Genomic DNA, 55,484 nt, shown 5'->3' with positions numbered 1-55,484 from the left:
CGCTGACGCTGCACTGGGCCGCGTCACTGTATGCCCCGTTGCTGCCGCCCGCGCCACCGCCGCCCCCATCGCCACCACGACCCGTAAGGTAGTTCAGTCGCCCGTCTTGGTCGCACGCGAGACATTCCACCGATTCTCTGGCGGCGCACGCATCACGCAGGATGCTCTGCCCTGCGGCCCGCAGTCGACATCCCGCGCGCGGCATGCGGCAACGCCGGCTGGCGCCGTATGCTGCGATCATTGACGCGCACCACTTCCCTCCAAGAGACCGCGATGCCGCAGATCCTGATCATCGATGACAACAGCGCGGTCGCCATGGCGCTGGAGGTCCTGTTCTCGCTGCATGACATCGAGTCGCGGCATGCGCATGCGCCGCAGGCAGGGCTGGACTTGCTGGAAGAGCAGCAATTCGACCTGGTCATCCAGGACATGAACTTCACCGCCGACACCACCTCCGGCGAGGAGGGCGAGGCGCTGTTTGCACAGATCCGCCAGCGCCACCCCGACCTGCCGGTGATCCTGCTCACCGCCTGGACGCACCTGGGCAGTGCGGTCGGCCTGGTCAAGGCCGGCGCGGCCGACTACGTCGCCAAGCCGTGGGACGACACCAAGCTGCTGACCACGGTCAACAACCTGCTGGAATTGTCCGAAACCCGCCGCGAGCTGGAACGCCGTCGCAACCGCGAACGCCGTGGCCGCGAACAGCTGGCCGAGCGCTACGATCTGCGCGGCGCGGTGTTTGCCGACCCCGCCAGCGAACGCGCAATCGCGCTGGCCTGCCAGGTCGCGCGCTCGGATCTGCCGGTGCTGATCACCGGGCCCAACGGCAGCGGCAAGGAAAAGATCGCCGAGATCATCCAGGCCAATTCCGCGGTCAAGCGCGGGCCATTCGTCGCGCTGAACTGCGGCGCGCTGCCGGGCGAGTTGATCGAAGCCGAACTGTTCGGCGCCGAGGCCGGTGCCTACACCGGTGCCAACAAGGCACGCGAGGGCAAGTTCGAAGCTGCCGACGGCGGCACGCTGTTCCTGGACGAAATCGGCAACCTACCGCTGGCCGGGCAGATGAAGTTACTACGCGTGCTGGAAACCGGCCGCTACGAGCGCCTGGGTTCCAATCGCGAGCGGCATGCCAAGGTGCGCGTTATCAGCGCGACCAACGCCGACCTGCCGGCGATGATCCGTGATGGCAGCTTTCGCGAAGACCTGTACTACCGCCTCAACACCGTCGAAATCGCCGTGCCCGCACTGGCCGAACGGCCAGGCGATATCGCGCCGCTGGCCGAGCACTTCCTGGCGGGCGAGACCCTGCTCTCGCCGCAAGCGCGCGATGCTCTGCAACGCCACAGCTGGCCGGGCAACGTGCGCGAATTGCGTAATGTGCTGCAACGCGCGACGTTGTTGGCCCAGGGCGTGCGCATCGAAGCCACCGATCTCAACCTGCCGCGCAGTACCGCTGCACGTCCAGCCCCGCTGCCCGGCGGCGAGCCGGATCGCGCACGCATCGAACAGGCCTTGGCGCGGGCACAAGGCGTGATCGCGCAGGCTGCGGCCGATCTGGGCCTGAGCCGGCAGGCGCTGTACCGGCGCATGGACCGTTACGGCATCAGCCAGGACTAGGCCGATGCTGTCGCGCTCCTTCACCTTCTCGCTGTTTCTGCGCCTGCTCCCGGTGCTGGTGCTGGCTGCCGCCTTGCCGTGGGCCATTGCCTACTGGCTGGACCGTGGCTGGCAAGTGGCTGCCGTGTCGGCCGTGGTGGTGCTGCTGACGATGTGGTGGAGCCTGCAGCGCGCCACCGCGCCGATGCGCTCGCTGTTCCGCGCCCTGGCCGGCACCACCAGCAGCTACCGCGATGGCGAATACAACTTCGGTGTGTACTGGCGCGGCAACGACGAGCTGGCGCAGTTGGTACAGGCGCATGCCGAACTGGGCGAGGTCTTGCGTGCGCAGCGGCGCGATCTGGTGCAGCGCGAACTGATGCTGGACACCATGTTGCAGAACACGCCGGTGGCCATGTTGCTGGTGGTGCCCGGCGGCGATGGCCTGCGCCGCATCGGGTTTTCCAACAACGCGGCGCGCAAGTTGCTGCATGGTGGCCGCAAGCTCGAGGGGCAGCATCTGGACGACGTCCTGGAACGCATGCCCAACGAACTGCGCGACGCGCTGGCACGTGGTGGCGACTGTCTGTTCGCCGTGCGCGAAGACGGCGACGATGAAGACGACGAGCAGATCTATCACCTGTCGCGCCGCGCCTTCCATTTGAACGGCCGCGGCCACGAACTGCTGCTGATCCGCACCCTCACCACCGAACTGCGGCGCCAGGAAGTGCAGACCTGGAAGAAGGTGATCCGGGTGATCAGCCATGAGTTGAACAACTCGCTCGCGCCGATCGCCTCGCTAGCCCATTCCGGTGCCGAGCTGCTACGCCGTGAGCGCACCGATCGGCTGGGCACGGTGTTCGAGACCATCGAAGAACGTGCGCGCCACCTGGAGGGCTTCATTCGCGGCTATGCGCGCTTTGCCAAGCTGCCGCAGCCGCAGTTGCAGACCATCGAATGGGCGCCGTTTCTGGAGCGCCTGCGGCAGCAGATTCCGTTCCAACTGGAGGGCACGCCTGTCGATGTCTCCAGCCGCATCGATGCTGCACAGATCGAACAGGCGCTGCTCAACCTGCTGAAGAACGCACACGAGGCCTGCAGTGAGGCGCAGCCGCCCAACAGCGAGGTGGCGGTGCGCGTGACCCGCTTGCCGCAGTGGCTGCGCATCGAAGTGCTGGACCGCGGCAATGGCATGAACGAGGCGGTGTTGCACAACGCACTGATGCCATTCTATTCGACCAAGCGCAACGGCACCGGCCTGGGCCTGGCGCTGACGCGCGAAATTGCCGAAGCGCATGGTGGCCGTATTTCATTGCACAACCGCGAGCACGGCGGCCTGTGCGTGACCTTGTTGTTGCCGCTGGATCCGGGCAGCTAAGAGCGGCTAACAAAACGTAGCGAGCAGTCGTCAGGTGGATGCGGACGGCGCGGAGGAACCGGAGTGTACGTGGGTACATGCCGATTCCGAGCACCGGCCGCGCCCGCCTGGCGGCTGCGCAGTAGTTTTGATAGCTGCTCTAAGCGCCAAGGCCACTGCACGCCGTGTTGAGGTGCTGCGCGACCAGCCGGCAGTTGCACGTTGTGCACTCGCGCACCGCTGGATCATCCCCTGCAATCAACGTCGCAGCGCGTTCAATCATCGCGCAGCGTTGCCCGCGCTTCGATGCGCGGCCGCTGCAAGGGGCCGCAGGCATCATCGGCGCCAGTGGTGCGCGTCGGGGCAACCGGCACCTGATATCCCTGCCCGACGGTATTGCCAATGAACTGCCCGCCCTGCGATGGGCATTCGCCATCGGTTTTGAACCAGTCGGAGAATGCCGCGTACTTGCCGGCCCTGATGAAGCGGTTGCCCTGCACCAGCGTGGCATCCGAGCGATCGCGGGTGCGAATCGCATCTCCGCTGATGTCGGTAAAGCTGTTGTCCTCGATGCGATTGCCCGAAGAGCTGCGCGCCAGATACAACGCATGGACATAGCTCGCCGTCTGGGCAGCGTTCTCCACGGCACTGAAGTGATTGTGCTCGATCCGGTTGTTGCGCGAGTTCTGCAGCCGGATCGCCGCAAACGCGTAGGCCGCTTCAGGACTGCTGCCGTACACGCCGCCAATCCGCTCGAAGCGCATGTCGCGGATCACGTTGTCGCTGTTGCCATCGGCGCTGCGCTTGCTGCTGCCCAGATCCAGCGCCATCCAGTAATTGCGGATCGTCAGGCCGGCGAACGTCACACGGGTCGGCGCGTCCTTGCCGCCTCGCAAGGTGAACCAGGTCGCCGCACCGCGCCCGTCGAACACCGGTGACGTCGCGCTGTCGGGTGCGGCGATGAAGCGCAGCGGCGCGCCGGTGATGACGTGCCATTGCACCGTCTGCCGCTCATAGGTTCCCGCGGCAATGATCACATCTACCGCCGTAGCCGGCCGCTGCGCGATCAACCGCTGTTGTACGGCAGCGAGACTGCGCAGCGCGGTGGCAGCGCTGGTGCCGGCTGCCGTGTCATCGCCGTCAGGGGCGAGATACAGCCGGTAGACCGATGTGGCCGCCGCATGTGGCGCGACAGCCGCAAGTGCCAGCCACACCATCAACCACGCAATGGAGGGTCGCATGCGCATGCAGCAGCTCCTCGGTTTGTCGGCGTGATGTATCGCGTCCGCAGCACCTGTGTCGTACCAGAAACGCGCAGCCCACTTTCGCTGGAACACAGGCACTTACTTCTTCTTCGGCCGCTCCCAGCCTTCAATCACGGTCTGACGTGGCCGCGCCACACTGAGCTGGTGGGGTGGTGCATCGCGGGTGATCACCGAGCCGGCGCCAATCGTGGCCCCGGTGCCGATCTCGATCGGTGCCACCAGCGCACTGTTGGAACCGACAAACGCGCCGTCGCCAATGGTCGTCTGCGACTTGTTCACCCCATCGTAGTTGCAGGTGATGGTGCCGGCGCCGATGTTGACCTTGCTGCCGATCACCGCATCCCCCAGGTAGGTCAGATGATTGGCCTTGCTGCCGGCGCCCATCACCACCTTCTTGGTTTCGACGAAGTTGCCGATATGCACGCCATCGGCGAGCACGGTGCCCGGGCGCAACCGCGCAAATGGCCCGATCTGCACCGCGCCTTCGGTCACCACGCCCTCAAGGTCGCAGTGCGCACGCACCTGCGTGCCGGCGGCCAACTGCACATCGCGCAGACGCACGAACGGGCCGATCACCACGCCATCGCCCAGGGTCACCTCGCCTTCGAGGATCACGTCGATATCAAGCTGCACATCGTGTCCCACCTGCACGCGGCCGCGCTGCTCCACGCGCGCCGGGTCGGCCATGCGCACGCCCTGCAGGCACAGCGCACGGGCGGCGCGTAGCTGCCAGGCCCGCTCCAGCTGGGCAAGCTGCCACGGGTCGTTTGCGCCCTCCACGTCCTGCGGGTCGGACACCTGCACCATGTCGGCAGGCGTGTAATCGGCCGCGGCGCTGGCGAACACGTCGGTGAGATAGAACTCGCCCTGCGCGTTGTCGTTGGACAGCCCACCCAGCCAACGCCGCAAGGCGGTGGATTCGGCGGTGAGAATGCCGGTGTTGATGGTGCGGATGCGGCGCTGCTCGTCATCGGCATCCTTCTGCTCGACGATTGCCGCAACCTTGCCTTCCGGGTTACGCACGATGCGCCCGTAGCCGGTGGGGTTGGCAAGGTCCGCCACCAGCACCGCGATGCGGCCCGGCGCGTGCAGCAGCTCACGCAGGCTCTCGCTGCGGATCAGCGGCACATCGCCGTACAGCACCAGCACGGTCGCTGCGTCCGGCACTGCATGCAGCGCCTGCTGCACCGCATGCCCGGTGCCCAGCTGCTGGCGCTGTTCGGCCCACTGCAGATCGGGCTGGTCGGCGAATGCGGCCTGCACCTGCGCGCCACCATGGCCATGCACCACATGGATGGCCGCCGGCTGCAGTTCCCGCGCGGTGGCGATCACATGCGCCAGCATCGGCTGGCCGGCCAGCGGCTGCAGCACCTTGGGCAGCGCCGAGCGCATGCGCTTGCCCTCGCCAGCGGCCAGGATCACGACGTGCAGAGGCAGGGTCATTGCAGGGTTCCATCGCAAAAGATGGCTTGAATTCTAGTCGCTGGCTGCCGCGTGCGTCGTGACCATCGCGGGTGCAACAGGCACCGATGACAGATTTTTAAGCGCCGCTGCCGTTAGGATGAGCGCCCCTCTCGACCTCCCCCAGCACATGAGCCTGTTCCGCCAAGGCGGCCAGTTCGCGATGATCGGCGCCCTGCAATTGGCCGTGGACTGCGGCATTTTCATTGCGTGCACGGCCGCCGGCATGCCGGCAGTGCCCGCCAATCTGCTCGGGCGCATCAGTGGCGCAACGCTGGGGTTCTGGCTCAACGGACGCTTCACCTTCGCCCAGCAGGGCGATGCACGGCTGGGCTGGCAGCGCTTCGCGCGCTTTGCGGTGATGTGGCTGGCGTTGACGGTGATCAGCACCTGGCTACTCTCGGCCACCGTGGATCTGGTCGGCCTGCGCCAGGCCTGGCTGGCCAAGCCGCTGGTGGAAGGCGGACTTGCGATCGTGTCGTTCTTCGTTGGCCGGCACGTGGTGTATCGCTGATCGTTGTAAGCGCAGACTGCGCGATCATGGTGCTACTCCGCGACGCCAGGCAGAAGCGCCGGCACGGCTGGCATGCAAACAGATCGAGCGGCGTGACTGGCAGCGTACGTCGCTTGATTGGAGCGTCCCCCTCCTAAGGGGACGGCGCCGTAATGACGGCTCACTTGAGGGAACGGCGCCTTAGTGACGTCTCGCTTGCACGCGGTTTAATGACCCGGCCGATTAAGAACAGCCAACAAAACGACTCTGCAGCTGCCATGCGGGCGCGGCCGGTGCTCGAAATCCTCATGTACCCCGCACACGCCGGTTGCTCTGCGCCGTCCGCAACCACCTGACGATTAATCGTTGCGTTTAGCCGATCTGATGCACGTCAAGCGGCACGCAGCACGGCTCGTTCACCGCATCAGTCATGGGCGTGAGATCGCACAAACAATCGCACACCACACGCCTCAGCCAGATCAGCGGCAAAAATCGCCCAGACCGCGAACCAGCGCGGCGCGGTGTACCGCATCCAGTTGCCATTGCGCGGAATACTGCGCCGCCGCCCGCGCCGTACTGGCCGGGCAGTTGGGTGCTGAGCGTGCAGCGGCGGCTTCGGCCAGGGCATCGAGCAGTTCGCCTTGCAACGCATCCAGCCGCACACGCAAGGTCGACAGGTCTGGCCGCGCGGGGTCCGGCGCACGGCCGCGCTCATGCCAGCGGTTCAGCAGCGCGTACTGCACCGATTTGTTGGCCTCGATCTGCGCGCCGAAGAACCGCGCTGCATCGTCGGGGTCCAGCCCATGCGCCGGCGCCTGGTCGCGCACGTTCTGCAGCACTGCCGCTTCGCGTGCCTGATCCAGCACCGGCTTGCCGCTGTCCCATTTACTCAACGCCACCGCGTCGCCAATCGCGTTGCGCTCAACGATCTTGTCCAGCAACGGTGCGATTGGTGGCTGGCTGCGCGCCGGCAACGCACAGCCCAGCAACACCACGGCAAGCACGCCGGTCAGCGCGCAACCACGTAGGCCATCGGTCAGGCGGGTCATGGGGGGTTCCTCGTTGAAGGTGAAGGGCATCGCGCTATCGCAGCATCGCCGGTAGCAGTGCGACCCGGGCGGGCAGTGTGCCGCCTGGTGATGTCCAACGATGCCGACCAACGCAGGCACATCGCCAAAAACGAAAACGCCGGCACAAGGCCGGCGTTTGCCGTCTGACGCTGTGTCTCGCAACTCAATGCTTGAGCGTGCGACGCAGCCGCTCCAGTGCCTGCAACTGCACCGTGGCTTCGGCCAGCTGGCGCTGCGCCTGTTCCACGTCCACCGTGTCGCCACGGTTGGCGAGCAGACGCTCGGCTTCTTCCTTGGCCTTGCGCACAGCCGCTTCGTCGATGTCCTGCGCACGAATGGCAGTGTCGACCAGCACGGTCACCACCTGCGGCTGCACCTCGAGGATGCCACCGGAGATCGCAAAGTCCAGCTGCTCGCCGCTGGCGGTAGTCACCACCACCTTGCCTGGCTTGAGACGGGTGATCAGCGGCGCGTGCTTGGGCGCGATGCCCAGCTCGCCCAGTTCCCCGGTCGCCACGACCAGGGTCGCCTCACCGCGGAAGATCTCCTGCTCGGCGCTGACGATGTCGCAACGGATAGTGCTCATGGTGCCTCACTGTGTGAGGCGGGAATCGGGAATCGGGAGTGGGGAATCGGAAGAGCGGCATGCTGCGCGCTTTTCCATTCCTCTCAATTCCGATTCACCGATGACCCGCCTTTACGATTCCCGATTCCCGATTCCCGATTCTCGATTCCAGCCGCACAGCGGCTGGGATCGCATCAGGCCTTGGCGCTCATCTTGTTGGCCTTCTCGACCGCTTCTTCGATGCTGCCGACCATGTAGAACGCCTGCTCCGGCAGGTGGTCGTATTCGCCGTCGCAGATCGCCTTGAAGCCGCGGATCGTGTCTTTCAGCGAGACGTACTTGCCCGGCGAGCCGGTGAACACTTCGGCCACGTGGAACGGCTGGCTGAAGAAGCGTTCGATCTTGCGGGCGCGCGACACCGACTGCTTGTCTTCTTCGCTCAGCTCGTCCATGCCCAGGATCGCGATGATGTCCTTCAGTTCCTTGTACTTCTGCAAGGTCTGCTGGACGCGCTGGGCGGTGTCGTAATGCTCGTGGCCGATCACCAGCGGGTCCATCTGGCGGCTGGTGGAGTCCAGCGGATCCACGGCCGGGTAGATACCCAGCGAGGCGATGTTACGGCTCAGCGTGACGGTCGAGTCCAAGTGGGCGAAGGTGGTCGCCGGCGACGGGTCGGTCAGGTCGTCCGCGGGCACGTACACGGCCTGGATCGAGGTGATCGAACCGCTCTTGGTCGAGGTGATGCGCTCCTGCAACACGCCCATTTCCTCGGCCAGGGTCGGCTGGTAACCCACGGCCGACGGCATACGGCCGAGCAGCGCGGACACTTCGGTACCGGCCAGCGTGTAGCGGTAGATGTTGTCCACGAACAACAGCACGTCCTTGCCCTTGCCGTTCTCGTCCTTCTCGTCGCGGAAGTACTCGGCCATGGTCAGGCCGGTCAGTGCAACGCGCAGACGGTTGCCCGGCGGCTCGTTCATCTGGCCGTACACCATCGCGACCTTGTCCAGGACGTTGGAGTCCTTCATCTCGTGGTAGAAGTCGTTACCCTCACGGGTACGCTCACCCACGCCGGCGAACACGGACAGACCCGAGTGCGCCTTGGCGATGTTGTTGATCAGTTCCATCATGTTGACGGTCTTGCCGACGCCGGCGCCGCCGAACAGGCCGACCTTGCCGCCCTTGGCGAACGGGCACATCAGGTCGATCACCTTGATGCCGGTTTCCAGCAGTTCGGTGCTGGACGACTGGTCTTCGTACGACGGCGCAGCGCGGTGGATTTCCCAATGGTCCGAGGCCTGCACGTCGCCGGCTTCGTCGATCGGGCGACCCAGCACATCCATGATGCGGCCCAGCGTCCCGGCGCCAACCGGCACCGAAATCGCACGCTCGGTGTTGGTGGCCAGCAGGTTGCGCTTCAATCCGTCGGTGGAGCCGAGCGCAATCGTGCGCACGACGCCGTCGCCGAGCTGCTGCTGCACTTCCAGGGTGATGGCGGTGCCTTCGACCTTCAGCGCGTGATAGACCTTCGGCACTTCATTGCGCTGGAATTCGACGTCGACGACCGCGCCGATGATCTGAACGATCTTGCCCTGACTCATTTGGATAACTCCACTAATGTCTGTTCGATTCTGGTGTCGGGATTGGGGAAACGGGATTCGGGATTGGGAAGATCAAGTGCCACTGCCTCGACCATTCCCGATTCACCATTCCCTATTCCCGGCTATACGGCGGCCGCGCCGCTGACGATTTCCGAAATTTCCTGGGTGATCGCCGCCTGGCGCGCCTTGTTGTAGACCAGTTGCAAGGTGCCGATCATCTTGTTGGCGTTGTCGCTGGCGGCCTTCATGGCCACCATGCGCGCGGCGTGCTCGGAGGCCACGTTTTCCAGCACGGCCTGGTACACCAGCGACTCGATGTAACGCGTCATCACGTGCTCCAGCACGGTGGCGGCATCGGGTTCGTACAGGTAGTCCCAGTCGTGGTGTGCCACCTTGTGCTCGGCGGCCGGAAGCGGCAGCAACTGCTCGAAGCTGGCCTTCTGCGTCATGGTGTTCACGAAGCGGTTGTAGACCAGATACACACGGTCCACCTTGCCCTCGGTAAAGGCATCCAGCATCACCTTGATCACGCCCACCAGCTGCTCAATGTGCGGGCTGTCGCCAAGATGCGTGACGCTGCCGACCATGTTGACCTTGATCCGGCGGAAGAACGCCGAGGCCTTCTGACCGATGGTGACCACGTCGATCTCGGCACCCTTGTCCTGCCACGGGCGCACTTCGCCCAGCATCTTGCGGAACAGGTTGTTGTTCAGACCGCCGGCCAGGCCGCGGTCGGAAGAGATCACGATGTAGCCGACCCGCTTGACCTGCTCACGCTCCACCAGGAACGGATGCTGGTAGTCGGTGCTGGCCTGCGCCAGATGCCCGATCACCTGCTTCATGGCCTGCGCGTAGGGACGCGAGGTCTTCATGCGTTCCTGCGCCTTGCGGATCTTGGAGGCCGAGACCATTTCGAGCGCGCGCGTCACCTTGCGGGTGTTCTGCACGCTCTTGATCTTGGTTTTGATTTCGCGTCCGCCTGCCATACTCGCTCGCTTCGCTCACTTAGTGGGAATGGGGAATCGTGAGTGGGGAATTGGCACAGCCAACCCGCTTTGACGATTCCCGATTCTCTATTCCCGATTCCCGCAGCTGGACTTACCAGCTGCCCGTGGTCTTGAACTCTTCGATGCCCTTCTTGAACGCGGCTTCGATATCGTTGTCCCAACCGCCGGTGGTGTTGATCTTGGAGACCAGCTCACCCTGGGTGTTGGCGAAGTGCGCGTGCAGGCCTTCTTCGAACGCCAGCAGCTTGTTGACCGGCACTTCATCGAGGTAACCCTCGTTGACGGCATAGATCGACAGCGCCTGATTGGCGATGGACATCGGCGCGTACTGCTTCTGCTTCATCAGCTCGGTGACGCGCTGACCGCGCTCGAGCTGCTTGCGGGTGGCTTCGTCCAGATCCGAGGCGAACTGCGCGAACGCAGCCAGCTCACGGTACTGCGCCAGCGAGATACGGATGCCGCCGGACAGCTTCTTGATGATCTTGGTCTGGGCTGCACCACCGACGCGCGACACCGAGATACCGGCGTTCACGGCCGGACGGATACCGGCGTTGAACAGGTCGGTTTCCAGGAAGATCTGGCCGTCGGTGATCGAGATCACGTTGGTCGGCACGAACGCGGAGACGTCGCCGGCCTGCGTTTCGATGATCGGCAGCGCCGTCAGCGAACCGGTCTTGCCGGTCACCGCACCGTTGGTGAACTTCTCAACGTACTCCTCGGACACGCGCGCAGCGCGCTCGAGCAGACGGCTATGCAGATAGAACACGTCGCCCGGGTAGGCTTCGCGGCCCGGCGGGCGCTTGAGCAGCAGCGAGATCTGGCGGTAGGCCACGGCCTGCTTGGATAGATCGTCGTATACGATCAGCGCGTCTTCGCCGCGGTCCATGAAGTACTCGCCCATCGTGCAGCCGGCGTAGGGGCTGATGTACTGCATCGCGGCCGATTCGGACGCGGTCGCCGCCACCACCACGGTGTGCGCCAGCGCGCCGTTTTCTTCGAGCTTGCGCACGATGTTGGCAACGGTCGAGGCCTTCTGGCCGATCGCCACGTACACGCATTTGATGCCGGTGCCCTTCTGGTTGATCACCGCATCGATCGCCAGCGCGGTCTTGCCGGTCTGGCGGTCGCCGATCACCAGCTCGCGCTGGCCACGGCCGATCGGGATCATCGCATCGACCGACTTATAACCGGTCTGCACCGGCTGGTCGACCGACTTGCGCCAGATCACGCCCGGGGCCACACGCTCCACCGGTGCGGTCTGGGTGGCGCCCAGCGGGCCCTTGCCGTCGATCGGCTCGCCCAGCGCGTTGACCACGCGACCAAGCAGCTCCGGGCCGACCGGCACTTCCAGGATGCGGCCGGTGGTCTTGGCCACGTCGCCTTCGCGCAGGTTCTCGTAATCGCCCAGCACCACCGCGCCGACCGAATCGCGCTCCAGGTTCAGCGCCAGGGCGAAGGTGTTGTTCGGCAGTTCGATCATTTCGCCCTGCATCACGTCGGCCAGGCCGAAGATGCGCACGATGCCGTCGGACACGCTGGTCACGGAGCCTTCGTTGCGCGACTCGGCGGACAGCTTGACCGCCTCGATGCGGGTCTTGATCAGGTCGCTGATTTCGGAGGGGTTGAGCGTGGTTGCCATCGTTCAGTCCTAGGTGCCGGCCGCGAGGGCCATGCGTTTATGTGAATTCAGTGGGCGAGCGAGTTCTGCAGGCGCGCAAGCTTGCCCTTCAGCGAGCCGTCGATGACCATCTCGCCGGTGTCGATCACCGCGCCGCCGATCAGCGAAGCGTCCACCGCGGTGGTGACATCCACCTCGCGGCCGAAGCGCTTCTTCAGCGCGGCAGTGATCGTGGCCAGCTCGGCCGGGCTCATGTCGGTGGCCGAGGTCACCGTCGCTTTCACGACGTGCTCGGCTTCGGCACGCAACTGCTCGTACAACCCTGCAATTTCCGGCAGCAGGGCCAGCCGTTGTGCATCGGCCAACAGGCCGAGAAAACGCTGATAGTCCGCTTCGGCAGCCGGCGGCGCCAGCAGCGTCACCGCCTGATCCTGGTGCAGCGCCGGATTCAGCAACAGCGCAGCCACGCGCGGATCGCCGGCGACCTGCGCCGAGAACGCAAGTGCATCGGACCAGGGCGCGAACTTGCCGCCCTCACGCGCAATCGCGAATGCGGCACGGGCGTAGGGACGGGCAAGTGTGAGGGCCTGGCTCATCGATCAGATCTCCGCTGCCAGTTCGTCGAGCAGTGCCTTGTGGGCAGTGGCATCGATTTCACGCTTGAGCAGCTTTTCGGCACCGCTGACAGCCAGCGACGACACCTGACGGCGCAATTCTTCGCGGGCACGGGTGGCCGACGCGTCGATTTCGGCCTGGGCCAGATCCTTCTGACGATTGGCTTCGGCAATCGCTTCGAGCTTGGCCGCTTCGATGATCTGATTGGCGCGCGCGTGGGCCTGGTCGATGATCTCGTTGGCCTTGGTGCGTGCGTCCTTCAGCGCCTCGTTGACCTTCTCCTGCGCCTGCGCCAAATCCTTCTGGCTCCGGTCGGCCGCAGCCAGACCTTCAGCAATCTTTTGCTGACGCTCTTCGATCGCCTTCAACAGCGGCGGCCAGATTTTGGTCGCGACGATCCAGATCAGACCGGCGAAGGCCAGCGCCTGGGCAAAGATGGTAAGGGTGATGTCCATGGGTCGCTCAATCGCTCTTTAGGGGTGAAAGCGCCACCGCACGGCGACGCTTTCCGACCTTCATCCGCGGACGCAACCACCATGGCTGCGTCCACATCCTGCTACCGCTGGATCAGCCGGCAGCCTGCGACAGACGCTCGATGAACACCTGGGCCAGCGGGTTGGCGAAGGCGAACAGCAGGCCGACAGCGACGCTGATGATGAACGCGGCGTCGATCAGGCCGGCGGTGATGAACATGCGGACCTGCAGCACCGGGATCAGTTCCGGCTGGCGAGCGGCAGATTCCAGGAACTTGCCAGCCATGATGGCCAGACCGAGGCCGGCACCCAGCGCGGCCAGGCCGATCATGATGCCGACGGCGAGGACGGTGGAGCTCTGGACTTGGGCGAGGTTGGTCAGGACGGCGAGGTACATGGTGATCTCCGAACGAAAGTTTCTAAGGGTGATGGATAAATCGGGATAAAGCGGATGAAGGGTGAAACGAAACTCAGTGACTGTCTTCCGCAAGGCTCAGGTACACGATCGACAGCATCATGAAAATGAAGGCCTGTAGCGGAATCACCAACAGGTGGAACAGCATCCAGCCGAGGCCGAATACGCCGCCGGCAACCATGCCGGCGATGCCCGCACCGCCCAGCACCCAGATCAGCAGGAAGACGATCTCGCCGCCGAACATGTTGCCGAACAGTCGCATCGCCAGCGAAATCGGCTTGCTCAGCCACTCGACGATGTTCAGGAGCAGGTTGAACGGCATCATCCACTTGCCGAACGGCGCCGTGAGGAATTCCTTGGTCATGCCGCCCACGCCCTTGGAGCGCAGCGAGAAGACGATCATCAGGAAAAACACGCTGATCGACATGCCCAAGGTGGCATTGACGTCGGCGGTGGGGACCGGCTTCCAGGCGTGGATGCCAGCCCAGCCCAGCGGGATGGCGATGAAGTCGGCCGGGATCATCTTGATGAGATTCATCAACAGGATCCAGAAGAAGATCGTGATCGCGATCGGGGTCACCAGCTTGCTGGTGCCGTGATAGGTGTCCTTGGCCTGGCGATCGACAAATTCCAGGCAGATCTCGACAAACGCCTGCCACTTGCCCGGCACGCCGGCAGTGGCATTGCGCGTGGCCATCCAGAATGCGAAGACCATCACCAGGCCCATCAACACGGCCATGACCAGGGTGTCGACGTGGATGGTCCAGAACGTGCCGCCGCCATCCCGCACCGGATAAACCAGGTTCTGCAGGTGGTGCTGGATATAGGAGGTAGGTGTTGCTGCCTCGCCCGCCATGTGTCCGGAGCCCTTTAAGTTCGAATCAACGCCTGGCCAGAGCCAGAACTTGAAAAATCAGCCCGATGGCGATACCCGCCAACAAGGCCAGAGGAGGCAGCCGCCACAGGGCAAAGCCCAGCGCCAGCGCCACGAAAACCAACACCCACTTCAGCACCATCGCCAGAATCAGACGGACCATGGCAATGCCCGCCGCCTGGATGCCGCCCCCCAGCGCCGTCCGCGCCGCCACCCAGCCGCCCAACACCGTCGCAAACCCGGTCAATGCCAGACCGGCAGAGTAACGGGGTCCCATCAGCAGCAACCCCAGACTGGTTATAGCTACAGCGGCAAGCGGATATACCGCAGCGCGCAGCATCAACCGCCGACCCGCGTCAACGGAGTTCAGCACTACGGGTACCTTGCGTGTGGATGGGTGGGAAGCGCAGATGCGCCTCGTCGAGCCGCGAAAGTATAGCAATTGGACAAATTGCGAGACAACCGGGAGAAGTCATGAACTTGTTGCGACGCACCATGCCGGTGCCACGCGACGGGAGGAACTTTGCCACAAACCGGCTGTCAGAACCTGCGAGGCCTGCACATCCTCGTCGAAAGGTTCCACTGCAGGCTGCGTCTAGGAGCCCTGGGAGACCGGGGCTCCTGCTTTTATGACGCATTTTGTCGCACCCCACCTTCCCACCTCCGGTCCAATCCGCCGACCTCCGCGGTGGTGTGACAGCGCTCAGACACCACAATGGTGCGTATTGACCCGGATGTCGCGGGACAGGCAAAGCGGACCGTTTTGTCCGATTGCTAGGAAGTTCTTCACTTCGGTACCACAACGCTTTCACTTTTGGTGGACGCGCTTTTACCGATAGTGCGCGCCACAGGCCCGATCGCCTGCCTTCCAAGAATACGGAGCTCCCCATGAAACACCTGCTCGCACTGGCCATCCCGTGCGTTTTGGCCGCTGCCTATGCCGCGCCTGCCCACGCCGAAGATACCGATGATCGCTTCCAGATCCGTCTTGGCGCGATGAACATCGATAACGACAACACCCTGCGTGGCAACACCGTGGTGGCTGGCAACGAGATCGCCCTGGACCAGGATTTCGATTTCGGTGGCAAGGAATGGGAGCCGCGCATCGATGGCGTGTTCCGCATGAGCACCCGCCAGCGCTTGATCTTTGACTACTTCAAGTACGACAAGGATCGCCGCGAGACCCTGGGCGAAGACGTCAGCGCCGGTGGCTTCACCGTGCCGAGCGGCAGCTTCATCAAGGGCGAGCTCAAGTACCAGGTGGCCAGCCTGGTGTACGACTACTCGGTCGTCGACACTCCGGAATTCAGCCTGGGCCTGCAGATCGGTGCCGAATACGCCAAGGTCGAGGCCAACGCCTACGCCGACCTGGGTGACGTATTCACCGGCGACGTGCTCGACGAGAGCGAAGACGGCGTGGCACCGGTGGTGGGTATCCGCTTCACCGCACGTCCGAGCGAGCATTGGCTGTTCAATGTGCAGGGCCAGTACCTCAACACCAGCTGGGGCGATTTTGGCGATTATTCGGGCGACCTGAGCCGTGCCAATGCGATGGCCGAATACCGCTTCACCAAGAACTTCGGCATCTTCGCCGGCTACGACTGGTTCAAGCTCGACGTCGACCAGCGCGGCAGCGATGGCCTGATCGGCCTGAAGCAGGAGTTCAAGGGCCCGGTTGCAGGCGTGACGTTCGCGTTCTGATCTGCGCTGCACCCGTGTGACGCAACGCCCCGCCTTGTGCGGGGCGTTGTCGTTTTTGGTGTCTGCATCTGCGTCTGCGTCTGCATCTGCGCGTTACTCCATGCACTGCGTGCAGCGTGCGCAATGCGCGACTGCTGCGTAAACCTGGGATGCGCATATGCGTCCCTCACCGAATACACCCATGCTTGCCCGCCGCGCGCTTGCTGACGTGATCGCAGCGCTACCGCCAGCTGCTACCTGGTATCCCGGCTGATGAAAGCCCGCACCACTGCACGTGTCACACACTGCGCATGCTGCGCGATAGATCGATGCTCGCTGGCAGAGCATCAAGCGCTCATTCAATGCGCCGCGCTGCCGCACTGCACTGCCCCGTAACACCGCAGCGTGGCGTCAGTTGCGACGCTTCAATCGGCGACGCGTTCGCCGCCCTTGATCACGCTCTCCACTTGCATCAACACGCTCACGTCCTGCAGCGGATCGCCGCTCACCGCGATCAGATCGGCATAGCGCCCCGGCGCGATGGCACCGACGTCGGCACTGCGCCCCAATGCATCGGCGGCGTCTACGGTGGCGGCGCGAATCGCCTCCAGCGGGGTCATGCCCCACTCGACCATCTTGGCGAACTGGCGCGCGTTGTCGCCGTTGGGATACACGCCGGCATCACTACCGAACACCAGCCGCACGCCGGCCGCATGTGCCGCGCGAAAGGTCTCGCGTTGCTTGCGCCCGATCTGGCGCTCCTTCTCCAGCGACTCGGCAAACAAACCGTTCTTTTCGCCCTCGGCCAGGATGTAGTCGTCGTTGTAGATGTCCATCGAAAACCAGGTGCCGCGCGCCTTGGCCAGCTTGAAGGATTCGGCATCGGCCAGGCTGGCGTGCTCGATGGTGTCGGCACCGGCGCGGATCGCATCGTTGATGCCGGCGGTGCCGTGCGCATGCACCGCGACCTTCAAACCCAGGCGATGCGCCTCGTCCACCAGCGCGCGCATTTCCTCCAGGCTGTATTGCTGCCCGCCAACGCTGTCGGTCTTGGACAGCACGCCGCCGGTGCCGCAGAACTTGATCACTTCGGCGCCGTATTTGCGCAGCGTGCGTACCGCCGCGCGGATCGCATCCGGGCCATCGGCCACACCGGGGCCGGTGACGCGCACCGAGGGCGGGAACTCGGTGGCGTCGCAGTGCCCCCCGGTCGCGCCGATGCCGTAGGTCGCCGGCACGATGCGCGGGCCCGGCACGGTGCCGCGCTCGATCGCCTGCTTGAGCGCGACATCGTCATAGTTGAGCGAACCAACATTGCGCACCGTGGTGAACCCTGCGCGGAGCGTCTTGGCGGCATTGGCCACGCCCACCACGGTCCAGAAATTGTCGGTGTATTCCAGGCCCTTGTAGCCGCCCAGCGTGGGGTCCACGGTGAGATGCACATGCATGTCGATCAGCCCCGGCAACAGCGTACGCTCGCCCAGGTCGATGCGCTGCGCCTGTGGTGACAGCGGGTCGCCCTGGCGACCGACACGCGTGATACGGCCGGCGACGACGTCGATCTGCGGGCGTTCCACATAGCGGCCTGTCTGCACATCCAGCAGGCGGGCGGCAGTGATGACGGTGGTCTGGGCGTGCGCGCTCAGCAATGTGCACGCGCAACCTGCGGCGACCAGCAACGCCGACATCGATAACTTGACCATCCGTTGTCTCCCAGGCGCGAACCCGGTGTCCGCGTCTCGATGGTGCAAGCGCGCTGCCTGGCGTGCAAGCTGCGCTGCGGGGTCATGTTCGTGGTTACAGCGTCGCGGTTGCAGTAGCGTCGCACGATGCTGCGGGGATGGAACACGTTCGCGCACGCAGTGGCGCCAGCGCGTGGCAGCACGCGCCACTGCTCGCGCAGGATGGGAAGGACGCGCCCAACGCTGCCCTTGCCGACACCGACGCACATCACGCATGCCCTGGCATCGCCGTCGAGTCGACCTTCGAATCGGTTACGCGCAGGCATGCCCACGTAACGACAAACGCCCCGCAATGCGGGGCGCTGTCAGCACACAAGACGCTGTGCGGCTTACTTCTTCTTGGGGATATACAGATCGGTGATGGTGCCGTCGTACACCTCGGCCGCCATGCCGACCGACTCGCTCAGGGTCGGGTGCGCATGGATGGTGTGGCCGATGTCTTCGGCTTCGGCGCCCATCTCGATGGCCAGGCCGATTTCGGCCAGCAGATCACCGGCATGCACGCCAACGATCGCACCACCAATGATGCGGTGAGTCTCTTCGTCGAAGATCAGCTTGGTGAAGCCTTCGGTGCGGCCGATGCCGATCGCACGGCCGCTGGCGGCCCACGGGAACTTGGCCACGCCCACCTTCAAGCCCTTGGCCTTGGCCTCGGTTTCGGTGACGCCCACCCAGGCGATTTCCGGATTGGTATAGGCAACCGACGGAATCACCCGCGCCACCCATTCCTTCTTCTCGCCAGCAGCCACTTCGGCGGCCAGCTTGCCCTCGTGGGTGGCCTTGTGCGCCAGCATCGGGTTACCGACGATGTCGCCAATGGCGAAGATGTGCGGCACGTTGGTGCGCATCTGCCGGTCCACCGGGATAAAGCCGCGTTCGGTGACAGTGACGCCGGCCTTTTCAGCGCCGATCTTCTTGCCGTTGGGCGAGCGACCGACCGCGACCAGCACACGATCGAAGGCGGTGGCCTGCAGGCCAGGCTTTTCGCCTTCGGTGGCCGCTTCGAACGACACCGTGATGCCCTTTGCATCGGCGCTGACGTCGGTGGCCTTGGTCTTGAGATGGACCTCGACGCCCTGCTTCTTCAGGCGATCGGCCAACGGCTTGACCAGGTCCTTGTCGGCGCCCGGCATCAGCTGGTCCATGAACTCGACCACGGTGACCTTGCTGCCCAGCGCGCTGTACACCGTGGCCATTTCCAGGCCGATGATGCCACCGCCGACCACCAGCAGGGTCTTGGGGATGTCGTGCAGTTCCAGCGCGTCGGTGGAGTCCATCACGCGCTTGTCGTCCCACGGGAAGTTCGGCAGCTTCACCGCCTGCGAACCGGCGGCGATGATGCAGTGCTCGAAGCGCAGCAGTTGGGTCTTGCCGTCGTCGCCGACGATCTCCAGCTCGTTGGGCGAGACAAAGCTGGCCACGCCGGTGACGGTGCGCACCTTGCGCTGCTTGGCCATGCTGGCCAGCCCGCCGGTGAGCTTGCCGACCACCTTTTCCTTGTACTCGCGCAGCTTGTCCAGGGTGATCTTGGGCTGGCCGAAGTCCACGCCGAAGTCGCCGGCGTGGGCCACTTCATCGATCACCGCAGCGGCGTGCAGCAGCGCCTTCGACGGGATGCAGCCAACGTTGAGGCAGACGCCACCGAGGCTGGCGTAGCGCTCGATCAGCACCGTGTCCAGGCCCAGGTCGGCAGCGCGGAATGCGGCGGTGTAGCCGCCAGGGCCCGCGCCGAGCACCACCATCTTGCATTCGATATCGGCAGCCTTGCCGCTGGCCAGCGCCGGCTTGGGCGCGGCCGGCTCGGCCGGGGCGCGGTGCGACGGGGTCACCGGCGGCTTGCTGCCGGCTGCGGGGGCCGCAGCAGGCGCAGCGGCCTTGGTCTCGGCCTTCGGCGCGGCGGGTGCGGCAGCGGCCTCGCCTTCGGTCTCCAGCAGCAACACCACTGCCCCTTCGGACAGGTTGTCGCCAATCTTGACCTTGAGTTCCTTCACCACACCGGCGGCCGAGGACGGCACTTCCAGCGTGGCCTTGTCCGACTCCAGCGTCACCAGGCCCTGGTCCTTGACCACGCTATCGCCAACGGCGACCAGCACTTCGATGACGGGGACATCGCTGTAATCGCCGATGTCCGGAACCTTGATTTCAATGACCGCCATTTGCTTCTCCTGTGGCTTAACCGGCGGTGCCGGCAAGCGTCTGCTGGAGTTCATCCAGCGACGATTCGATTTGGGTCCAGCGCTTGTCGCGCTTCTTTTCCTTGCCTTCGCTGGCTTCGATCAGCAGCGCGGCCTGCTGCAACAGCAACTCGCCAACACCGCAGCTCGGGCGCGTGCCGCTGTAGCGCACGCCATCGACCAGGAACGACAGCACTTCGCCTTCGGTGACCGGCGCGGTCTGGCCGCTCGGTGCGAGCTGGGTCAGTGCCGTGGTCCAGCTGCCGACCAGGCGTTGCGCCAGCGCCGCCGGGATCGGGATCTCGACGGTTTCAGGGGTCTGTTCGGTGCGGAACTGCACCGCGCCGCGGTCGGTCTGGCTGACCCAGCTGTAGACCCGCTCGTCGGCACGGCTGAAGCGCACCGTCCAGTCGCCGCCGGACTTGCCCGGCACCAGCGCGATGCCGCTTTCGACACCACGCGTGGGCAGGGTCAGCAACGACAGCATCGGCTTGGCGCCGCCATCCAGCAGCGTGGTCACCGCGGTGCCGTAGTTGCCCACCGCCGGCGGCCAGCCGCGGCCCAGCGTGCTGGCGCACTCACGTGCGGCCGCAGACGACCACGGCAGCACACCCAGCAAGGCGAGCGTCAACAGCGCTGCTTTCACAGCAGGACGCGTCGCATGTCGGCGAGCACCTGGCTGAGATAGGTGGTGAAGCGCGCGGCCAGCGCGCCGTCGATGACGCGGTGGTCGTAGCTCAACGACAACGGCAGCATCAGCTTCGGTGCGAAGTCCTTGCCGTTCCACACCGGCTGCATCGCCGACTTGGACACGCCCAGGATCGCCACTTCCGGTGCATTGATGATCGGCGTGAACGCGGTACCGCCAATGCCGCCGAGCGAGCTGATCGAGAAGCAGCCGCCGCTCATGTCGGCCGGGCCCAGCTTGCCGTCGCGCGCCTTCTTGGCCAGTTCGCCACTTTCCTGCGCGATCTGCAGCACGCCCTTCTTGTCGACATCGCGGATCACCGGCACGACCAGGCCGTTCGGGGTGTCAGCGGCAAAGCCGATGTTGATGTACTTCTTCAGCGTGAGGTTTTCGCCGGCCGCATCGAGCGAGGCGTTGAACTCGGGGAACTTCTTCAATGCCGCAGCGCTGGCCTTGACCAGGAAGGCGAGCATGGTCAGCTTGATGCCGGCCTTTTCGTTTTCCTTGTTCAGCGCTACGCGCAGGGCTTCCAGGTCGGTGATGTCGGCCGATTCGAACTGGGTGACGTGCGGGATCATGGCCCAGTTGCGCGCCAGGTTCGCACCGGAAATCTTCTTGATGCGCGACAGCGGCTGGGTTTCGGTTTCGCCGAACTTGCTGAAGTCCACCTTCGGCCAGGCCAGCAGGTTCAGGCCGTTGCCACCACCGGCCGGTGCGGCACCGGCTGCGGCCGGCGCGCCGCCGCTGAGTGCGGCCTTGACGAAGCGCTGTACGTCTTCACGGGTGATCCGGCCGCCCTTCTCGCTGCCCTTGATCTGGTTCAGATCCACGCCGAGCTCGCGCGCGAACACGCGCACCACCGGGCTGGCATACGGCACCTTGGACGGCAGCACGCTGTCGGCATCGAAGGTCACCGGCGGGCTGCTCGGCGTGCCGGACGCTGCCTGGGCCGGCTGCGATGCCGCGGTGGAACGGGCGGACTGCACCTGCGCGATCTCGCGCTGGGCCAGCTTGTCCGGCTCGGCCGGGACGGCCACCGGCTCGACCTTGCCGGCGGTTTCAGCGGTGTCGGTGGTGGGCTTGGCCGGGGACTGCGCCGCACCGGCGCCGCCATCACTGGCAGCGATGATCGCCACCAGATCGCCCTGCGACAGGCTGTCGCCGACCTTGACCTTGAGCTCCTTGATCACGCCGGCCACAGACGAGGGCACTTCCATCGTGGCCTTGTCCGATTCCAGCGTGACCAGGCTCTGGTCCTTGGCGACGGTGTCGCCCACCGCCACCAATACTTCGATCACCGGCACGCCGCTGTAGTCGCCGATGTCCGGCACACGGGCCTCGACCTGACCGCCGTCGGACGCTGCAGCAGTCGCGGCCGGCTCGGCCTTGGCAGCCGGCGCAGGAGCGGCAGCAGGTGCGGCCTTGGCGGACGCAGCGGCAGGCGCTGGCGCAGCAGCCGTCTCGGCACCGGCATCGGCCACTTCGATCAGCGCGACCAGCGCGCCCTGCGACAGGCTGTCACCGACCTTGACCTTGATCTCCTTGACCACGCCGGCCACCGACGAGGGGACTTCCATCGTGGCCTTGTCCGATTCCAGCGTGACCAGGCTCTGGTCCTTGCTGACCGTATCGCCGACCGACACCAGCACTTCGATCACCGGGACATCGCTGTAGTCACCGATATCGGGGACAAGTGCTTCCTTGATTTCGGCCATACGGGAACTCCGGCAACAGAATGGGGAAACCCCTATTGTGGCCGGCCGGGAGCCGCAGCGCCAACCATTGCCGCGGAAAAAATCGCACACGTGGCGGGATGCAGCGTCCGCGCAGGGGCTGCACGCTTACTTGGCAGGGCGTCGATCCACCTGCAACAGCTGCAACGGCGCGCCTGACGGCAGACGATACGCCAGCGCATTGTCCAATGCGTCCAGCGCCTCCATCCGCGTGCACAACTGCTGCGCACGCGGTCGCAGCGCGCGCGCCTGCGGCTCGACCAGCCGCTCGATGCGCTGCTCCAGGCCGTCGAGCGAGCGCAGCTGCGTACCGTTGCCGGTCATCGCCGCCTGCACGGTGCTGGCCACTACATCGCCGATCAGTTGCGGCAGCATCTCCGCCACCAGCGTGCCGATTTCATCGTCGATATCCACCGGCGTCAGCTGGCTTTTGCCGAAGCTCTGCTTCAGGCGCAGGTCGACCTTGTCGCGCACGCTGGCCAGCTGCGTCCGGGTGGCCGACGGATCCCGGCTGAAACCGGCCGCCACTTCGCCGAGCGCGGTGATGGCGATATCGGCCGCCTCGCGCCCGACCTCCTGCGCCAGCGGCACCACGGCGCGGGTCTGCTGCTCGAACTGGACCAGACGGTTGCGATCGCCGTCGCTCAACGTCACCCAGCGGTCGTCGACGAACAGCGCGCCCTGGCGCATGACCAGCCGCTGCGGCGTGCCGCTGTCGCGGATGAGGATCAGGCTGCGCGGATTGAGCGTGAGGTCGTAGTCCGTGTTGACCTCGCAGTGCAGCTCATCGGCGCTGGCCACGCCACCAGCTGCGGCCAGGCAGGCACCCAGTGCAATGGCGAACGTGGTCCGGTACGTGATTGCCATCCAGCTTCTCCCTTATGTGCTGTGGCCGATGATGCGCAGCGCGTCACCGCCGCGCGTGTGCCTAAGGCAGGCATGACTTCTGGCGACGCATGGTGTTGCATGCGCGGTGCAAACGCGCTGAGAACGTCCGCGTGCGCGATCTGTCATGCCTGGCAGCTAGCGCAGCGCATCGCGCACGGGCTGCCACGCCGCGCACAACCGCGGCAGCGACCAGGCGGCATTGGCCGGGCTGGTCGATGGCAAGGCCTGCACCGGTAGGCGCGTCAGCGGCGGCGACAACGCCGGTTGCACGTGGCGGCGCCACGCCTGCGCGGCGGCACTGCCGTTGCACACCACAAGGCGCAGCTGCGGCAGCGTGGCCAACCGCTCGGGCAGCAGATTGACCACGATGCTGCCCGGTACGATCGCCGCATCCAGGCTGCCGCGGCGTGCGCATTCGCCGATCACATCCCAGAGCCCGACGCCGCGCTCGGCCAGTTGCCGCAGACGTGCGTCATACGGCGCGTCTGCATCAATGCCGAGCAATTGCTGCATCACCGGCCAGAAGCGATTGCGTGGATGTGCATAGTAGGCATGCGCATGCAATGAGGCGCTGCCCGGCATCGATCCCAGCACCAGTACACGGCAATCCGCCGCAATTTCTGCGGGCAATCCACGCAACAGCGGTGTTTGCATCGTCACGGCGAACGCATCTGCGTGAATGCACTTTCAGCGTTGAATCGAGCAATCACGGTCTTCTCGGGAAAGTTCCTGAACAAACGAAATTTTAGCGAGCCGCAGGTGGGCGTGGATTCAGATTTTCAGGAATAGCTTTGGCGCGGCCCACTCCAAGGGCCTAACAATAAGACGAGGAGACCCTCATGCGTTCCATTTCCATCCTGAGCCTGGCTGCTGTATCCGCACTTGCGATTGCACCGTCCGCGTTCGCGCAGGAGGCCACCTACACCGGTGACACCTCTTCGACCGCCATGTCCAGCAGCAGCGACACCGCATCCGGCAAGCATTGGGCCGTGGTCGGCGGCGTTGCGCTGATCAAGCCGAAGAACGACCCGGCTCCTGGCCTGGACGTCGACGGCGGCCCGGCGCCGACCCTGAGCGCCAGCTACTACATCAATGACAACTGGGCCGTTGAACTGTGGGGCGCAGCCGACAAGTTCAACCACCGCGTCAACGCCGATGGCGTGGGCAAGGTGGGCACCGTCGAGCAGCAGCCGATCGCCATCAGCGGCCAGTACCACTTCGGCCAGGCCGACAACGTGTTCCGTCCGTTCGTGGGCGTGGGCTACTACGAGTCGAACTTCAGCAACGAGAAGATCGACGCAGCCTCCACCACCGGTCAGCACGTGGGCCTGGATACCGCCAAGGGCGTGATCGGCACCGTGGGCGTGGACATGAACATCAACTCCACCTGGTTCGCACGCGCCGACGCCCGTTACATGCGTTCGCGTCCGGAACTGCGTGTGGGTGGTGCCGGTACCGGCAGCGAGCTGGAACTGGATCCGTGGACCGTCGGCTTCGGCGTCGGCGCGCGTTTCTAAGCGCAACGTCCAGGCAACACGCGCAAGCAACATGCGTGTGTACGAAAAAACGGGCCTTCGGGCCCGTTTTTTTTTTGCGCTCACGGATGCTGCGATCGCGCCGTGCGATTCAGCGCCAATAGACGCTGCCACGCAGGCGGGCGCTGCGCCAGCGCCACCACAGCAAGGTGGCATACGCCAACGCATAACCCAGCAACACACCGGCCGCGCCAAGCAGGCTGGCGTGGCTGAGCCAGCCTTCCACCGGCCATGGCACGCCGTGCCAGGTACTGCGCCAGCCCTGCACCAGGCCAGCGACGATTCGCACCAGGACCAAGCCGGTCAACGCGAGCACCAGCCACAGGTTGGGCCGGTAGAACAGGCCCTGCGTGGTGCGTTCGAAGCGGGTCAGGCGCAGCGCCACCACTCCCAACACCAGCCCGCAGGCCCAGCCAAACGCGGCATGGCTGATCGCCCCCGGCCAGAACGCCGCGGCAATCAGCGTAAACACCACGAACAGCACGCTGGAGACCGCCGCTGACACCAGGTTGATCAGCAACAGCCAGCCGCGTGCCTGCCGGCGGGCGGTGCCGACGCGGAAACGCTGCAGCAACGACAGCGGGAACAGCACCGCGAACACCGCCAGGGCGATGATCACGGCTAAGGGAATGGCAAGCAGGAGGGGCATCAGGAGAGTATCGGTAGCGCAGTGTGAGGATGGTCGTCGGTTGGTTTGCGAACCGGCAGGTGCAATGGAAACCGATGCGGAGTGTGGTGCGTGTCGACATGCGCGTGCGGCAGCTCAGTCACAGATGGCGCAGCCACTGCGGGGCTGCGCCGATCAGCGTGCCGATCGATGCATCCATTGCAGAAAGTTCTGGCAGTGGTTTTGCGGAGCATCTGGACAGTGACGCTGTTGCAGAGCCTTTGCCCGCCCACCACCGCAGCGCACGCCGCACGTACATCCCTGCAGGCTCCTTGACGGCATCCATGCCGCCAAAGGTGACGCGATGGTGGGGCAAAGCCAGTCGCAATGGTCGTGCGCACACCTTCAAGCAACGAACGCACTGCGTTTGGCGCTCAGCAACCGGTTGGCAGGCGATGGCTGCTATCTGCGGCACTGCCGCGCAAGGCTGCGGACGCGACGCTGGCAATCGCCATCGCGCGCCCTGCCCGCACGTGCGGTTACGGCACGCGCATCACCTGACTTCAGAACGCCGGCAGCACCGCGCCCTTGTACTTTTGCTCGATGAAGGCCTTCACTTCCGGGCTGGTCAGTGCCTTGGCGAGCTTCTGCACGCGCGGATCGTCCTTGTTGTCGGCACGTGCGACCAGGAAGTTCACGTACGGCGAGTCCTTGCTTTCGATCGCCAGAGCATCGCGGGTGGGATTGAGCCCGGCGTCGAGCGCGTAATTGGTGTTGATCAGGGCCAGATCCACCTGGTCCAGCACGCGCGGCAGCATGGCCGAATCGAGCTCGCGGAATTTCAGCTGCTTGGGGTTGTCCACGATGTCGCGCTGCGACGACAAGGCATTGCTCGGATCCTTGAGTTTGATCACGCCGGCCTTGTCGAGCAGGATCAGCGCGCGGCTGTTGTTGCTCGGGTCGTTGGGAATGACCACGTCCGCGCCGCTGGGCAGGTCGGCCAGCGACTTGAAGCGCCGCGAGTACGCGCCGAACGGTTCGATATGCACGCCCACCACGGTCACCAGCTGGCTCTTGCGGTCGCGGTTGTAGGCGTCCAGGTAGGGCTCGGTCTGGAAGTAGTTGACGTCGATCTGCTTCTGCACGACCTGGTCATTGGGCTGCACGTAGTCGTTGAACACGCGCACGTCCAGCTTCACGCCGTCCTTGGCCAGCAGCGGTTCGACCACTTCCAGGATTTCGGCATGCGGGACCGCGGTGGCGGCCACGGTGAGGGTGTCACCGCCACTGCTGCCACCGCCGCCGCAGGACGCCAGCGCCAGCGTGGCGGCAGCCAGAAGGGAACGAAACGCAAATGTGCTCATGTAGGGATCCGTGGGAGGAGGAGGACCGCGGCGGCGCCGCAGACGACAAACCTAGCAGACCGCCCGCGCCGGGGCGATGCAGGCGCGGGCCTGCCGGACTGCGGCAGCGCACGCGCCCACTGGCTGCGGTGGCGCACGCTGCCCCGTGTGGGCCAGTGATGGCCGCCGACGGCATCGGCCGCCGCGCCCGCAGGCCGTGTACTTCAACGGCGGCTGTAACGCGCCACCAGGCGGTCGCCGAGCATCTGCAGCAACTGCACCAGCACCAGCAGCGCGATGACGGTGATCAGCGCGACATCCGAATGCGAGCGCAGATAGCCTTCGCGGTAGGCCACATCACCCAGGCCGCCGGAGCCGATTGCGCCGCCCATGGCGGTGAAGCCGATCAGCGCGATGGTGGTGACGGTGGCGCCAGCGATCAGGCCGGGCCGCGCTTCGGGCAGCAGCACGCGCCAGACCAGTTGGCGGGTGGTCGCGCCCATTGCTTGGCTGGCCTCGATGATGCCGCGGTCCACTTCGCGCAGGGCGGTTTCCACCAGCCGCGCATAGAACGGCGCGGCGCCCACCACCAACGGCAGGATCGCGCCGCGCACGCCCAGCGAGGTGCCCATCAGCATCAGCGTGAGCGGGATCATCGCGATCATCAGGATGATGAAGGGCACCGAGCGCAGCAGGTTGATCACCGCGGCCAGCGCGCCGTACAGCACCGGCCGGCGGCGCAGTTGCGGCGCCCCGCACAGGAACAGCGCCACGCCCAGCGGCAGCCCGATCAGCAAGGTCAACGGCAGCGCGCCGGCCAGCATCAGCAAGGTGTCCAGCGTGGCCTGGCCGATGTCACCCCACTTGGCGGCATCGAGATTCCGGAAGAAGCCGGGCGCGGCGGCGATGGGCAGCAGGTTCATACGCGCAGGTCCTCGACATGCACACCGGCGGCCACGAACCCGGCACGCGCCGCGTTCTGGTCACCACCGGTCAGGGCAACGGTGAGCTGCCCGTAGGGCGTGTCCTTGATGCGGTCCACGCGCCCGGACAGGATGTTGTAGTCCACACCGGTTTCGCGGGCGATGCGGCCCAGGACCGGCTCGTAGGTGCCGTTGCCCAGGAAGGTCAGCCGCACGATGCGCCCGCCCACCGCTTCGAAATCGCGGTGCAGCTCGGCTTCGTCCACATGCTCGGCTTCGGACACGAAGCGGCGGGTGGTGGGGTGCTGCGGATGCAGGAACACCTCCGTCACCGGGCCGGTTTCGACCAGCTTGCCGGCGTCCAGCACCGCAACCCGGTCGCAGACGCGGCGGATCACCTCCATCTCGTGGGTGATCAGCACGATGGTCAGGCCCAGCTCGCGGTTGATCTGCGCCAGCAGCTGCAGCACCGAGGACGTGGTCTGCGGGTCCAGCGCGCTGGTGGCTTCGTCGCACAACAGGATCTGCGGCCGGGTGGCCAGCGCCCGCGCAATACCCACGCGCTGCTTCTGCCCACCCGACAGCTGCGCCGGGTACTTGGTGGCGTGCTGCTCCAGGCCGACCCGCGCCAGCAGTTCGGCCACGCGCGCATCGATCTCTGCGCGCGGCGTGCCGGCCAGCTCCAGCGGGAACGCCACGTTGCCAGCTACCGTGCGCGAAGACAGCAGGTTGAAGTGCTGGAAGATCATCCCGACCCGGCGCCGCAGCGCGCGCAGGCCGGTGCTGTCCAGCGCGGTGACGTCTTCGTCGCCAATCAACAGGCGTCCGCCGGTGGGCTCTTCCAGCCGGTTGATCAGCCGGATCAGCGTGGACTTGCCGGCGCCGGAGTGGCCGATGATGCCGAACACCTCACCGGGGCCGATCCGCAGGTCGAGCGGATGCAGCGCCACGATCTGGCGACCGTCGACGGTGTAGGACTTGTGCAGGCGCTGGAACTGGATCACCGCGCGGGACCGATTGGGGGGGGGCGTGAAGCCTACCAGTCAATGTTTACGGGCGTCATTCCATTCGGTTCTAAGTTGGGAATCGGGAATCGGGAATCGCAAGAGCCAAGGGCAACTGCGCTGGCCTCTGCGATTCCCCAATCCCCATTCCCCATTTACGGCCTATCCAACGGCGGCGGCCTGTCGGCCTGCCGGATCCGCTCCCGGCGCAACAAATACAGGCCGCTGGCGACGATGATGCCGGCGCCGGTCCAGGTCCACGCGTCGGGCAGGGTCTGCCACAGCAGCCAGTCCCAGCCGATCACCCAGACCAGCCCGGTGTATTCGAGCGGGGCGATCATCGAGGCCTCGCCCCGCATGAAGGCCTGGGTCAGCGCCACCTGACCCAACGCCCCGGCCAGGCCCATGCCGGCGATCAGCCAGGCGTGCTCGGCGCGCAACGGCACCCAGTCCCGGATGGCCAGCAGGCCGGCGCCGATCGCCATGAACAGCAGGAACCACACCACCATCGCCTGCGGGGTGTCGGTGCGGGTCAACAGGCTCACGGTGATCGCGGCGATGGCATAGGCGGTGGCCGCCAGCAGCACCATCAGGCCGGGCAGGGAGATCAGCCCGTTCACGCCCGGCCGCAGCACCACGATCACCCCCACCAGGCCGATGGCAATGGCCGTCCAGCGCCGCGGCCCGACGTGTTCGCCCAGCAGCGGCACCGATAGCGCGGCCACCAGCAACGGCGCGACGAAATACAGCGTGTAGGCGGTGGACAGCGGCATGCGCTTCAGCCCGTAGACGAAGCAGCCGATCATCACCATGCCCAGCACCCCGCGCAGCAGATGCAGGCCCCAGCGCACCGGGATGATGGCGCGCGGCCCGGCGGTGGCGAACACCCACACCAGCACGAACGGCAACGACGCCGCGCCACGCAACAAGGTCACCTGCAAGGGCGGGTAGCTGGCCGACAACAGCTTCATGCCGGCATCCATCAGCGAAAAGCACGCCACTGCCGCCACCATCCAGGCGATGGCAGGCAACGGGGAACGGGGGGCGGGCGCGGTCAAAGACATGCGGCATTATCGCCGGGGCAGACGGTGGTTCGCGACCGCTGCGGTGCATGCAGCGCCTGCGCTGCCCGGCGTCGCGCAGGTCTGGGCGGGCGTAATCGCGTGCAGCTGCGCGCGGGCTGCATCGTCGATGTGCGTGCTTGGCATTCGGGCACATGCCCATCCCTGCCAGCCGCAACCGGCGCAGGCGCCAACGCTGCCCCTGTCATCGCATGCGGGTGGGTCTTAAACTGGCTGCCGATCTTTTGAAGAGGAATTGCCATGCCGTCCTTCGACGTGATTTCCGAAGTCGACAAGCACGAACTGACCAATGCGGTGGATCAGGCCAACCGCGAGCTGGACACCCGCTTCGACTTCAAGGGCGTGGAAGCCAAGTTCGAACTGGAAGACGGCAAGGTGATCAACCAGTCCGCACCCAGCGATTTCCAGGTCAAGCAGATGACCGACATCCTGCGCGCGCGCCTGCTGGCCCGCGGCATCGATGTGCGCTGCCTGGAGTTTGGCGATGTGGAGACCAACCTGGCCGGTGCGCGGCAAAAGGTCACCGTCAAGCAGGGCATCGAGCAGAAGCAGGCCAAGCAGCTGGTGGCCAAGTTGAAGGAAGCCAAGCTCAAGGTCGAAGCGCAGATCAACGGCGACAAGCTGCGCGTCACCGGCAAGAAGCGCGACGACCTGCAGGACGCGATCGCAGTGTTGAAGAAGGCCGACTTCGAGCTGCCGCTGCAGTTCGACAACTTCCGCGATTGATGCGGCGTTGAGTGCCTGACTGACGCATCGATGGTGAGTGGGCGGCTGGCGCGCCATGGCCGTCGCCCCGCTCCGCCTTCAGCAGCAGCAGAGCGAACCTTCACTCGCGCGCCCGCAGCGCGTGCCCAAAGCCCGATCGCATACACTGGCGCGCCATCACGCTGCTGCTGCCACGATGACCTCCACACCCGACCCCACCGATCCCCTGATCGCCACCCGCCAGTGGATCGAGCGCGCGGTGATTGGCCTGAACCTGTGCCCGTTCGCCAAGGCGGTCTACGTCAAGGAACAGGTGCGGCTGGTACTCAGCGATGCGAGCACGCCCGAGGCGCTGCTGGAACAGCTGGCCGAGGAACTGGTGCTGCTGCGCGACACGCCGGCCGAGCAGATCGACACCACGCTGATCGTGCACCCGGACGTGCTCACCGATTTCCTGGACTACAACGACTTCCTCGACAACGCCGACGCGGCAGTGGAGGCGCTGGATCTGCAGGGCGTGCTGCAGGTGGCCAGTTTTCATCCGGACTATCAGTTTGCCGGCGCCGCAGCCGATGACGTGGCCAACTTCACCAACCGCTCGCCCTTCCCCACCCTGCACCTGTTGCGCGAAGACAGCGTGGAACGCGCGGTGGCCGCCTTCCCGGACCCGGATGTGATCGTGGAGCGCAATATCGAAACGCTCGAACGCCTTGGCCGCGATGGCTGGGAGCGGGTGTTGCACGGCGCCGCGCACTGAGGCACCTCGCATGGCCACGTCGCCTGCATGCAGGCGGCGTGGGCCTCACGTCCGCGTGCTGACACGCGCCGATCACGCCTGGTCACAGCTGCGCGCTCGCAGGGCCAGATCGCCACGCGCCGCAGCTCACCGCGCCGGCGTGACGAACACCGGGTTGGAGTAGAACCACAGGTCCTGCCAGGGATCTTCGCCGGCGCCATCTGGCTGCGGGGTGGGTTCGTCCGTGTTGCTGCCGCGCACGCGCACGAAGCCACCACCGGCCAACTCCGGCAGGTCTACCTGCGCGCTCAGCCAGCCGTCCTGCGACAGCAACGCCGCACGCGCAATGCGATGCACCTGCGTGCGCGCACCGCCGCCACGCTGCGCGCCACCGGTGATGACCTCCAGCTGCGCCACCTGCGCGCGCTGGCCGTGGCGGTTGGGCTGCTGCGGTTCGTGCATGCGCACGCGCACTTGCAGCGTCGTGCCTGCCAGTGCTTGCAGCGTGCCGCCCATCCCGGCGTGCGCGCGGACACGGCCATCGGCCGCAACCGACTCCACACGCAGCTCCAGTGCATCGATCAGATCGCCGGTCACCGCAAAACTCTGCCCGGCCCGCAACGCGCGCAAAATGTCGGCCGCATCGTGATGCGCCCACACATAGGTCTTGCTGTATTCGCCCGGGTCGAATTCCGCACCGCCATCACGCCTGTTGCGGTGCGAATCGGAGGTGGCGGTGATCCAGAAATGACGGCCTTCGGCCAGCAGGCTGTCCCACACGCCGCCCACCTGTGCGGTCATCTGGTCGAAGCCCCCCAACGTCGGCGCGCCGGCATTGCGATACAGCCCACGATGCGCGGTGTCGGCCTGGTGCCCGGGTGCGCCTTCCATGCCGATCACCACCTGCGGCGCGGCGTCCTGCCATGCACGCAACTCCGCCGGAGTGACTTTGCCCCAGACCCCGGGCGCTGTTGCTGTGCGCGAAGGATGGTTGACGATCAGCAGCGGCTGCGGCTGCATCGCCTGCATGGCGTGCAGCGCCGCCAGCATCGCCGGCTCGGTATCGCGGAGGCTGCCATCCAGCAGTTCGGCGCGGTTGTAGTCGCGCTCCAGCCGCTCCAGCTGCGCTTGCTCGTCGGCACCCGGTGCGATGATCAGCGACGCATGCTCGGCCGCCGGCACATCGAATTCCATCCCATGGAACTGGATCAGCGCCGGCACCGCGCGCCTGGCCTGCTGCAGCGCTGGCCAGGCCTGGGTGCGGGTCACCCGCGAATGGCCCGGGCCGCCATGATCGGTATGCACCATCCACGCAAGCCCGTTGGCGGCGGCCTGCTGCGCATTGCGGCTGCGCGTGTAGGGCGAATCGCCACCGCGTATCGGCGTGGGCGGCGTCGTGGACCGGTCCCAGGTCACGCTCCATTCGCTATGCACATGATGGTCGCCGGCCAGCCACTGGCGTGGCGCGGCGTCCTGGTCGGTGGCAGCCGGCGGCGCGGTATCAACCTCCACCTGCGCCGCCGGCGCCGCGCTGCTCAGCACCAGGCACACGGCCGCCGCGAGGGTCTGCAGCGTGCGCATCAGAAGTTCGCCCGCAGGCCGAGCGAGTAGGTGCGCCCGTAGTCGGTATAGCCGGAGAACAGGTGGTCGCCGACATACATGTGCTGCACCTCACCGGTCAGGTTGATGGCATTGGCGAACACGGCCAGCGCCGGGGTGATCTGCCAGGAAATATTGCCGTCCAGCGTGCCGTAGGCGCGGGTGTTGTTGGTGGCGATATCGGCGGTGCCCACCGAGTTGACGATGTCGTCGCGCCAGCTGTAACTCAGCCGCACCGACAGCGGCCCCTTCTCGTAGAAACCGACCAGGTTGTAGCTGTTCTTGGCTACACCTTCCAACGCATCCTGGAAGGTGGTGTCTCCGTCTACGTAGTTGGCTTCGCTGTCGGTCCAGGTGTAGTTGGCCTGCATGCCCAGGCCATCGAACGGCGCCGGCAAGCCGGTGAAGACCTGCTGCCAGGCCAGCTCCACGCCCTGCACCTTGGCTTTGCCACCGTTGACCTTGGACGAGAGCAGATAGCGGCGGCCCTGGTAGTCCAGGTTGGAGAATTGGGTCTGCACGAACCGGCTGATGTCCTTGTAGAACACGCCGGCCACCAGCGCCGACGACGGCGAGGTGTACCACTCGAAGGTGAGGTCGTACTGCAGTGCCTCGAACGGCTCCAGGTTCGGGTTGCCGCCGCTGGCGGTGAGCACTTCACCGCTGGAGTTGAAGGTGAGCTTGGAAGAGAGATCGGTGAGATCCGGGCGGGTGATCACCTTGGCCGCGGCGCCGCGCAGCACCATGGTCGGGCGAAGGTCGTAGGCCACGTTCAAGGACGGCAGCACATCGTTGTAGCTGCGCTCGAACACCACCGGTTGTGCGGCGCCGTCGAGATTGGCATGGCCTTCGGTGCGTTGTTGGGTATGCACGCCGCGGACACCGACATTGCCGCGCACGTCGCGCCCGCCCAGCGGCGTGGAGAATTCCAGCATCGCATACGCCGAGCTGATGTCTTCGAGCACGCGGTAGGAATTTTGCAGGTCTTCGCTGGTGGGGCTGTTGGCCAGATCCGCCGCAGTCGGCCAGTCACCCCAGAACGGTGCTTCGCGCGGTGCCAGCCACTGCCGCGGCAGCTGCCCGTTGCCACCGTCCAGCATGTCGCTCACCGGCAATGCAGGATAGAAATAGCTGGTATCAAAGCGCCGGCCGGCGATGCTGTTGTTGACCAGGTCGGTGCGGTCATAGCGGCGCTCGCGGGTGCGGTATTTGGCGCCCAGCTTGAGCGCACTGAACACGCCGCCTTCCAGCATGCGGTCGGCATCGAACTGCAGCGCGCGCTCGTGGTCCACCGCATCGATGATGCGCCACTCCAGCCGGCGGCCTGGCGTCTGCGCCGGATCGGTCGGGTCATAGCCATCGGTGAAGGACCACTGCGGCAGATTGTTGCCCGAGGCAGTGGGGAACACCACGCGCTGATCGACGGTGGTGCCGGTGCGCAGACGGGTGCGGCGGATCGGTGCATCGTTCCAGCTGTGCGCACGCGACACAAAGCCGGTGCCCTGCAGCTTCCACGCATCGCCCTGCCAGGCACCGCTGAAACGCACGCTGCGGTTTTCGTCGGTCATGCCGGAGGTTTCGCGCGAGAGCTGCACCTGGCCGTTCTGGTAATCGAACGCGGTGACCGCATTGCCGACGATGCTGAGATTGCGCATGTTGCGCGGCTCCCAGCCGGTGCCGATCGCGAACTCGTCGTAGTCCACCTGCTGGCGCGCGTAGAACAGGTCAAGGTTGAATTCCAGCGCCTCGCTGGGCGCGAACTGGATCGAGCTGGCCACGCCGATCCGCTTGCGCTGCTCCAGTTCCAGTGTCGGGCGGATCGCCGAGGGCGCGTAGATGGCGCCGGTATCGGCAACGCCATCGCCGTTGCCGTCGATGCCATCGGCGTAGTGCTCCCAGTAGGTTTCGTTGACACGATCCTGGCGCAGGCTGCGCTCGGCGTAGGCAGCGGCGAACAGCACGCCCAGGGTCTTGTCGGCATTGACCCAGTTGTACAGGCCGGACACGCGCGGGTCGTTCTCATCGGCCAGCTGCGGGTGGCTGAGTTCGGCCGACAGATGCGTCTCTGCATTGCCCAATTGCAGCGGACGAAAGGTCTTGACGTTGACCACGCCGCCGATAGCGCCTTCATCCAGTGCGGCGGTCGGGCTCTTGATCACTTCCAGGCCCGACACCAGTTCGGCCGGCAAGGTGTCGAAGCGGAACTGGCGGCCGGTCTGCCCGGAATTGCGCACGTTCTCGTTCACCGCCATGGTCTGCCCATTGAGCGTGGTGACCTGAAAATTCGGCCCCAGGCCGCGCACGCGCACATACACGCCTTCGCCGCGATCACGCTCGATGGTCACACCCGGCAGGCGTTGCAGTGCTTCGGCCACGTTCTGCGCAGGCAACTTGCCGATGTCTTCGGCTTCGATCGAATCGATCACGCTGGGCGCATAGCGTTTGTCGTTGAGCGCGCGCTCCAGGCTGGACGCATAGCTGCCCAGCACCTGCACACGATCCAGCTCGGTGGTCTGCGTGGACGCAGCGCCGGCCTGTTGTGCCTGCACGGTGACGGAGGTGAGCGCGGCAGTGACGGCGAGCATCAGCACGGCATGGCGAGGACGACGCGCAGGATGCACGGGAGCAAAGGTCATGAGGTTTTCCGATGGGGTGAGGAGCCGGGCCGCTCCCTGGCGGCCATGTCGGCGCGCGCCATGAAAAGAAATTCGTATGAAATGCTGATGACATGCGCGAGGTGTGCAAAGCGGCCACAAGCGCACCGCATCTTGCTGTGGCGCTGACATCGCAACGGTTACAGTGGAATTCCCGTTCGCTGACGCAATCGCACGCCATGGCTCTGGTTCCCGCTATTTCCGACTGGAATCCCGCACCGTTGCAAGACCGCGTGGTGATCATCACCGGTGGTGCGCAAGGGATTGGCCGCGGCATTGCGCAGGCTGTGCTCGGTGCCGGCGGCAGCGTGGTGATTGGCGATCTGGATGCCGATGCGGGCAAGGCCTGCCTGCAGGACTGGGCACTGCCGCGCCGCAGCGCCTTCGTGCGTGCCGACGCCGCGCGCGAACCACATGCTGCGCGCCTGGTCGCCACCGCGCTCAAACGTTTCGGGCGGCTCGACGGCCTGGTCAATAACGCCGGCGTTCCCGACCCGCATATCGCCGCGCTGGCACAACTGGAATGGCACGAATGGCAGCGCCGGCTCTCGAGCCTGCATGGCGCGTTTCTGTGCAGCAAGCATGCCCTGCCCGCGCTCGCAAAGGCCGCCGATGGCGGCGCCATCGTCAACATCGCCTCCACACGCGCCTGGCAATCCGAACCCCATAGTGAAGCGTATGCCGCCGCCAAAGGTGGCCTGGTGGCGATGACGCATGCGCTGGCGCTGAGCGAAGGCCCGCAGGTGCGCGTCAACAGCATCAGCCCTGGCTGGATCAGTACCGATGCCTGGCGTGCACCGGCGCGGCGGCGCGCACCCAAGCTCTCGCGGCGCGATCATGCCCAGCATCCGGTTGGCCGCGTCGGCACGCCGGAAGACATCGCGCAATTGGCGGTATATCTGCTGGCGCCGCAGCTGTCGGGCTTTGTGACCGGGCAGGACTTCATTGTCGACGGCGGCATGTCGCGCAAGATGCAGTACGTCTGACGCGGCACCGTCTGATGCGGTGCGTTTTATCTAGACGCAGGTTGGTTGCGTATCCGCTGCAGCGCACGCAGCGGTGACTAGGCATTGCCAATCAGCCAATCGCTGCGACACATCACCACGTGCCGTACAGCAAACATCGCACGCGCAACTGCGCAGCGATGACGAGCGTTGAGGCCATGGCGCGATTGCCACCACACGCACCATCTCAGGCCAGCCGCGCTTCCAGCAACGTCTGCGCATCCATCAACGAGGCAACGATGCGATGGCCAAGCGCACGTACCTCGGCATCGGGTGCGAGCAGGTCCGGCACCTGGATCGGGGTCATGCCCGCAGCGAGTGCAGCACGCACCCCGGTGGGTGAATCTTCCAGCACCAGGCACTGCGCAGGGTCCACGCCCAGCGTGCGCGCGGCCAGCAGGTAGATATCCGGCGCCGGCTTTGGGTGCGCCACATCGCTGGCGGTGCACACCGCATCGAAACGCCACAACAGATCGGAGGCAGCCAGCTTGCGCAACGCGAGCGGGCGCTGGGTGGAGGTGGCCACCGCACGCGGCATGCCGTGCGCGTTGAGGAACTCCAGCAGCGCGATGATGCCGGGCCGGTGCGCAATGCCCGCGCTGACCGCGGCGTCGTACAAGCCTTGGCAGCGCGCCAGCACGTGCTCCATGGCAGCAGTGCCGATGCGCTCGCCAAGCAGGCGTCGGCACGCGGCATCACCGGTGCCGACCATGCGCAACCAGAATGCGGGCTCGATCTGCAGCCCATGCTCGTCGGCGGCCTGTGCCAGGCAGGCGGTAATGGCGCGCTCGCTGTCGAGCATCAGGCCATCCATGTCGAAGATCACCGCCTGCGGCCAGAACGGCAGCGGCGTGGCGGCGCTCATGCGGCGTCACCGCGCCCGAACAACACGTCCAGATCCTCCGGCCCCAACGGGCGCCAATGCCCGGCGTCCAGCCCATCCAGCGACAGCCCGCCGATGCGGCTGCGGTGCAACGCCACCACGTGGTTGCCGGCCGCGGCGAACATGCGGCGCACCTGGTGGTAGCGGCCTTCATGCAGGGTCAGCCGCGCCTGACGTGCGCCCAGCACCTCCAGCTCGGCCGGCAGCAGCGGCTTGGTTTCGCCTTCCAGCAGCAGCGTCCCGCTGGCGAACAAGGCTGCCTCATCGCCGCGCAGGTCCTCGGCCAAGGTAACGTCGTAGACCTTGTCCAACGCGGATTTGGGCGAAATGATCCGGTGCAGCAGCGCGCCGTCGTCGGTCATCAGCAACATGCCGCTGGTCTCGCGGTCCAGCCGCCCCACCGGCGCCAGCACCGGCGCACGCAGGCGAAAGCGCGGTGGCAGCAACTCATAGATGAGCCGGCCGGTGTCCTTGGTCGAGCAGGTGTAGCCGCTGGGTTTGTGCAGCAGCACGCTGAAGCCGGGCGGCGGATCCAGTGGCTCGCCATCGATGCGGATCGCGGCGTGGTCCACCTGATCATCGGCGTACAACACCTCGCCGGCCGCATCGGTGATGGCGCCCTGCCGGAACAGCTGCGTCACCTGCTTGCGGCTGCCATAGCCTAGATTGGCAATGTGCTTGACCAGCTTCATGCGCGCGCTCCACGCCCGCGCACGGCGGCAATCAGCTTGAAGCCATCGCGCTCGGCGGCCACGCGGACCTGGCCGAAGCTGTCGTTGAGCACCTGCTCATAGGGCAGATGCCGGTTGGCCACCAGCAGCAATTGCCCGCCCGGGCGCAGCGCCTGCGCGGCCACCGCGATGAAGCGTTGCCCGATGTCCGGCCGGTCGGCGCGCGAGGGGGTGTGGAACGGCGGGTTGCTGACAATGAAGTCGTACTGCGCGGCCAGCCCGGCGGTGACATCGCGCCAGTGGTACTGCAGCTGCGCCGGATGCGCGCTGCCTTGCAGGTTGCGCCGCGCCAGGTTCAGCGCACGCGCTTCGGCTTCGTAGACATCCAGTGCGGTGACCTTGGGACACCGCGCCAGCACCTCGGCGGAGAGATAGCCGAAGCCAGCACCCAGATCGGCGCCATGGCCGGCCAGGGTGGTTGGCAGATGCTCGACCAGCAACGCCGACGCCGGGTCGATGCGGTCCCAGGCGAACACGCCGGGGCGGCTGACGAAGCGCCCGTCCAGGATCTTGCGCGGCGCATCCAGTGCCGCCCAGCGCGCCTGCAAGGCCGCATCGGTACTGCCCGGCAGCGGGCCGCTCCAATACGTGCGGCAGTGATGCTTGGTGAGGCTGCCGGCCAGGCCGGTGAGCTGGCGCAGATCGGCCTCGCCCGAGCGCGCACCCTCGTTGTTGGATTGGCAGGCCACCACGCAGCCGCCGGGGGCAGTCAGCGCCACCGCACGCGCAAACAGGGCGCGGGCCTCTTCGCGCTGGCGGGGCGGCAGCACCAGCACCATCGCATAGCGGGTGGTGTCGGCCTCGATCTCGGTTTCCTCGCGCACCTGCCAGCCGCTGCGCTCCAGCGCCTCGGCGAACGGGCGGAAGCTTTGTTCGCAGGTCAGTGCCTCGGCCACGGCATGCTCGCGCAGCGGCCAGCCATCGCGCGCGCGCAGGAACAGCACCGGGCCTTGTGGCCAGGACAGCACCCCTTGCGCGAACGGCAGGAACAGGGCTTGAAGCGGAGCATCGTGCGGGCCAGCCATCGGATCATCGGGTCAGGAACAGGTCCCCATTGTAAGGGACCGGTGCCGGCTGCCTGCCGCGCTCGTTGCGGCGCCTATACGGAGCATTGATGCGCACGCAACATCCACCGACCTAGGCTGCAGCTACGCCCACACCGGAGATACGCAATGCGAGCCCTGTTCGTAGGTGGAGTTGTAGACAACAGCGAGATGGACCTGGACGACACCCCGCCACCGATGCATTACCCGGAAAACACCGGCGCCGGGCGGCCCCGCTACCGGCTGCATCAGGTCGGTGAACGCGACGACGGCAGCGTGGCCTACGCCGTGTATGGCGCGCCGGAAATGGCCGATGAGGAAGTTGCCCGGATCAGCGAAGAACGCGACTATGCCCGCCGCTTCAATGCCTCTCCGGAAGCACCGCGCTAGCGGCCCACCGCACGCGCAGCAAAAAACCGGGCACTGCCCGGTTTTTTTTGTGCCGCGCCAGCCTCAGCGCGTTTTCGGCGTCACCCGCCAGATCACGTTGCCCACATCATCCGCCACCAGCAAAGCCCCGCTATTGTCCGGCGTCACACCAACCGGCCGGCCCTGGGCATTGCCTTCGGCATCCAGAAAGCCATCCAGCACCGTAATCGGGTTGCCGGCGGGTTTGCCATTGGCAAACGGCACGAAGATGACCTTGTAGCCACTGGGCGGGTCGCGATTCCACGAGCCATGCTGGCCGATGAAGGCGCCCTGCCGGAAACGCTGTGGCAACAAACTACCGCTGGCAAAACTCAGCCCCAGCGAGGCGGTGTGCGGGCCCAGCGCGTAATCCGGCTTGATCGCCTTGGCCACCAGCTCAGCATTCTGCGGCTCCACGCGTTCGTCCACGTGCTGCCCGTAGTAGCTGTACGGCCAGCCGTAGAAACCGCCGTCGCGCACCGAGGTGAGGTAATCGGGCACCAAATCGCTGCCGATTTCATCGCGCTCGTTGACCACCACCCATAAGGATTGGCTCTGCGGCTCCCAGGCGGTGCCGACCGGGTTACGCAGGCCGCTGGCGAACACGCGGCTGCTGCCGGTGGCCGGGTCGATCTCCAGGATGGCGGCGCGATTGAGCTCGGCCTCCATGCCGTTCTCTGCCACGTTGCTGTTGGAACCCACGCCCACATACAGCTTGCTGCCATCGGCGCTGGCCAGCAGCGACTTGGTCCAGTGATGGTTGAGGCCGCCCGGCAAATTGGCCACGAAGGTCGGCTTGGCGGTGATGTGGGTGTCGCCGGGCGCGTACGGAAAACTCACCAGCGCATCGGCATTGGCCACGTAAAAACGATCGCCCACCAGCGCCATGCCGAACGGCGAAAACAGGCCGCTGATGAACTGCGTGCGCACTTCCGCCACACCGTCGCCATCGGCATCGCGCAGCAAGGTGATGCGGTTGGCGCTGGGCACCACCGCGCCGGCTTTCTTCATCATCGCGCCCTGCACTTTCTTGCGCAGGCCACCGCCGCCGGCATCGTCGGGCTTAGGCGGTTCGGCGGTTTCGGCCACCAGCACGTCGCCATTGGGCAGCACATACACCCAGCGCGGGTGATCCAGATCACGCGCGAATGCATTGACCTGCAAATCATCGGCGGCAATCGGTTTGGCGTTGGCGGCCCAGCGCTTGACCGGCGCCACCTTGACGGTGGGGATCAGCCGTTTCACCGGTTCGGGCAATTGCGGATTCGGCCCGGTGCCCTGTGCGATCTCAAGCGTGGCGGTATCGCCGCAGGCGGCGAGTACGGCGGCGGTCAGCAGCGGCAGCGGCCAACGGGCGAGCTTCAAGACGGGAGCATTCATTGCGGGCGGAATCCTGAACAGTTGCGACAGTCGGGCATGATGCCGGTGACGCGCCTGCGAGAAGTAAACACCCTGTAAAGGCCGCCTGTCAGGGCATGACTTGCGGGTCGGCGCCCAGCGGCATCGGATGCACCGCCACGATGCGATCCATCCAGATCCATTGCGGCTCCTGCGAGGCATCCAGATGGTCGATGCGCAGCTGGCCATTGCTGCCTTCGCGTTCCTGTTCGTCGCGATAGGTCTGGATGGTGGGACGCACCGCCACGGTGCCGGCAATCATGCTGCCGTCGTCCAGCTCGATGCGCACGCGTTCCTGCCCGTCAAGCAGCTTCACCCAATGCTCCAGCGTGGCGATCTGCGCCTGATCGGTATAGACATGGGGGGCGTATTTGGGCATCGCGCGATCTCCGAAAGGGGAGCCCGCACGCTAGGCCATCGGCCGTGAACGATGCAGCAAACACACCAAGTTGCCTGGTCGCCGAAATGCGATGCGATGCGGCAACCCGGCCGCATCGCATCGCATCAAGCGCACTGCATCATTCGGCCGGTTCGCGCGCGGCGCGTACCGCGGTCACCAACTGTGCCACGCTGTACGGCTTGGCCAGATGTTCCTGAAAGCCGGAGGCCAGCGCGCGCTGGCGATCGTCGTCGCGTGCCAACGCAGTGACCGCCACCGCCGGCAATGCGGTCGCATCCAGGCCCATGTTTTCGCGCACGGTGCGGATCAGCCCGTAGCCGTCCATGCCCGGCATGCCGATGTCGGTGAGCATCAGATCGAAGCGTGCATAGCCGCGGTGGTCGATCAGGGCCAACGCATCGGTGGCGCTGCCGGCGGTCACCACTTCGGCGCCCTGCTCTTCCAGCAGGCGGCGCAGATAGTCGAGCATGTCCGGCTGGTCTTCCACCGCCAGCAAGCGCAGGCCGTTGAGCGCACGCGCTTCCACGATCTGTTCGGACATCAGCCGCCGACGCAGTTCACGCCGCGGCCGCTTGGCCTGGTCGGGCTGATGCTCGGGCAGGCGCACGGTGAAGGTGGCTCCCTTGCCGCGCCCGCCGCTGGTGGCACCGACCTGGCCGCCATGCATTTCCACCAGCTGCTGCACGATGGCCAGGCCCAGGCCCAGGCCGCCGTGCTGACGGGTGGTGGTGGCGTCGGCCTGGCGGAACCGGCCGAACAGATGCGGCAGGAATTCCGAAGCGATGCCGTCGCCGGAATCGCGCACCGAAACGATGAAGTGGCCGTCGTCGTGCTCCACGGTCACATCGATGCGGCCGTGCGCGGGCGTGAACTTGATCGCGTTGGACAGCAGATTCCAGAACACCTGCTGCAGCCGCGTGGCATCGCCCAGCACCAGACACGGCGTGGGCGGCACATGCAGCTGCAGGACCTGATCCTTGCCCTCGGCCACCGGCTCCTGCGCGCCCAGGGCTTCGCGCACCTGCTCGGCCAGATCCAGCGATTCCACTTCCAGCTGCACCTTGCCCAGCAGCATGCTGCTGAGGTCGAGCATGTCGGAGATCAGGCGCTTTTGCGCACGGGCGCTGCTGGCGATGACCGACAGGCCCTTGTAGTTCGGGTGGCCCTCTTCGACCCGCTGCAACAGCAGCTCGCTCCAGCCCAGGATGGTGGTGAGCGGCGTGCGCAACTCGTGCGACAAGGTGGCCAGGAACTCGTCCTTGAGCCGCGCCATGCTCTCTGCCTCGTTGCGCGCGCTGCGCTCGGATTCGAGCAGTTGCTCACGCGCCAGGGCGATTTCGCGCTGTTCGGTCACGTCCGGGCTGCTGCCCGCCAGGCCAATGAAACGGCCGTCGGCCGAATAACGCGGCGTGGCGGTCATCTCGATCCAGCGCCACTGCCCGTCGTGGCGGCGCGCACGCACCAGCGCGTGCAGGCCACGCTGTTCTTCCAGCGAGGCCGCCAATTCAAACTGGAACACCGGCACGTCTTCCGGATGCAGCAGTTCGCTCCAGGCCGACACGGTGCCGCTGGAAATATCCACGCCGAAAAATTCGCCATAGGCGCTATTGACGAAACGCACCACGCCTTGCGCATCGAGCACCCAGACCGGCATCGGCAGCCCGTCCGCCAGCGCGCTGAAGCGCGCCTCGCTCTCGGCCAGCTCGCGCTCCACGCGCTTGCGCTCGGTGATGTCCATGAACAGCACGGCCACCCGCTTGAGCTCCGGCGGCCCCACCCGAAACGCGTCCACCGAATACCAGCGGTTCAGCGCCTTGGCCTGCATTTCGAAATGGATGCGATTGCCGGTCAGTGCCACGTGCCCGTAGCGGTCGAACCATTCCTGCTCATGATCGGCGCGCAGGCTGCGCATCGAGACATTGGCGACCTCGGACAGGCCGGTGTAGCGCTGGAACGCTTCGTTGGTGACGCGGAAGATGTAATCGGTGGGCCGGTCGCCTTCAAACACCATGTCGATGATGCAGAAGCCGGCGTCCACGTTGTCGAAGATTTCGCGGTACATGCCCGAATCCAGCGTCGGCTCTGCGACGGGCGCCGATGCGGCGACGATCGATTCGGGGCTGAGGGCTGAAGTGCTCAAATCAGGGTCCACGGGTGATGCCAGGGCGGATGACGAGCGGATGAAACCATGTCCGATGTCGTCGGCGGGTGCACACCGCGCTCGCGCGCCGCAGGATCGCCCAGCCTGCCGCCCTGCTACCAGAGCAGAGCAGCCACCACCACGATACCTGCGCTCAGCAGCATGATGCCGGCCACCAAGCCGCGAAATGCCCATTCACCTTCGCGCCGCAGTTGCTCGTCCACCCAGCGCTGCGCCTCTTCGCGCCACAGGCCCGAACGCGCGTAGTCGGCGTCCAGCAGCAGCAGGCGCACCCGCGACAGACCGAGCCGGGCGCATTCATCGCGGCACTGCTGGCTAAAGCTGTCATCCGCATCGGCGACATGCGCCCCTTGCGGCAGGATGAGTTCCAGATCAGGACTGGACATAACGCGGCCGCTCCTGGTCGAGTTCGCGCTCCAGCGCCATGCGTGCGAGCTGAGTGTAATTGGCACGCGGGCCCTGGCCGCGGCCGGTCAGCATTCCCTGGTAGTCCAGGCCCTGCCAGACGCGCCCGGTCCACTCCACACAATCCTCGGCGATGACCAGCATCAGCGAGTAGCGGTACTCCGCGCCGGTAGCCGAGGTGTAGGCGTACACCGGTGGAAACTGCACGGCCACATCGACCTGGCGCGCCAGCGCGGCCAGATGCTCGCGCAATGCTTCGCGGGCGTCGGCGCCCGGTTCCAGCGGCATGCTGCGGGTGGCCATGTCCAGGTCGAGATCGCTCTGCAGGGCCACGAAGGCGGCAGCGCCGGTGGCCGGATTGTGGCCGTGCTGCTTTGCCCAATCGATGAACTGCAGTCGCACGTCCGACGGCATGTGTGCCGGCGCCGAGGAGGCTGATTTTGTGCGGGGGTAGGTGTCCATGGCAGCGATCTTCCGGGCTGGGCCGTGAAGCGGAAGCGCAGGCCTGGTGAACCCTCCGTCAGCACCGCGGCCACCTGCATTAACCGGGCGGCAACGCGATGCCAGCCCCAGGCGCTGCGCGCGTTGCGGGGTGTGCAGGGCGGCCCCACACTGATCCTGTGCCCGGCGTTGCCGGCCATCTCTTCTGGAGGCTTTCCATGAAACGTTTGCTTGTGTCCAGCGCGAGCCTGCTGCTCGCCGGCCTGCTTGCCAGCACCGGGGCCACCGCCGGGGTGCGCAACGTGACCGATCCGGACGCCCCGCGCGCCCTGTCCAGCGATGGCCCGGTGCAGGTGCGCTGGACCGACCCGGCGCAGTTTTCCGATATCCGCTACAGCGGCAACCGCTGGGAAGCGCAGCGCGGCGATTGGGTGACCCAGCTGGCCACCTATTTCCAGCGCAGCGCCGAGCGGCAGCTGCCGGACGGCCAACGCCTCAGCGTGACCATCACCGATATCCGCCGCGCCGGCCAGTACGAGCCATGGCATGGCCCACGCATGCAGGACGTGCGCGTGGTCAAGGACATCTACCCGCCGCGCATGAGCTTCGAATACACGTTGACCGATGCCAGTGGCGCGGTGATCGACCAGGGCGAACGCAAGCTGGTGGATTCGGCGTTCCTGATGAGCGGCCCGCGCATGAACGACACCGACCCGCTGCGCTTCGAGAAGGCGATGATCGACGACTGGGTGCGCAAGCAGTTCCGCGGCGATCGTGACCGGGACACCGCGCAGCGCTGATGCAGCGCGCGCAAAGCGCGACACGCACGCCATGCTGGAACAGACAACGGCGCCTCAGGGCGCCGTTGTTGTGTGGTCGTGTTGATCTGAGCATTCACTGCCACGTCCTACAGCTCGAGCCTGCGAAGCAGTGTTGTTAGCGCGCAGCGGCGTTACGCGTGTGCAGGGGTGCTGTAGTGACGCGGAACGCGCTTGAGTCCACACAGCAGCTGGTATGCACTGACATTGCACTGCGCGGCCAACGTGCTCACCTGCGGCGCGTCGCCCCACAGCTGCACGGGCGTTCCCACATCGGCTTGCGGGTGCTCGGTGAGATCCACAGTGAGCATGTCCATCGACACACGGCCGATCAGCGGGCACACCTTGCCATCCACCAGCACCGGCGTGCCGTTCGGCGCGAACTGCGGGTAGCCGTCGGCGTAGCCCATCGCCACCACGCCCACGCGCGTGGGCCGTTCGGCAACGAAGCGCGCGCCATAGCCAACCGGCTCGCCGGCCGGCAGGTCGCGCACGCTGATGATGCGCGAGCGCACCGTCATCACCGGGCGCAGTTGCGCGGTGAGCTCGGTCGGCTGCGGGAACGGGTTGGCGCCGTACAGCATCAGCCCCGGGCGTGACCAATCGTTGCGCAGCGCCGGCCAGCCGAGCAGGCCGGGCGAATTGCGCAGGCTGGTTTCCGCACGCATGCCGCCGCAGGTCAGCGCAAACGCCACGGCCTGTTCGTCGGTGCGGCTGCACTCCAGCTCGTCGGCCTGTGCCAGATGCGTCATCAGCACCAGCGAGTCGATCTGCGGTAAGCCGCGCAAATGCAGCCATGCGGCGCGGAAATTCTCCGGGGACAGGCCGAGCCGATGCATGCCGCTGTCCAGCTTCAACCACACCCGCAATGGGCGCGGGCTGCGGAACTCGGCCAGCGCGCGCACCTGCCAGGGCGTGGCGACCACCGTCCATAGATCGTGTTCGGCAATCAGCGCCAGCTCGTCATGCTCGAAAAAACCTTCCAGCAGCAGGATCGGCGCGCGCACGCCGGCCTGGCGCAATTCCAGCGCTTCTTCGATGCAGGCCACGGCAAAGCCGTCGGCTTCCGGTTCCAGCGCCTGCGCACAGCGCACAGCGCCGTGGCCGTAGGCGTCGGCCTTGACCACCGCCAATGCCTTGCCGCCGCCCAGTTGCCGGGCCAGGCGGTAGTTGTGACGCAACGCGTCCAGGTCGATCAACGCTTGCGCAGGACGCACTACGCGGCCTCCCGGTGCGGGCGCGTGCTGCGCGTGGACAGATAACGGAACACGTCCAGGCCTTCGGTATCGATCTCGGGCGTGCGGCCCTGCATCAGGTCGGCCAGGTAGCGGCCGGAGCCGCAGGCCATGGTCCAGCCCAGCGTGCCGTGGCCGGTGTTGAGGAACAGGTTGGCGTACGGCGTGGCGCCCACCACCGGGGTGCCGTCCGGCGTGGCCGGACGCAGGCCGGTCCAAAACTCGGCCTGGGCCAGATCGCCGGCACCGGGGAACAGGTCGTTGACCACCATTTCCAGGGTGGCGCGGCGGCGCGGATTCAACGACAGGTCGAAGCCGGCCACCTCGGCCATGCCCCCGACGCGGATGCGCTCATCGAAGCGGGTCAGCGCGATCTTGTAGCTCTCGTCCAGCACCGTGGAAGTTGGCGCGCGTTGCGCGTCCACGATCGGGATGGTCAGCGAATAGCCCTTGAGCGGGTACACCGGCAGATGCAGGCCCAGCGACAGCAGCAGATCGGCCGAGTAGCTGCCCAGTGCCAGCACATAGCGGTCGGCGGTGACCAGGCGGCCATCGATCTGCACGCCGGTGATTTCGCCGCCGGCATGCTCCAGGCGCTCGATCTGCTGCCCATAGCGGAATTGCACGCCGGCCTGCGTGGCCAGGTCGGCCAGGCGCTGGGTGAACAGCCGGCAGTCGCCGGTCTGGTCTTCGGGCAGGTGCAGCGCGCCGGCCATCTGCGCGCCACCGCCGGCCAGGCCGGGCTCGTACTGGGCAATCTGCGCCGGGGACAGCAGCTCGTAGGGCACGCCGTACTGCGCCAACACCTCGATGTCCTGCGCGGCCGCGTCCAGCTGCTGCTGGGTACGGAACAGCTGGGTGGTGCCGAGTTGCCGGCCTTCGAATTCCAGCCCGGTGCTGGCACGCAGCGCATTGAGACAGTCACGGCTGTAATCGGACAACCGCACCATGCGCGCCTTGTTCACCGCGTAGCGTTCGGCGGTGCAGTTGCGCAGCATCTGGCTGAGCCAGGCCAGCTGGCGCAGGTCGCGGGTGGGGCGGATCGACAGCGGTGCGTGCTGTTCGAACAGCCACTTCACCGCCTTGCCCGGCACGCCCGGCGCGGCCCACGGCGAGGTGTAGCCGAAGGAGAGCTGGCCGGCGTTGGCGTAGCTGGTTTCCAGCCCGGAAGCCGGTTGCCGGTCCACCACGGTGACCTCGCAGCCGGACTGCGCCAGATACCAGGCGGTGGTGGTGCCGATGACGCCGCTACCGAGAATGAGCACCCGCATGTCGTTCTCCTCAAAGAGAGCATTCCCCCAGAACCAGGTGCCGAGGGAGACGTTTAGACGCAGTATATTGCGAGCCAGGCAGTGCTATTTCTGGAATCGGCACGGCCTTGCAGCGAAACTTCCTGTCAAATCCGCCTGGACACAGACCCCATGGCCACCCGCGCGCGTGAGCTGGACAAGATCGACCGCAAGATCCTGCGCATCCTGCAGCAGGAGGGCCGGATTTCCTTTACCGAACTGGGCGAACGGGTGGGCTTGTCCACCACGCCCTGCACCGAGCGCGTGCGCCGGCTGGAGCGCGATGGCGCCATCACCGGCTATTACGCGCGACTGGATCCGCACTACCTCAAGGCCAGCCTGCTGGTGTTTGTGGAGATCAGCCTGGCCTACAAATCCGGCGACATCTTCGAAGAATTCCGCCGCGCCGCGCTCAAGCTGCCCAACGTGCTGGAGTGCCATCTGGTCTCGGGGGATTTCGATTATTTGCTCAAGGCCCGCATCAGCGAGATGGCCTCGTACCGCAAGTTGCTCGGCAGCACCTTGCTGACCCTGCCGCACGTGCGCGAATCCAAGAGCTACATCGTGATGGAAGAGGTGAAGGAGACGCTGGCGTTACCGATTGAGGGGTAGGAGTCGGGAATCGGGATTGGGGAATCGGGATTCGCGGTTGGCCGTGACCGGTCTGGTTGGCGGGTTGGCGGGTTGGCGGGTTGGCGGGTTGGCGGGTTGGCGGCCGAGTTGCGCAGATGCCCCGCGGGGTCGCAATGCTTGTCGGGAATGTTTGACGGGATGGTGTGACTAAGGGCTTCTGGCCGACTGATGGCGAGATGGAACTGCCGGCGCAGTCGAAGCTGGTGGACGTACCGCGAACCTGCCGAGACTGCATTCCACCTGCCGAACCTCCATCGAGTTTTGCGCGGCTTCGCGCAAGTTCGCCGCTAAAAGCATTGCGAGCTGCTGGTGCATGGCCACACCACTGCCGCGTGCTTCAGAACGCGGCGGCCCGCACCGCGCCCTCAGCGCACCACGCGCATGCCATCGCCGGCTGGTACTGCGTCGTAGTAGCGGCCGGTCTTGGTGTCCAGCACGCGGTTGGGGCCGGCCGGCTGCATGCCTTGCAGCAAGCGCCCGTTGCGGTCGTAGACCATCGGCGTGCTGGCCGGCACCTGGCTGCCGGCCGGGGCCACCGGTGTCTGTGCCGGTCCGCGGGTCGGGATGGTCGGGGCGTTGGGGCGCTGGCCCAGCTGCGACGGCACCGGCGTCATCGTGGGGGTTGGCTGTACCGGGCGCGGCGGCGCGACCGTGGGCTGCACCGGCGTGGGCGTGGTGATGGGCTGCAGGGTGTTGGACGAGCGCGTGGTGGTGGCCGACTGCGCCAGTACCGTGCCGGCGGCAGCCAGCAGGCCACACAGCACCAGGCCGCGCGCTGAGGATGAGATCGTCATGTCGGGCACCACGTTGCATGATAGATAGGCAATCAATGGGGCCGCCAGCACGCGGCGGCAATGCACGGACCCCGCCGGGCCCTGAACGCTTCGGCGACGTCGGCACCATGCGAAAACGCAGCGCTCCTCAACGCAGGATCTCCGGGCATCGGTACCGACGCGGGCGCTGAGTCTCTGTTGCACTCTCAACGTTTCGACCAGCGCGCCGGTCCGCTTCGCGCCAGCGGTTGAACCCTGCGCGCACTGCCCACATCACAGGGGCAGGCGCCGGCACCCCGCCAGCGAGCGCATGCGAGAGCCCCATGAGCCAGTTCGACCTCACCCCGCCCTCCCCCGCCCAGCGCGATGCCCTGATTGCCGGGCTCAGCGACGAGGAGCAGCGCATGCTGTTGCACCACGGCACCGAGGCCCCGTTCTGCGGTGTGTTCCTGGACAACAAGCTCGACGGGGTCTACACCTGCCGCCTGTGCGGACTTCCGTTGTTCCGCTCCAATGCCAAGTTCGATTCCGGCACCGGTTGGCCCAGCTTCTTTGCGCCCTACGACCCGGCGCACGTGCGCGAGATCCGCGATACCAGCTACGGCATGATCCGCACTGAAATCGTCTGCGCGCGCTGCGACAGCCACCTGGGCCACGTGTTTCCCGACGGTCCGCCGCCCACCGGCGAGCGCCACTGCCTCAATTCGGTCTCGCTGGCGTTCACCGAAGACGGCCAGCCGCTGCCCAATCCGCTGCAGCGCGCAGGCGCCGAGACCCAACCGGCCTGATGCGCGCGGCGGCGCACCGGTCCTGACAGTCCCGCAGCGTCAACCGGCGCTGCGGCACCCTGATCCGACAGGAGGCGTCACATGCACCCGGTCTCCCCGCTACACCTGGCCAGCCTGCTCGCCCTGGCCCTGGCCCTGACAAGCTGCAACGGCAACGATCGCCCGCCTGCCGCAGCCGACTCACCAGCGGCCGGCAGCACGCCGGCCATCACCGACGCCAGCGTCGGCGGCCCGCCGCCCCGCCCGGCGGGCGTATCCCCAACCGCGCCAACTCCCGCTCCATCGGCCACTGCGCAGTGGCGCTGCGGCGAGCAATTGGTGAGCGTGCATACGGATGCGGCGACCCAGGCCGTGCAGCTGAACGTGAACGGCCGCACCCTGCTGCTCACGCATGCCAACGCCCGGACTGGCGCCCGCTACGCGGACATCCACGGCAACGCATTCTGGGCGCACGCGGGCGAGGCAACGCTAACGTTGGCGGGCGGCGAGGCCGTCAAATGCACGCAGGCGGACGCGAGCGGCGTGGGCTGATGCAGGGGCTGATGCGTTCAGTCGCAGCGCACATCTTCACGTCACGCGCTTCAAGAATCCGCCGCCCGGGCCGAAACAAACAGCAACCCTAGCTTGCTCCCGGCTGCGCCATGCTCATCATCATCGGCTTCATCGTCGTCATCGTCAGTGTCCTCGGCGGCTATGTGCTGTCGCACGGAAAGCTGGGCGCGTTGTGGCAACCGTACGAGCTGATGATCATCGGCGGCGCGGCGCTGGGCGCCTTCCTAGTGAGCACGCCAGGCAAGATCGTCAAGGAAACGCTGACCGGCGTCATGGGCGTGTTCAAGGGCCCGCAGTACAAGTCCGACGACTACAAGGACACCCTGAGCCTGATCTACGAGTTGTTGAACAAGGCCCGCCGCGACGGCTTCATGGCGCTGGAAGACCATGTCGAAAAACCGCAGGACAGCACCATCTTCGGCACCTATCCCAAGGTGCTGGCCGATCACCATTTGCTGGACTTCATCACCGACTGCCTGCGCCTGATGATCGGCAGCAACATCGAGCCGCACGAGCTGGAGCCGCTACTCGAGCTGGAACTGGAAAAGCATCACCACGAAGCCCTGGCACCGGCGCATGCGCTGAGCAAGGTGTCCGACGGCCTGCCCGGCTTCGGCATCGTGGCGGCCGTGCTCGGTATCGTGATCACCATGGGCTCGATTGGCGGGCCGATCGAAGAGATCGGCCACCACGTCGGCGCCGCGCTGGTCGGCACCTTCCTCGGCATCCTGCTGGCGTATGGCTTCGTGTCGCCGTTGTCGGCGGCGATGGAAGCGCGTGCCGAGCAGGACGGGCGCATCTACGAAGCGGTCAAGACCGCGCTGCTGGCCTGCCTGCGCGGCTACAACCCGAAGATTGCGCTGGAATTCGCGCGCAAGACTCTGCCCTCCAACGTGCGCCCGAGCTTCGGTGATTTCGAAACGCACCTGAAGACGATCAAGTAGGACCGCGGTCATGGCCGAGGGCAAATCCACCGTCATTATCCGACGGGTCAAGAAGGTCCAGGGCGGCGGCCACCATGGCGGCGCCTGGAAGGTGGCGTTCGCCGACTTCGTGACCGCGATGATGGCCTTCTTCCTGGTGCTGTGGCTGATGGCGGCCACCACCAAGGAACAGCGCGCGGCGATCTCCGAATATTTCCGCAATCCCAGCCCGCTGTCCGGCAAATCGCCGGCGCCCTCGCCCGGCATGAACGGGCCCGGCGGCGCCAGCACCTCGATGATCAAGCTCGGCGGCACCGCCGACATGGCCAAGGGGCAGAAGGACGAGATGGGCCGCAAGCGCGACAACGCCGCCGATACCGACGTGGACAGCCGCGCCAAGGACAAGAAGCGCCTGGAAGCGCTGATGCAGGACCTGAAGGAAGCCATCGACAAGAGCCAGGCGCTGGAGCCGTTCAAGGACCAGTTGCTGCTGGATCTCACACCCGATGGCCTGCGTATCCAGATCGTCGACAAGCAGAACCGCCCGATGTTCGACATCGGCCGCGACCAGCTCAAGCCCTACACCGTGGACATCCTGCGCGAGCTCTCCAACTTCATCAATCAGGTGCCCAACCACATCAGCATCACCGGCCACACCGACACCACCGCTTACAGCAGCGATGCCGGTTACACCAACTGGGAACTCAGCGCCGATCGCGCCAACGCCGCCCGCCGCGCGCTGGTGGGCGGTGGCATGGCCGATGCCAAGGTGACCCGCGTGGTGGGGCTGTCCTCGTCGGTGCTGTTCGACAAGACCAACCCGCAGAACCCGATCAACCGCCGCATCAGCATCGTGGTGATGACCCAGGACGCCGAGCAGGCGGCCCTGGCCGGCAGTGACCAGGGCGTGGCACTGGGCAAGCCCATTCCCGATGCCGACACCCATGTGCCGGACCTGAGCGGCGCTGCCGCCACCGGCACCGCCACGGTGGGCACACCTGCAGCGACCGGAAGCAGCACAACCGCACCGGCCGCTGCCGGCACCGCAACGCCGGTGCCTGCGCCTGCCGCGGCCGGCACCAAGCCGGCGGCGCCGCGGGTGTCGTCCGGCGCGCAGGTGGCCTCGGCGGCCGCGCTCGCCAAGGCCGCCGAAGCGGCCATCGCCGCGCCACGGGTGGCCACCAGCGAGTCGGCACAGCCGAACTGACGCGCCAGACATCGCTGGCGGGTGGGCTTTGGCACCGCCTGGCAAGCTGATCGGGAGCGTCCCCGCGCATACCACATGGCCCGTCCGAGCCGTGGCGCGCACAAGCGCCTAGAATGGCCGGCCATTTCCAGCGTCGAGAACACCATGTCCCGCAATTCCAAGGCCAAGCGCGACAAGCGCAAGAAGCAGCAACCCAAGCGCCCGATCGTCCGTCTGGGCCAGGCGCCCCAGGTCACCAACCACGCCGTGCTGCAGGATGCCGACGGCCGCGTCGTCGCCGCGATCGGTTTGCAGGGCGGCAGCGAGTGGATGCTGTCGATCGGCGGCCAGACCATGGGCAGCGCCGACAACCCGGTTCCGATGCTGGCCATGCTCAAGCACCTGGCCAACCTGCAGGAGAAGGAAGGCAAGACCATCTCGCTGGAATATTCGACCCAGCTGCAGCAGATGATCGACGACCTGGCCGCCGAAGAAGGCAAGACCGCCGAGGAATACCTGACCACGCTGGTGTCCGAGTTCGAAAACGCCGACGGCGATGACGCCGGCGAAGGCGAAGAAGGCGAAGACGACAGCGACAGCGATGCAGTGGCAGCCGATGCGGATGACGCCGCTGATGCGGCCGATGCGGACGCCGATGCCACGGACGCCGACGCTGACGACAGCGCGGCCGAAACCGCGCAGGACGACGCCGACGCCACCGACGGCGCCAAGAAGAAGAAGAAGAGCAAGAAGGCCTGAGGCCAGCCGGTGGCCGTCTACGTCGACGATGCCGTGCACCTGTGGCGCGACCAGCGCTGGGCGCACCTGCTCGGCGATACCTTGGACGAGCTGCATGCAATGGCGGCGCGGCTGGGCATTCCCCGCCGCGCCTTCCAGAACAAACTCAGCGGCGCGCACTACGACGTGCCCGCCCCGCTACGCACCGAGGCGATCGCCCTCGGCGCCATCGCCATCTCCCGCCATACCGACCGCGCCCTGCTCAAGGCGCTGATCGCCAATGCGCGCGCGCAGGCGCGGGGAGAGGTGCCTTGAGGAGGCGGGGATTGGGGAGTTGGGAATCGGGAATCGGGAATCGTAAAAGCGGTGGCTGTGGCCTGATTGGTAACCGCGCCTGATCGGTGGGTGTCACTAGTTGGATGCCTGCGCACCAAACCGCAATGAAGTCACGCTTGTGTAGGAGCGCGCTTGCGCGCGATGGGCGTTACCGGGAGAGCTTCATCGCGCGCAAGCGCGCTCCTACGTGGCAGGTCTCCCGGCCTGATGCCTTCGACTGCCGGGCTTGCCCACACACGCACGTCGGAGCAGCAACCATCCAGACCGCAGTGACATCACGCTTGTGTAGGAGCGCGCTTGCGCGCGATGGGGCGTTAACGGGAGAGCTTCGTCGCGCGCGAGCGCGCTCCTACGCGGCGTTTGTAGCGGTCTTCGTGGATGCTCGGCATGCTTGCCACATCACCCAACTAGCGACACCCCAACGCTTCGCGCCGCTGCACAGCCTGCATGGCCAGTGCCCGGCCACGCTTCCACTCCCCGCCACAGCGCGCGTCCCTAAGCGCCCCACACTGCAACAGCCCCGGGGACCGCTCCTGCGAATCCCCACTCCCGATTCCCCAATCCCGGCCTCAGAACGCCTCATTCCCCAGCCGCACTTCCACGTCCATCAACGAGGTCAGTGCCAGCATCGCGTCGTCGTCGCGGCTGAGCGCGATCCAGCCGGCGTAGGCGTCGCCGCCGGTGTTCCAGTTCCACAGCGAATACCCGTGCTCGCGCAGGCGGTCGAAGGCCACCGCCATCAGGTCGGGCACGCCCAGGCCGTTGGCGAAGTCTTCGTCATCCAGGTCGCCGCCCCAGTCGATGCGCAAGTTCCAGCGCGAACTAAGCTCGTCGATGGCAGCGATGAACGAATCGGTGTCCTTCCAGTCGACGTAAAACCCCGAGCGCCAATCGATGGCGTCCTTCAGCGCCCACAGCCAGGCATCGTCTTCGTCGTCCTCGTCCGCCTCGGCCTGCGCCTCACGCCAGGCGTCGAACTGGCCCAGCGCGGTTTCTTCGTCGCCGGGATTGATCAGCACCAGCAGGTTCCAGACCCGCCCAGGATGATCGTCGACGTCATCGGCCTCCTCCAGATCGGAGGGCAGGCCGTCGTCGTCTTCGTAATCGGCGCTGTTGTCGGGCATGGCGGGGGTCTCACAGAAAGATTCAGCGTGAAGTGTGCCGCCTGACGCGCGCCATGCAAACCGTTACGCCGCCCGCGGCCGCCTGCAGGGGGCTGGTCATCGCCGCGCAGGCCCGTATCCTGTGCGGCCGAAGACGGTCATCCCGGTCGTCATGACGCCCTTTCCCATGAGCGATACCCCTCCCGATCATCTGGCCATCGATGCACGCAGCCCGTTTCACGATGCCGACGCCCTGAGCCGCGGTGTTGGCGTGCGCTTCAACGGCATCGAGCGTGACAACGTCGAGGAGTATTCGATCAGCGAAGGCTGGATCAAGGTCCAGGCCGGCAAGGCGCGCGATCGTCGCGGTAATCCGATGACCATGAAGGTCAAGGGCGAGGTGGTGGCCTATTACCTGGACACCAAGAGCGACGCCAAGCCTGCTGCCGAGTAAGCACGGCTGACAACACCACGTCACGCCAGGCGACGACAGGCCAGCTGATCCGCGCACTAGGTGCAGGGGCTCACCCGCCCACCATCGCGGGACATGCTGTCCGTACGTCCATGTCAGCGCTACACGGCATCCATGCCGCGTCAGGTCCCGCGACGGTGGGCGGGCAAAGACCAGTCGCGATGGTCGGTGTGCATGGCTTTCAACGAAGCAACCAGCAGACGTTCTGGTGCGGTGCCCTCGCCGCTTGCGGGACCGTGTGGCGGCATGGATGCCGCCACC

The 55,484-nt window shown here is 66.1% G+C and carries 56 protein-coding genes and 1 other RNA gene (1 of these 57 running past the window's edge); 19 read left to right on the top strand and 38 right to left on the bottom strand.

Annotation, left to right across the window (positions count from 1 at the left end; translation table 11 throughout):
* The 3 genes from QRM60_RS19805 to QRM60_RS19795 form a co-directional block, all read left to right on the top strand.
* A protein-coding gene (locus tag QRM60_RS19805; RefSeq protein ID WP_029217161.1) for a PDZ domain-containing protein crosses the window boundary here: on the top strand, positions 1-92 show its end. 244 nt of this gene lie to the left of the window's left edge; only the last 92 of its 336 coding nucleotides appear in the window; its start codon lies off the left edge, out of view; the stop codon is at positions 90-92.
* Positions 93-273: 181 nt separating this feature from the next.
* A complete protein-coding gene (locus QRM60_RS19800; protein ID WP_103701421.1) occupies positions 274-1,617 on the top strand; it encodes a sigma-54 dependent transcriptional regulator in 1,344 nt (447 codons plus the stop codon).
* A gap of 4 nt (positions 1,618-1,621) precedes the next feature.
* Positions 1,622-2,974, top strand: a complete 1,353-nt coding sequence (locus QRM60_RS19795) for a HAMP domain-containing sensor histidine kinase (protein WP_042594617.1) — start codon at positions 1,622-1,624, stop codon at positions 2,972-2,974.
* A 4-nt stretch (positions 2,975-2,978) separates the two neighbouring features.
* Here QRM60_RS19795 and QRM60_RS19790 read toward each other — a convergent pair.
* From QRM60_RS19790 to glmU, 3 genes are all read right to left on the bottom strand, one after another.
* Positions 2,979-3,053, bottom strand: a non-coding RNA gene (locus tag QRM60_RS19790) — sX9 sRNA.
* 175 nt (positions 3,054-3,228) lie between these two features.
* Complete coding sequence (locus QRM60_RS19785) at positions 3,229-4,200, bottom strand: right-handed parallel beta-helix repeat-containing protein (RefSeq protein WP_285446885.1); 972 nt, start codon at positions 4,198-4,200, stop codon at positions 3,229-3,231.
* A gap of 96 nt (positions 4,201-4,296) precedes the next feature.
* Positions 4,297-5,661, bottom strand: coding sequence for a bifunctional UDP-N-acetylglucosamine diphosphorylase/glucosamine-1-phosphate N-acetyltransferase GlmU (gene glmU / locus QRM60_RS19780; protein WP_076056727.1), 1,365 nt, complete (start codon positions 5,659-5,661; stop codon positions 4,297-4,299).
* Between the two features lie 148 nt (positions 5,662-5,809).
* Here glmU and QRM60_RS19775 point away from each other — a divergent pair, with 148 nt between their 5' ends.
* Positions 5,810-6,193, top strand: a complete 384-nt coding sequence (locus tag QRM60_RS19775) for a GtrA family protein (RefSeq protein ID WP_012439314.1) — start codon at positions 5,810-5,812, stop codon at positions 6,191-6,193.
* 458 nt (positions 6,194-6,651) lie between these two features.
* On the opposite strand, the gene QRM60_RS19770 is transcribed toward QRM60_RS19775, so the two are convergent.
* From QRM60_RS19770 to QRM60_RS19725, 10 genes are all read right to left on the bottom strand, one after another.
* Entirely contained in the window at positions 6,652-7,221 is a 570-nt protein-coding gene (locus QRM60_RS19770) for a chorismate mutase (RefSeq protein ID WP_285446884.1), read from the bottom strand.
* A gap of 184 nt (positions 7,222-7,405) precedes the next feature.
* Positions 7,406-7,828, bottom strand: a complete 423-nt coding sequence (locus QRM60_RS19765; protein ID WP_011035802.1) for a F0F1 ATP synthase subunit epsilon — start codon at positions 7,826-7,828, stop codon at positions 7,406-7,408.
* A 173-nt stretch (positions 7,829-8,001) separates the two neighbouring features.
* Positions 8,002-9,408, bottom strand: a complete 1,407-nt coding sequence (gene atpD, locus QRM60_RS19760) for a F0F1 ATP synthase subunit beta (protein ID WP_011035801.1) — start codon at positions 9,406-9,408, stop codon at positions 8,002-8,004.
* 122 nt (positions 9,409-9,530) lie between these two features.
* Complete coding sequence (gene atpG, locus QRM60_RS19755; RefSeq protein WP_011035800.1) at positions 9,531-10,394, bottom strand: F0F1 ATP synthase subunit gamma; 864 nt, start codon at positions 10,392-10,394, stop codon at positions 9,531-9,533.
* Between the two features lie 112 nt (positions 10,395-10,506).
* A complete protein-coding gene (gene atpA, locus QRM60_RS19750) occupies positions 10,507-12,054 on the bottom strand; it encodes a F0F1 ATP synthase subunit alpha (protein ID WP_011035799.1) in 1,548 nt (515 codons plus the stop codon).
* A gap of 47 nt (positions 12,055-12,101) precedes the next feature.
* The gene (locus tag QRM60_RS19745) at positions 12,102-12,629 is read right to left on the bottom strand and encodes a F0F1 ATP synthase subunit delta (protein WP_011035798.1); all 528 of its coding nucleotides are present in this window, start codon (positions 12,627-12,629) and stop codon (positions 12,102-12,104) included.
* A 3-nt stretch (positions 12,630-12,632) separates the two neighbouring features.
* Entirely contained in the window at positions 12,633-13,103 is a 471-nt protein-coding gene (locus QRM60_RS19740; protein WP_011035797.1) for a F0F1 ATP synthase subunit B, read from the bottom strand.
* Between the two features lie 112 nt (positions 13,104-13,215).
* Positions 13,216-13,518 (bottom strand): F0F1 ATP synthase subunit C, encoded by a 303-nt coding sequence (gene atpE / locus QRM60_RS19735; RefSeq protein WP_002814105.1) that lies wholly within the window; start codon positions 13,516-13,518, stop codon positions 13,216-13,218.
* A gap of 73 nt (positions 13,519-13,591) precedes the next feature.
* On the bottom strand, positions 13,592-14,392 hold the full coding sequence (gene atpB, locus QRM60_RS19730; RefSeq protein ID WP_011035796.1) for a F0F1 ATP synthase subunit A: 801 nt from the start codon (positions 14,390-14,392) through the stop codon (positions 13,592-13,594).
* Between the two features lie 25 nt (positions 14,393-14,417).
* Positions 14,418-14,783, bottom strand: a complete 366-nt coding sequence (locus tag QRM60_RS19725; protein WP_011035795.1) for a hypothetical protein — start codon at positions 14,781-14,783, stop codon at positions 14,418-14,420.
* A 515-nt stretch (positions 14,784-15,298) separates the two neighbouring features.
* Here QRM60_RS19725 and QRM60_RS19720 point away from each other — a divergent pair.
* On the top strand, positions 15,299-16,111 hold the full coding sequence (locus QRM60_RS19720) for a hypothetical protein (RefSeq protein WP_042594608.1): 813 nt from the start codon (positions 15,299-15,301) through the stop codon (positions 16,109-16,111).
* A gap of 404 nt (positions 16,112-16,515) precedes the next feature.
* On the opposite strand, the gene QRM60_RS19715 is transcribed toward QRM60_RS19720, so the two are convergent.
* The 6 genes from QRM60_RS19715 to QRM60_RS19690 all read right to left on the bottom strand — a co-directional run bounded on the left by QRM60_RS19715 (position 16,516) and on the right by QRM60_RS19690 (position 23,969).
* Positions 16,516-17,793 carry an amidohydrolase family protein gene (locus QRM60_RS19715; protein ID WP_285446883.1) on the bottom strand — a complete coding sequence of 426 codons (1,278 nt, stop codon included), beginning with the start codon at positions 17,791-17,793 and terminating at the stop codon, positions 16,516-16,518.
* 368 nt (positions 17,794-18,161) lie between these two features.
* The gene (lpdA, locus tag QRM60_RS19710; RefSeq protein ID WP_285446882.1) at positions 18,162-19,988 is read right to left on the bottom strand and encodes a dihydrolipoyl dehydrogenase; all 1,827 of its coding nucleotides are present in this window, start codon (positions 19,986-19,988) and stop codon (positions 18,162-18,164) included.
* A gap of 16 nt (positions 19,989-20,004) precedes the next feature.
* Positions 20,005-20,652, bottom strand: coding sequence for a hypothetical protein (locus tag QRM60_RS19705; protein WP_274393200.1), 648 nt, complete (start codon positions 20,650-20,652; stop codon positions 20,005-20,007).
* Positions 20,649-22,409: a dihydrolipoyllysine-residue acetyltransferase gene (gene aceF / locus QRM60_RS19700; protein ID WP_285446881.1), complete on the bottom strand. Its 1,761-nt coding sequence runs from the start codon at positions 22,407-22,409 to the stop codon at positions 20,649-20,651. Before aceF ends, QRM60_RS19705 begins: the two co-directional genes overlap by 4 nt.
* Positions 22,410-22,535: 126 nt before the next feature.
* Complete coding sequence (locus tag QRM60_RS19695; RefSeq protein ID WP_285446880.1) at positions 22,536-23,294, bottom strand: YggN family protein; 759 nt, start codon at positions 23,292-23,294, stop codon at positions 22,536-22,538.
* A gap of 156 nt (positions 23,295-23,450) precedes the next feature.
* A complete protein-coding gene (locus tag QRM60_RS19690) occupies positions 23,451-23,969 on the bottom strand; it encodes a DNA-deoxyinosine glycosylase (RefSeq protein ID WP_164497974.1) in 519 nt (172 codons plus the stop codon).
* A 185-nt stretch (positions 23,970-24,154) separates the two neighbouring features.
* On the opposite strand from QRM60_RS19690, the gene QRM60_RS19685 reads away from it, so the two are divergent.
* A complete protein-coding gene (locus tag QRM60_RS19685; protein WP_040941858.1) occupies positions 24,155-24,832 on the top strand; it encodes an OmpW family outer membrane protein in 678 nt (225 codons plus the stop codon).
* Positions 24,833-24,941: 109 nt separating this feature from the next.
* Here QRM60_RS19685 and QRM60_RS19680 read toward each other — a convergent pair whose 3' ends face one another.
* From QRM60_RS19680 to QRM60_RS19660, 5 genes are all read right to left on the bottom strand, one after another.
* Entirely contained in the window at positions 24,942-25,499 is a 558-nt protein-coding gene (locus QRM60_RS19680) for a DUF1453 family protein (protein ID WP_043921582.1), read from the bottom strand.
* 521 nt (positions 25,500-26,020) lie between these two features.
* Positions 26,021-26,821 (bottom strand): MetQ/NlpA family ABC transporter substrate-binding protein, encoded by an 801-nt coding sequence (locus QRM60_RS19675; RefSeq protein WP_011038711.1) that lies wholly within the window; start codon positions 26,819-26,821, stop codon positions 26,021-26,023.
* A gap of 203 nt (positions 26,822-27,024) precedes the next feature.
* Positions 27,025-27,717 (bottom strand): methionine ABC transporter permease, encoded by a 693-nt coding sequence (locus tag QRM60_RS19670; RefSeq protein ID WP_029217164.1) that lies wholly within the window; start codon positions 27,715-27,717, stop codon positions 27,025-27,027.
* Between the two features lie 2 nt (positions 27,718-27,719).
* Positions 27,720-28,727 (bottom strand): methionine ABC transporter ATP-binding protein, encoded by a 1,008-nt coding sequence (locus QRM60_RS19665; RefSeq protein ID WP_070691693.1) that lies wholly within the window; start codon positions 28,725-28,727, stop codon positions 27,720-27,722.
* A 155-nt stretch (positions 28,728-28,882) separates the two neighbouring features.
* A complete protein-coding gene (locus QRM60_RS19660) occupies positions 28,883-29,791 on the bottom strand; it encodes a DMT family transporter (protein ID WP_042594596.1) in 909 nt (302 codons plus the stop codon).
* Positions 29,792-30,049: 258 nt separating this feature from the next.
* Between QRM60_RS19660 and QRM60_RS19655 the strand changes: the two genes are divergently transcribed.
* Together QRM60_RS19655 and QRM60_RS19650 are read left to right on the top strand one after the other, a co-directional pair.
* The gene (locus QRM60_RS19655; protein ID WP_011038715.1) at positions 30,050-30,535 is read left to right on the top strand and encodes a YajQ family cyclic di-GMP-binding protein; all 486 of its coding nucleotides are present in this window, start codon (positions 30,050-30,052) and stop codon (positions 30,533-30,535) included.
* Between the two features lie 175 nt (positions 30,536-30,710).
* The gene (locus QRM60_RS19650; RefSeq protein ID WP_042594594.1) at positions 30,711-31,271 is read left to right on the top strand and encodes a DUF1415 domain-containing protein; all 561 of its coding nucleotides are present in this window, start codon (positions 30,711-30,713) and stop codon (positions 31,269-31,271) included.
* Between the two features lie 126 nt (positions 31,272-31,397).
* Here QRM60_RS19650 and QRM60_RS19645 read toward each other — a convergent pair whose 3' ends face one another.
* Both QRM60_RS19645 and QRM60_RS19640 read right to left on the bottom strand, forming a co-directional pair.
* Positions 31,398-32,831: a hypothetical protein gene (locus QRM60_RS19645; RefSeq protein ID WP_285446879.1), complete on the bottom strand. Its 1,434-nt coding sequence runs from the start codon at positions 32,829-32,831 to the stop codon at positions 31,398-31,400.
* The gene (locus QRM60_RS19640; RefSeq protein WP_285446878.1) at positions 32,831-35,485 is read right to left on the bottom strand and encodes a TonB-dependent receptor; all 2,655 of its coding nucleotides are present in this window, start codon (positions 35,483-35,485) and stop codon (positions 32,831-32,833) included. Before QRM60_RS19640 ends, QRM60_RS19645 begins: the two co-directional genes overlap by 1 nt.
* A 197-nt stretch (positions 35,486-35,682) precedes the next feature.
* Here QRM60_RS19640 and QRM60_RS19635 point away from each other — a divergent pair, with 197 nt between their 5' ends.
* Positions 35,683-36,489 carry an SDR family oxidoreductase gene (locus QRM60_RS19635; protein ID WP_042594588.1) on the top strand — a complete coding sequence of 269 codons (807 nt, stop codon included), beginning with the start codon at positions 35,683-35,685 and terminating at the stop codon, positions 36,487-36,489.
* A 205-nt stretch (positions 36,490-36,694) separates the two neighbouring features.
* Here the strand turns inward: QRM60_RS19635 and QRM60_RS19630 are convergent, their stop codons facing one another.
* Genes QRM60_RS19630 through QRM60_RS19620 form a run of 3 tightly spaced genes read right to left on the bottom strand, consistent with a single transcriptional unit; the run spans position 36,695 to position 39,146 of the window.
* Positions 36,695-37,372, bottom strand: coding sequence for an HAD family phosphatase (locus QRM60_RS19630; protein ID WP_042594584.1), 678 nt, complete (start codon positions 37,370-37,372; stop codon positions 36,695-36,697).
* A complete protein-coding gene (locus tag QRM60_RS19625) occupies positions 37,369-38,082 on the bottom strand; it encodes a pseudouridine synthase (RefSeq protein WP_042594583.1) in 714 nt (237 codons plus the stop codon). Before QRM60_RS19625 ends, QRM60_RS19630 begins: the two co-directional genes overlap by 4 nt.
* Positions 38,079-39,146 (bottom strand): class I SAM-dependent methyltransferase, encoded by a 1,068-nt coding sequence (locus tag QRM60_RS19620; RefSeq protein ID WP_042594582.1) that lies wholly within the window; start codon positions 39,144-39,146, stop codon positions 38,079-38,081. Before QRM60_RS19620 ends, QRM60_RS19625 begins: the two co-directional genes overlap by 4 nt.
* Positions 39,147-39,293: 147 nt before the next feature.
* Between QRM60_RS19620 and QRM60_RS19615 the strand changes: the two genes are divergently transcribed.
* The gene (locus tag QRM60_RS19615) at positions 39,294-39,554 is read left to right on the top strand and encodes a hypothetical protein (protein WP_075286194.1); all 261 of its coding nucleotides are present in this window, start codon (positions 39,294-39,296) and stop codon (positions 39,552-39,554) included.
* Positions 39,555-39,617: 63 nt separating this feature from the next.
* Here QRM60_RS19615 and QRM60_RS19610 read toward each other — a convergent pair whose 3' ends face one another.
* From QRM60_RS19610 to QRM60_RS19590, 5 genes are all read right to left on the bottom strand, one after another.
* Positions 39,618-40,952 carry a sorbosone dehydrogenase family protein gene (locus QRM60_RS19610; protein WP_011038724.1) on the bottom strand — a complete coding sequence of 445 codons (1,335 nt, stop codon included), beginning with the start codon at positions 40,950-40,952 and terminating at the stop codon, positions 39,618-39,620.
* An 88-nt stretch (positions 40,953-41,040) separates the two neighbouring features.
* Positions 41,041-41,349: a DUF3247 family protein gene (locus tag QRM60_RS19605; RefSeq protein WP_115531097.1), complete on the bottom strand. Its 309-nt coding sequence runs from the start codon at positions 41,347-41,349 to the stop codon at positions 41,041-41,043.
* A gap of 139 nt (positions 41,350-41,488) precedes the next feature.
* The gene (locus QRM60_RS19600) at positions 41,489-43,432 is read right to left on the bottom strand and encodes an ATP-binding protein (RefSeq protein WP_115531098.1); all 1,944 of its coding nucleotides are present in this window, start codon (positions 43,430-43,432) and stop codon (positions 41,489-41,491) included.
* A gap of 194 nt (positions 43,433-43,626) precedes the next feature.
* Positions 43,627-43,917, bottom strand: a complete 291-nt coding sequence (locus tag QRM60_RS19595; protein WP_042594577.1) for a hypothetical protein — start codon at positions 43,915-43,917, stop codon at positions 43,627-43,629.
* Positions 43,904-44,350 (bottom strand): hypothetical protein, encoded by a 447-nt coding sequence (locus tag QRM60_RS19590; RefSeq protein WP_014506489.1) that lies wholly within the window; start codon positions 44,348-44,350, stop codon positions 43,904-43,906. Before QRM60_RS19590 ends, QRM60_RS19595 begins: the two co-directional genes overlap by 14 nt.
* Before the next feature lie 245 nt (positions 44,351-44,595).
* On the opposite strand from QRM60_RS19590, the gene QRM60_RS19585 reads away from it, so the two are divergent.
* The gene (locus QRM60_RS19585; protein WP_042594576.1) at positions 44,596-45,177 is read left to right on the top strand and encodes a DUF3016 domain-containing protein; all 582 of its coding nucleotides are present in this window, start codon (positions 44,596-44,598) and stop codon (positions 45,175-45,177) included.
* Between the two features lie 152 nt (positions 45,178-45,329).
* Here QRM60_RS19585 and alr read toward each other — a convergent pair whose 3' ends face one another.
* Complete coding sequence (alr, locus tag QRM60_RS19580) at positions 45,330-46,412, bottom strand: alanine racemase (RefSeq protein WP_285446877.1); 1,083 nt, start codon at positions 46,410-46,412, stop codon at positions 45,330-45,332.
* A complete protein-coding gene (locus QRM60_RS19575; protein WP_011038731.1) occupies positions 46,412-47,701 on the bottom strand; it encodes a D-amino acid dehydrogenase in 1,290 nt (429 codons plus the stop codon). Before QRM60_RS19575 ends, alr begins: the two co-directional genes overlap by 1 nt.
* A 150-nt stretch (positions 47,702-47,851) precedes the next feature.
* Between QRM60_RS19575 and QRM60_RS19570 the strand changes: the two genes are divergently transcribed.
* Positions 47,852-48,331, top strand: coding sequence for an Lrp/AsnC ligand binding domain-containing protein (locus tag QRM60_RS19570; protein WP_005992148.1), 480 nt, complete (start codon positions 47,852-47,854; stop codon positions 48,329-48,331).
* Between the two features lie 386 nt (positions 48,332-48,717).
* Here QRM60_RS19570 and QRM60_RS19565 read toward each other — a convergent pair whose 3' ends face one another.
* Positions 48,718-49,146 (bottom strand): hypothetical protein, encoded by a 429-nt coding sequence (locus QRM60_RS19565; RefSeq protein ID WP_042594645.1) that lies wholly within the window; start codon positions 49,144-49,146, stop codon positions 48,718-48,720.
* 302 nt (positions 49,147-49,448) lie between these two features.
* On the opposite strand from QRM60_RS19565, the gene msrB reads away from it, so the two are divergent.
* From msrB to QRM60_RS19535, 6 genes are all read left to right on the top strand, one after another.
* A complete protein-coding gene (gene msrB, locus QRM60_RS19560; protein WP_285446876.1) occupies positions 49,449-49,913 on the top strand; it encodes a peptide-methionine (R)-S-oxide reductase MsrB in 465 nt (154 codons plus the stop codon).
* Between the two features lie 81 nt (positions 49,914-49,994).
* A complete protein-coding gene (locus QRM60_RS19555; RefSeq protein WP_285446875.1) occupies positions 49,995-50,444 on the top strand; it encodes an MliC family protein in 450 nt (149 codons plus the stop codon).
* A 110-nt stretch (positions 50,445-50,554) separates the two neighbouring features.
* A complete protein-coding gene (gene motA / locus QRM60_RS19550) occupies positions 50,555-51,409 on the top strand; it encodes a flagellar motor stator protein MotA (protein ID WP_011038736.1) in 855 nt (284 codons plus the stop codon).
* 10 nt (positions 51,410-51,419) lie between these two features.
* Entirely contained in the window at positions 51,420-52,595 is a 1,176-nt protein-coding gene (gene motB, locus QRM60_RS19545) for a flagellar motor protein MotB (protein ID WP_285446874.1), read from the top strand.
* 75 nt (positions 52,596-52,670) lie between these two features.
* Entirely contained in the window at positions 52,671-53,333 is a 663-nt protein-coding gene (locus tag QRM60_RS19540; protein WP_115555280.1) for a hypothetical protein, read from the top strand.
* A gap of 9 nt (positions 53,334-53,342) precedes the next feature.
* On the top strand, positions 53,343-53,627 hold the full coding sequence (locus tag QRM60_RS19535; protein ID WP_014506481.1) for a DUF4031 domain-containing protein: 285 nt from the start codon (positions 53,343-53,345) through the stop codon (positions 53,625-53,627).
* Between the two features lie 590 nt (positions 53,628-54,217).
* Here the strand turns inward: QRM60_RS19535 and QRM60_RS19530 are convergent.
* Complete coding sequence (locus QRM60_RS19530) at positions 54,218-54,772, bottom strand: hypothetical protein (RefSeq protein WP_011038740.1); 555 nt, start codon at positions 54,770-54,772, stop codon at positions 54,218-54,220.
* Between the two features lie 166 nt (positions 54,773-54,938).
* On the opposite strand from QRM60_RS19530, the gene QRM60_RS19525 reads away from it, so the two are divergent.
* Positions 54,939-55,205: a DUF3297 family protein gene (locus QRM60_RS19525; RefSeq protein WP_011038741.1), complete on the top strand. Its 267-nt coding sequence runs from the start codon at positions 54,939-54,941 to the stop codon at positions 55,203-55,205.
* The last annotated feature ends 279 nt before the right edge of the window (positions 55,206-55,484 follow it).

The organism is Xanthomonas sp. fls2-241-TYG-148, from assembly GCF_030208815.1.
Classification (GTDB): Bacteria; Pseudomonadota; Gammaproteobacteria; order Xanthomonadales; family Xanthomonadaceae; genus Xanthomonas; species Xanthomonas campestris.
The sequence above is the reverse complement of the archived record's forward strand: the minus strand, read 5'-3'. Positions and strand labels throughout refer to the sequence as shown.

Excerpts from the sequence above, each read along its gene's own strand:
- QRM60_RS19590 (WP_014506489.1), bottom strand. The coding sequence starts at position 44,350 with ATGCCGTCGGACGTGCGACTGCAGTTCATCGATTGGGCAAAGCAGCAC.
- QRM60_RS19795 (WP_042594617.1), top strand. The coding sequence starts at position 1,622 with ATGCTGTCGCGCTCCTTCACCTTCTCGCTGTTTCTGCGCCTGCTCCCG.
- QRM60_RS19765 (WP_011035802.1), bottom strand. The coding sequence starts at position 7,828 with ATGAGCACTATCCGTTGCGACATCGTCAGCGCCGAGCAGGAGATCTTC.
- QRM60_RS19720 (WP_042594608.1), top strand. The coding sequence starts at position 15,299 with ATGAAACACCTGCTCGCACTGGCCATCCCGTGCGTTTTGGCCGCTGCC.
- QRM60_RS19785 (WP_285446885.1), bottom strand. The coding sequence starts at position 4,200 with ATGCGCATGCGACCCTCCATTGCGTGGTTGATGGTGTGGCTGGCACTT.
- atpA (WP_011035799.1), bottom strand. The coding sequence starts at position 12,054 with ATGGCAACCACGCTCAACCCCTCCGAAATCAGCGACCTGATCAAGACC.
- QRM60_RS19595 (WP_042594577.1), bottom strand. The coding sequence starts at position 43,917 with ATGTCCAGTCCTGATCTGGAACTCATCCTGCCGCAAGGGGCGCATGTC.
- atpD (WP_011035801.1), bottom strand. The coding sequence starts at position 9,408 with ATGAGTCAGGGCAAGATCGTTCAGATCATCGGCGCGGTCGTCGACGTC.
- msrB (WP_285446876.1), top strand. The coding sequence starts at position 49,449 with ATGAGCCAGTTCGACCTCACCCCGCCCTCCCCCGCCCAGCGCGATGCC.
- QRM60_RS19645 (WP_285446879.1), bottom strand. The coding sequence starts at position 32,831 with ATGCGCACGCTGCAGACCCTCGCGGCGGCCGTGTGCCTGGTGCTGAGC.
- QRM60_RS19680 (WP_043921582.1), bottom strand. The coding sequence starts at position 25,499 with ATGCCCCTCCTGCTTGCCATTCCCTTAGCCGTGATCATCGCCCTGGCG.
- QRM60_RS19690 (WP_164497974.1), bottom strand. The coding sequence starts at position 23,969 with ATGCAAACACCGCTGTTGCGTGGATTGCCCGCAGAAATTGCGGCGGAT.
- QRM60_RS19740 (WP_011035797.1), bottom strand. The coding sequence starts at position 13,103 with ATGGACATCACCCTTACCATCTTTGCCCAGGCGCTGGCCTTCGCCGGT.
- QRM60_RS19610 (WP_011038724.1), bottom strand. The coding sequence starts at position 40,952 with ATGAATGCTCCCGTCTTGAAGCTCGCCCGTTGGCCGCTGCCGCTGCTG.
- atpB (WP_011035796.1), bottom strand. The coding sequence starts at position 14,392 with ATGGCGGGCGAGGCAGCAACACCTACCTCCTATATCCAGCACCACCTG.
- QRM60_RS19605 (WP_115531097.1), bottom strand. The coding sequence starts at position 41,349 with ATGCCCAAATACGCCCCCCATGTCTATACCGATCAGGCGCAGATCGCC.
- QRM60_RS19770 (WP_285446884.1), bottom strand. The coding sequence starts at position 7,221 with ATGACCCGCCTGACCGATGGCCTACGTGGTTGCGCGCTGACCGGCGTG.
- QRM60_RS19525 (WP_011038741.1), top strand. The coding sequence starts at position 54,939 with ATGAGCGATACCCCTCCCGATCATCTGGCCATCGATGCACGCAGCCCG.
- QRM60_RS19675 (WP_011038711.1), bottom strand. The coding sequence starts at position 26,821 with ATGAGCACATTTGCGTTTCGTTCCCTTCTGGCTGCCGCCACGCTGGCG.
- QRM60_RS19775 (WP_012439314.1), top strand. The coding sequence starts at position 5,810 with ATGAGCCTGTTCCGCCAAGGCGGCCAGTTCGCGATGATCGGCGCCCTG.
- QRM60_RS19660 (WP_042594596.1), bottom strand. The coding sequence starts at position 29,791 with ATGTCTTTGACCGCGCCCGCCCCCCGTTCCCCGTTGCCTGCCATCGCC.
- QRM60_RS19615 (WP_075286194.1), top strand. The coding sequence starts at position 39,294 with ATGCGAGCCCTGTTCGTAGGTGGAGTTGTAGACAACAGCGAGATGGAC.
- QRM60_RS19635 (WP_042594588.1), top strand. The coding sequence starts at position 35,683 with ATGGCTCTGGTTCCCGCTATTTCCGACTGGAATCCCGCACCGTTGCAA.
- atpE (WP_002814105.1), bottom strand. The coding sequence starts at position 13,518 with ATGTACCTCGCCGTCCTGACCAACCTCGCCCAAGTCCAGAGCTCCACC.
- QRM60_RS19685 (WP_040941858.1), top strand. The coding sequence starts at position 24,155 with ATGCGTTCCATTTCCATCCTGAGCCTGGCTGCTGTATCCGCACTTGCG.
- motB (WP_285446874.1), top strand. The coding sequence starts at position 51,420 with ATGGCCGAGGGCAAATCCACCGTCATTATCCGACGGGTCAAGAAGGTC.
- QRM60_RS19530 (WP_011038740.1), bottom strand. The coding sequence starts at position 54,772 with ATGCCCGACAACAGCGCCGATTACGAAGACGACGACGGCCTGCCCTCC.
- QRM60_RS19570 (WP_005992148.1), top strand. The coding sequence starts at position 47,852 with ATGGCCACCCGCGCGCGTGAGCTGGACAAGATCGACCGCAAGATCCTG.
- QRM60_RS19565 (WP_042594645.1), bottom strand. The coding sequence starts at position 49,146 with ATGACGATCTCATCCTCAGCGCGCGGCCTGGTGCTGTGTGGCCTGCTG.
- QRM60_RS19695 (WP_285446880.1), bottom strand. The coding sequence starts at position 23,294 with ATGGCAATCACGTACCGGACCACGTTCGCCATTGCACTGGGTGCCTGC.
- QRM60_RS19800 (WP_103701421.1), top strand. The coding sequence starts at position 274 with ATGCCGCAGATCCTGATCATCGATGACAACAGCGCGGTCGCCATGGCG.
- QRM60_RS19585 (WP_042594576.1), top strand. The coding sequence starts at position 44,596 with ATGAAACGTTTGCTTGTGTCCAGCGCGAGCCTGCTGCTCGCCGGCCTG.
- QRM60_RS19745 (WP_011035798.1), bottom strand. The coding sequence starts at position 12,629 with ATGAGCCAGGCCCTCACACTTGCCCGTCCCTACGCCCGTGCCGCATTC.
- QRM60_RS19625 (WP_042594583.1), bottom strand. The coding sequence starts at position 38,082 with ATGAAGCTGGTCAAGCACATTGCCAATCTAGGCTATGGCAGCCGCAAG.
- motA (WP_011038736.1), top strand. The coding sequence starts at position 50,555 with ATGCTCATCATCATCGGCTTCATCGTCGTCATCGTCAGTGTCCTCGGC.
- aceF (WP_285446881.1), bottom strand. The coding sequence starts at position 22,409 with ATGGCCGAAATCAAGGAAGCACTTGTCCCCGATATCGGTGACTACAGC.
- QRM60_RS19650 (WP_042594594.1), top strand. The coding sequence starts at position 30,711 with ATGACCTCCACACCCGACCCCACCGATCCCCTGATCGCCACCCGCCAG.
- QRM60_RS19540 (WP_115555280.1), top strand. The coding sequence starts at position 52,671 with ATGGCCCGTCCGAGCCGTGGCGCGCACAAGCGCCTAGAATGGCCGGCC.
- lpdA (WP_285446882.1), bottom strand. The coding sequence starts at position 19,988 with ATGGCGGTCATTGAAATCAAGGTTCCGGACATCGGCGATTACAGCGAT.
- glmU (WP_076056727.1), bottom strand. The coding sequence starts at position 5,661 with ATGACCCTGCCTCTGCACGTCGTGATCCTGGCCGCTGGCGAGGGCAAG.
- QRM60_RS19715 (WP_285446883.1), bottom strand. The coding sequence starts at position 17,793 with ATGGTCAAGTTATCGATGTCGGCGTTGCTGGTCGCCGCAGGTTGCGCG.
- QRM60_RS19600 (WP_115531098.1), bottom strand. The coding sequence starts at position 43,432 with ATGTACCGCGAAATCTTCGACAACGTGGACGCCGGCTTCTGCATCATC.
- QRM60_RS19555 (WP_285446875.1), top strand. The coding sequence starts at position 49,995 with ATGCACCCGGTCTCCCCGCTACACCTGGCCAGCCTGCTCGCCCTGGCC.
- atpG (WP_011035800.1), bottom strand. The coding sequence starts at position 10,394 with ATGGCAGGCGGACGCGAAATCAAAACCAAGATCAAGAGCGTGCAGAAC.
- QRM60_RS19630 (WP_042594584.1), bottom strand. The coding sequence starts at position 37,372 with ATGAGCGCCGCCACGCCGCTGCCGTTCTGGCCGCAGGCGGTGATCTTC.
- QRM60_RS19620 (WP_042594582.1), bottom strand. The coding sequence starts at position 39,146 with ATGGCTGGCCCGCACGATGCTCCGCTTCAAGCCCTGTTCCTGCCGTTC.
- QRM60_RS19655 (WP_011038715.1), top strand. The coding sequence starts at position 30,050 with ATGCCGTCCTTCGACGTGATTTCCGAAGTCGACAAGCACGAACTGACC.
- QRM60_RS19640 (WP_285446878.1), bottom strand. The coding sequence starts at position 35,485 with ATGACCTTTGCTCCCGTGCATCCTGCGCGTCGTCCTCGCCATGCCGTG.
- QRM60_RS19575 (WP_011038731.1), bottom strand. The coding sequence starts at position 47,701 with ATGCGGGTGCTCATTCTCGGTAGCGGCGTCATCGGCACCACCACCGCC.